The organism is Cupriavidus sp. GW821-FHT07C08 (genome assembly GCF_059419025.1).
In genome coordinates this window covers 56052-111612 of the sequence record NZ_JBWKQZ010000015.1, presented here as the reverse complement: position 1 = coordinate 111612, position 55561 = coordinate 56052, and the positions used below count along the sequence as shown (strand labels likewise).

Annotated in this window: 55 protein-coding genes and 1 tRNA gene (1 of these 56 running past the window's edge); 32 read left to right on the top strand and 24 right to left on the bottom strand. The window is 67.5% G+C overall.

Annotated features, from left to right (window positions below):
- Positions 1–194: 194 nt before the first annotated feature.
- The 3 genes from rpoZ to AC07UK_RS19685 all read right to left on the bottom strand — a co-directional run bounded on the left by rpoZ (position 195) and on the right by AC07UK_RS19685 (position 2133).
- The gene (gene rpoZ, locus AC07UK_RS19695) at positions 195–398 is read right to left on the bottom strand and encodes a DNA-directed RNA polymerase subunit omega (protein ID WP_006578656.1); all 204 of its coding nucleotides are present in this window, start codon (positions 396–398) and stop codon (positions 195–197) included.
- A 105-nt stretch (positions 399–503) separates the two neighbouring features.
- Positions 504–1166 carry a guanylate kinase gene (gene gmk, locus AC07UK_RS19690; RefSeq protein WP_010809225.1) on the bottom strand — a complete coding sequence of 221 codons (663 nt, stop codon included), beginning with the start codon at positions 1164–1166 and terminating at the stop codon, positions 504–506.
- Between the two features lie 31 nt (positions 1167–1197).
- On the bottom strand, positions 1198–2133 hold the full coding sequence (locus tag AC07UK_RS19685; protein WP_013955935.1) for a YicC/YloC family endoribonuclease: 936 nt from the start codon (positions 2131–2133) through the stop codon (positions 1198–1200).
- 190 nt (positions 2134–2323) lie between these two features.
- On the opposite strand from AC07UK_RS19685, the gene AC07UK_RS19680 reads away from it, so the two are divergent.
- The 5 genes from AC07UK_RS19680 to hemW all read left to right on the top strand — a co-directional run bounded on the left by AC07UK_RS19680 (position 2324) and on the right by hemW (position 7006).
- A complete protein-coding gene (locus AC07UK_RS19680) occupies positions 2324–3370 on the top strand; it encodes a serine/threonine protein kinase (protein ID WP_035819595.1) in 1047 nt (348 codons plus the stop codon).
- A 56-nt stretch (positions 3371–3426) separates the two neighbouring features.
- A complete protein-coding gene (locus AC07UK_RS19675) occupies positions 3427–4341 on the top strand; it encodes a PP2C family protein-serine/threonine phosphatase (RefSeq protein WP_494686220.1) in 915 nt (304 codons plus the stop codon).
- A gap of 83 nt (positions 4342–4424) precedes the next feature.
- Complete coding sequence (gene rph, locus AC07UK_RS19670; protein ID WP_494686221.1) at positions 4425–5144, top strand: ribonuclease PH; 720 nt, start codon at positions 4425–4427, stop codon at positions 5142–5144.
- 15 nt (positions 5145–5159) lie between these two features.
- Positions 5160–5777, top strand: a complete 618-nt coding sequence (rdgB, locus tag AC07UK_RS19665; protein ID WP_436221089.1) for an RdgB/HAM1 family non-canonical purine NTP pyrophosphatase — start codon at positions 5160–5162, stop codon at positions 5775–5777.
- A complete protein-coding gene (hemW, locus tag AC07UK_RS19660; RefSeq protein WP_436221088.1) occupies positions 5774–7006 on the top strand; it encodes a radical SAM family heme chaperone HemW in 1233 nt (410 codons plus the stop codon). The genes rdgB and hemW overlap by 4 nt, the downstream gene beginning before the upstream one ends.
- Before the next feature lie 80 nt (positions 7007–7086).
- Here the strand turns inward: hemW and AC07UK_RS19655 are convergent, their stop codons facing one another.
- Positions 7087–7584, bottom strand: coding sequence for an outer membrane lipoprotein (locus AC07UK_RS19655; protein WP_436221087.1), 498 nt, complete (start codon positions 7582–7584; stop codon positions 7087–7089).
- Positions 7585–7872: 288 nt separating this feature from the next.
- Here AC07UK_RS19655 and AC07UK_RS19650 point away from each other — a divergent pair.
- A tRNA-Ser gene (locus AC07UK_RS19650) sits at positions 7873–7962 on the top strand.
- 43 nt (positions 7963–8005) lie between these two features.
- Here the strand turns inward: AC07UK_RS19650 and AC07UK_RS19645 are convergent.
- The 5 genes from AC07UK_RS19645 to AC07UK_RS19625 are packed head-to-tail and all read right to left on the bottom strand — an operon-like array spanning position 8006 to position 11932.
- On the bottom strand, positions 8006–8380 hold the full coding sequence (locus tag AC07UK_RS19645) for a hypothetical protein (protein WP_436221086.1): 375 nt from the start codon (positions 8378–8380) through the stop codon (positions 8006–8008).
- A 40-nt stretch (positions 8381–8420) separates the two neighbouring features.
- A complete protein-coding gene (locus AC07UK_RS19640) occupies positions 8421–9590 on the bottom strand; it encodes an osmoprotectant ABC transporter ATP-binding protein OsmV (protein ID WP_436221085.1) in 1170 nt (389 codons plus the stop codon).
- A complete protein-coding gene (locus AC07UK_RS19635; RefSeq protein ID WP_436221084.1) occupies positions 9587–10237 on the bottom strand; it encodes an ABC transporter permease in 651 nt (216 codons plus the stop codon). The genes AC07UK_RS19640 and AC07UK_RS19635 overlap by 4 nt, the downstream gene beginning before the upstream one ends.
- Positions 10238–10247: 10 nt before the next feature.
- A complete protein-coding gene (locus AC07UK_RS19630; RefSeq protein ID WP_494686222.1) occupies positions 10248–11180 on the bottom strand; it encodes a glycine betaine ABC transporter substrate-binding protein in 933 nt (310 codons plus the stop codon).
- Positions 11181–11206: 26 nt separating this feature from the next.
- On the bottom strand, positions 11207–11932 hold the full coding sequence (locus AC07UK_RS19625) for an ABC transporter permease (RefSeq protein WP_494686223.1): 726 nt from the start codon (positions 11930–11932) through the stop codon (positions 11207–11209).
- Between the two features lie 687 nt (positions 11933–12619).
- Between AC07UK_RS19625 and AC07UK_RS19620 the strand changes: the two genes are divergently transcribed.
- The 6 genes from AC07UK_RS19620 (at position 12620) to AC07UK_RS19595 (ending at position 19172) form a co-directional block, all read left to right on the top strand.
- The gene (locus AC07UK_RS19620) at positions 12620–13552 is read left to right on the top strand and encodes a pirin family protein (RefSeq protein ID WP_436221081.1); all 933 of its coding nucleotides are present in this window, start codon (positions 12620–12622) and stop codon (positions 13550–13552) included.
- A gap of 316 nt (positions 13553–13868) precedes the next feature.
- Complete coding sequence (locus AC07UK_RS19615; RefSeq protein ID WP_436221080.1) at positions 13869–15431, top strand: ABC transporter ATP-binding protein; 1563 nt, start codon at positions 13869–13871, stop codon at positions 15429–15431.
- Positions 15424–16533 (top strand): ABC transporter permease, encoded by a 1110-nt coding sequence (locus AC07UK_RS19610; RefSeq protein WP_436221079.1) that lies wholly within the window; start codon positions 15424–15426, stop codon positions 16531–16533. Before AC07UK_RS19615 ends, AC07UK_RS19610 begins: the two co-directional genes overlap by 8 nt.
- Positions 16534–16551: 18 nt before the next feature.
- Positions 16552–17472, top strand: a complete 921-nt coding sequence (locus AC07UK_RS19605; protein WP_018312370.1) for an ABC transporter permease — start codon at positions 16552–16554, stop codon at positions 17470–17472.
- Positions 17473–17530: 58 nt separating this feature from the next.
- Positions 17531–18676, top strand: coding sequence for a BMP family ABC transporter substrate-binding protein (locus AC07UK_RS19600; protein WP_436221078.1), 1146 nt, complete (start codon positions 17531–17533; stop codon positions 18674–18676).
- Between the two features lie 202 nt (positions 18677–18878).
- Positions 18879–19172: a YkvA family protein gene (locus AC07UK_RS19595; RefSeq protein ID WP_013955919.1), complete on the top strand. Its 294-nt coding sequence runs from the start codon at positions 18879–18881 to the stop codon at positions 19170–19172.
- A 74-nt stretch (positions 19173–19246) separates the two neighbouring features.
- Here AC07UK_RS19595 and AC07UK_RS19590 read toward each other — a convergent pair whose 3' ends face one another.
- Genes AC07UK_RS19590 through AC07UK_RS19575 form a run of 4 tightly spaced genes read right to left on the bottom strand, consistent with a single transcriptional unit; the run spans position 19247 to position 22445 of the window.
- A complete protein-coding gene (locus AC07UK_RS19590) occupies positions 19247–20224 on the bottom strand; it encodes a quinone oxidoreductase family protein (protein ID WP_436221077.1) in 978 nt (325 codons plus the stop codon).
- Positions 20225–20263: 39 nt separating this feature from the next.
- The gene (locus tag AC07UK_RS19585; protein WP_013955917.1) at positions 20264–20656 is read right to left on the bottom strand and encodes a methylglyoxal synthase; all 393 of its coding nucleotides are present in this window, start codon (positions 20654–20656) and stop codon (positions 20264–20266) included.
- Between the two features lie 57 nt (positions 20657–20713).
- A complete protein-coding gene (locus AC07UK_RS19580) occupies positions 20714–21502 on the bottom strand; it encodes an SDR family oxidoreductase (RefSeq protein ID WP_114132269.1) in 789 nt (262 codons plus the stop codon).
- A gap of 55 nt (positions 21503–21557) precedes the next feature.
- Positions 21558–22445 (bottom strand): DMT family transporter, encoded by an 888-nt coding sequence (locus tag AC07UK_RS19575; protein ID WP_436223047.1) that lies wholly within the window; start codon positions 22443–22445, stop codon positions 21558–21560.
- A 204-nt stretch (positions 22446–22649) separates the two neighbouring features.
- On the opposite strand from AC07UK_RS19575, the gene AC07UK_RS19570 reads away from it, so the two are divergent.
- Positions 22650–23129 carry a MarR family winged helix-turn-helix transcriptional regulator gene (locus AC07UK_RS19570; RefSeq protein ID WP_013955915.1) on the top strand — a complete coding sequence of 160 codons (480 nt, stop codon included), beginning with the start codon at positions 22650–22652 and terminating at the stop codon, positions 23127–23129.
- Between the two features lie 27 nt (positions 23130–23156).
- On the opposite strand, the gene AC07UK_RS19565 is transcribed toward AC07UK_RS19570, so the two are convergent.
- Positions 23157–25430 carry a xanthine dehydrogenase family protein molybdopterin-binding subunit gene (locus tag AC07UK_RS19565; RefSeq protein WP_494686224.1) on the bottom strand — a complete coding sequence of 758 codons (2274 nt, stop codon included), beginning with the start codon at positions 25428–25430 and terminating at the stop codon, positions 23157–23159.
- Positions 25431–25513: 83 nt separating this feature from the next.
- Between AC07UK_RS19565 and AC07UK_RS19560 the strand changes: the two genes are divergently transcribed.
- On the top strand, positions 25514–26269 hold the full coding sequence (locus tag AC07UK_RS19560; protein WP_436221075.1) for a TetR/AcrR family transcriptional regulator: 756 nt from the start codon (positions 25514–25516) through the stop codon (positions 26267–26269).
- 27 nt (positions 26270–26296) lie between these two features.
- On the opposite strand, the gene AC07UK_RS19555 is transcribed toward AC07UK_RS19560, so the two are convergent.
- The 4 genes from AC07UK_RS19555 to AC07UK_RS19540 are packed head-to-tail and all read right to left on the bottom strand — an operon-like array spanning position 26297 to position 29612.
- Positions 26297–26932, bottom strand: coding sequence for an N-carbamoylsarcosine amidohydrolase (locus tag AC07UK_RS19555; RefSeq protein WP_494686225.1), 636 nt, complete (start codon positions 26930–26932; stop codon positions 26297–26299).
- A complete protein-coding gene (locus tag AC07UK_RS19550) occupies positions 26925–28004 on the bottom strand; it encodes a 2,5-dihydroxypyridine 5,6-dioxygenase NicX family protein (protein ID WP_436221074.1) in 1080 nt (359 codons plus the stop codon). Before AC07UK_RS19550 ends, AC07UK_RS19555 begins: the two co-directional genes overlap by 8 nt.
- A 13-nt stretch (positions 28005–28017) precedes the next feature.
- On the bottom strand, positions 28018–28848 hold the full coding sequence (locus AC07UK_RS19545; RefSeq protein WP_494686226.1) for an alpha/beta fold hydrolase: 831 nt from the start codon (positions 28846–28848) through the stop codon (positions 28018–28020).
- Between the two features lie 11 nt (positions 28849–28859).
- The gene (locus AC07UK_RS19540) at positions 28860–29612 is read right to left on the bottom strand and encodes a maleate cis-trans isomerase family protein (protein ID WP_010812897.1); all 753 of its coding nucleotides are present in this window, start codon (positions 29610–29612) and stop codon (positions 28860–28862) included.
- 347 nt (positions 29613–29959) lie between these two features.
- Here AC07UK_RS19540 and AC07UK_RS19535 point away from each other — a divergent pair, with 347 nt between their 5' ends.
- From AC07UK_RS19535 to AC07UK_RS19510, 6 genes are all read left to right on the top strand, one after another.
- Positions 29960–31120 carry an FAD-dependent monooxygenase gene (locus AC07UK_RS19535; RefSeq protein ID WP_494686227.1) on the top strand — a complete coding sequence of 387 codons (1161 nt, stop codon included), beginning with the start codon at positions 29960–29962 and terminating at the stop codon, positions 31118–31120.
- Positions 31121–31206: 86 nt separating this feature from the next.
- Positions 31207–31704 (top strand): (2Fe-2S)-binding protein, encoded by a 498-nt coding sequence (locus AC07UK_RS19530; RefSeq protein ID WP_436221071.1) that lies wholly within the window; start codon positions 31207–31209, stop codon positions 31702–31704.
- Positions 31705–31754: 50 nt separating this feature from the next.
- Positions 31755–34628 (top strand): c-type cytochrome, encoded by a 2874-nt coding sequence (locus tag AC07UK_RS19525; RefSeq protein ID WP_494686253.1) that lies wholly within the window; start codon positions 31755–31757, stop codon positions 34626–34628.
- A gap of 620 nt (positions 34629–35248) precedes the next feature.
- Entirely contained in the window at positions 35249–36649 is a 1401-nt protein-coding gene (locus AC07UK_RS19520) for an MFS transporter (protein ID WP_494686228.1), read from the top strand.
- A 200-nt stretch (positions 36650–36849) separates the two neighbouring features.
- On the top strand, positions 36850–37500 hold the full coding sequence (gene upp, locus AC07UK_RS19515) for a uracil phosphoribosyltransferase (protein ID WP_432259529.1): 651 nt from the start codon (positions 36850–36852) through the stop codon (positions 37498–37500).
- A gap of 129 nt (positions 37501–37629) precedes the next feature.
- Positions 37630–37794 carry a DUF3149 domain-containing protein gene (locus tag AC07UK_RS19510; protein ID WP_494686229.1) on the top strand — a complete coding sequence of 55 codons (165 nt, stop codon included), beginning with the start codon at positions 37630–37632 and terminating at the stop codon, positions 37792–37794.
- A 49-nt stretch (positions 37795–37843) separates the two neighbouring features.
- Here AC07UK_RS19510 and AC07UK_RS19505 read toward each other — a convergent pair whose 3' ends face one another.
- On the bottom strand, positions 37844–39370 hold the full coding sequence (locus AC07UK_RS19505) for a helicase HerA-like C-terminal domain-containing protein (RefSeq protein ID WP_494686230.1): 1527 nt from the start codon (positions 39368–39370) through the stop codon (positions 37844–37846).
- 228 nt (positions 39371–39598) lie between these two features.
- Here AC07UK_RS19505 and AC07UK_RS19500 point away from each other — a divergent pair, with 228 nt between their 5' ends.
- The 8 genes from AC07UK_RS19500 to rng all read left to right on the top strand — a co-directional run bounded on the left by AC07UK_RS19500 (position 39599) and on the right by rng (position 47044).
- Positions 39599–40324 carry a YebC/PmpR family DNA-binding transcriptional regulator gene (locus AC07UK_RS19500; RefSeq protein ID WP_013955900.1) on the top strand — a complete coding sequence of 242 codons (726 nt, stop codon included), beginning with the start codon at positions 39599–39601 and terminating at the stop codon, positions 40322–40324.
- Between the two features lie 84 nt (positions 40325–40408).
- A complete protein-coding gene (gene purD / locus AC07UK_RS19495) occupies positions 40409–41677 on the top strand; it encodes a phosphoribosylamine--glycine ligase (RefSeq protein WP_114132280.1) in 1269 nt (422 codons plus the stop codon).
- A gap of 176 nt (positions 41678–41853) precedes the next feature.
- On the top strand, positions 41854–42765 hold the full coding sequence (gene hemF / locus AC07UK_RS19490) for an oxygen-dependent coproporphyrinogen oxidase (RefSeq protein ID WP_436221068.1): 912 nt from the start codon (positions 41854–41856) through the stop codon (positions 42763–42765).
- Positions 42766–42775: 10 nt separating this feature from the next.
- The gene (locus AC07UK_RS19485) at positions 42776–43510 is read left to right on the top strand and encodes a nicotinate-nucleotide adenylyltransferase (protein WP_013955897.1); all 735 of its coding nucleotides are present in this window, start codon (positions 42776–42778) and stop codon (positions 43508–43510) included.
- A gap of 61 nt (positions 43511–43571) precedes the next feature.
- A complete protein-coding gene (gene rsfS, locus AC07UK_RS19480; RefSeq protein ID WP_494686231.1) occupies positions 43572–44309 on the top strand; it encodes a ribosome silencing factor in 738 nt (245 codons plus the stop codon).
- A 53-nt stretch (positions 44310–44362) separates the two neighbouring features.
- On the top strand, positions 44363–44842 hold the full coding sequence (rlmH, locus tag AC07UK_RS19475) for a 23S rRNA (pseudouridine(1915)-N(3))-methyltransferase RlmH (RefSeq protein WP_022533932.1): 480 nt from the start codon (positions 44363–44365) through the stop codon (positions 44840–44842).
- 33 nt (positions 44843–44875) lie between these two features.
- Positions 44876–45490 carry a Maf family protein gene (locus tag AC07UK_RS19470; RefSeq protein ID WP_153955042.1) on the top strand — a complete coding sequence of 205 codons (615 nt, stop codon included), beginning with the start codon at positions 44876–44878 and terminating at the stop codon, positions 45488–45490.
- An 87-nt stretch (positions 45491–45577) separates the two neighbouring features.
- Positions 45578–47044, top strand: coding sequence for a ribonuclease G (gene rng / locus AC07UK_RS19465; RefSeq protein WP_013955894.1), 1467 nt, complete (start codon positions 45578–45580; stop codon positions 47042–47044).
- Between the two features lie 58 nt (positions 47045–47102).
- On the opposite strand, the gene AC07UK_RS19460 is transcribed toward rng, so the two are convergent.
- Positions 47103–47411: a hypothetical protein gene (locus AC07UK_RS19460; protein ID WP_436221065.1), complete on the bottom strand. Its 309-nt coding sequence runs from the start codon at positions 47409–47411 to the stop codon at positions 47103–47105.
- A gap of 430 nt (positions 47412–47841) precedes the next feature.
- Here AC07UK_RS19460 and AC07UK_RS19455 point away from each other — a divergent pair, with 430 nt between their 5' ends.
- The gene (locus AC07UK_RS19455; protein ID WP_436221064.1) at positions 47842–48354 is read left to right on the top strand and encodes a hypothetical protein; all 513 of its coding nucleotides are present in this window, start codon (positions 47842–47844) and stop codon (positions 48352–48354) included.
- A gap of 12 nt (positions 48355–48366) precedes the next feature.
- Here AC07UK_RS19455 and AC07UK_RS19450 read toward each other — a convergent pair whose 3' ends face one another.
- Positions 48367–48957 carry a peroxidase-related enzyme gene (locus AC07UK_RS19450; protein WP_436221063.1) on the bottom strand — a complete coding sequence of 197 codons (591 nt, stop codon included), beginning with the start codon at positions 48955–48957 and terminating at the stop codon, positions 48367–48369.
- A 187-nt stretch (positions 48958–49144) separates the two neighbouring features.
- On the opposite strand from AC07UK_RS19450, the gene waaC reads away from it, so the two are divergent.
- Entirely contained in the window at positions 49145–50131 is a 987-nt protein-coding gene (gene waaC, locus AC07UK_RS19445; RefSeq protein ID WP_010812916.1) for a lipopolysaccharide heptosyltransferase I, read from the top strand.
- 58 nt (positions 50132–50189) lie between these two features.
- Here waaC and msbA read toward each other — a convergent pair whose 3' ends face one another.
- Both msbA and AC07UK_RS19435 read right to left on the bottom strand, forming a co-directional pair.
- The gene (msbA, locus tag AC07UK_RS19440) at positions 50190–51920 is read right to left on the bottom strand and encodes a lipid A export permease/ATP-binding protein MsbA (protein ID WP_436223045.1); all 1731 of its coding nucleotides are present in this window, start codon (positions 51918–51920) and stop codon (positions 50190–50192) included.
- Positions 51921–52011: 91 nt separating this feature from the next.
- Positions 52012–52785: a glycosyltransferase family 25 protein gene (locus tag AC07UK_RS19435; RefSeq protein WP_436221062.1), complete on the bottom strand. Its 774-nt coding sequence runs from the start codon at positions 52783–52785 to the stop codon at positions 52012–52014.
- Positions 52786–53084: 299 nt separating this feature from the next.
- Here AC07UK_RS19435 and AC07UK_RS19430 point away from each other — a divergent pair, with 299 nt between their 5' ends.
- The gene (locus AC07UK_RS19430; protein ID WP_494686232.1) at positions 53085–53864 is read left to right on the top strand and encodes a glycosyltransferase family 2 protein; all 780 of its coding nucleotides are present in this window, start codon (positions 53085–53087) and stop codon (positions 53862–53864) included.
- A gap of 37 nt (positions 53865–53901) precedes the next feature.
- On the top strand, positions 53902–54975 hold the full coding sequence (locus tag AC07UK_RS19425; RefSeq protein WP_436221060.1) for a glycosyltransferase family 4 protein: 1074 nt from the start codon (positions 53902–53904) through the stop codon (positions 54973–54975).
- Between the two features lie 19 nt (positions 54976–54994).
- On the opposite strand, the gene dnaE is transcribed toward AC07UK_RS19425, so the two are convergent.
- On the bottom strand, positions 54995–55561 hold the 3' portion of the coding sequence (gene dnaE, locus AC07UK_RS19420) for a DNA polymerase III subunit alpha (protein WP_494686233.1). 2946 nt of this gene lie beyond the right edge of the window; the window shows 567 of its 3513 coding nt (coding positions 2947–3513); the start codon falls outside the window, past its right edge — the gene reads right to left on this strand; the stop codon is at positions 54995–54997.

The window sequence follows — 55561 nt, the reverse complement described above, 5'->3', positions numbered from 1 at the left end:
AGGGTTGGCCCGGAATGGTGCGCTTACGCGCCGTAGGCGGGGCCGCATCGCCAAGCGCCGGCGCCACGGCAGTCGGCGACGGCTGGGAGGGAGGCTTGGAGGGCGAATGCGGCGAAGGCATGGCGGCGGCCCCTGGAATCCGGCTGGATACGTGCTGGCACGATGCGAGGATAAGCCATGGGCCGCCTGACCAATCAGGTCGGGACCTTCTTCAGCATCTCGATGCCGACCTGGCCCGACGCGATCTCGCGCAGTGCCACCACAGTCGGCTTGTCCTTTGCTTCGACTTTGGGCGTGTGGCCCTGCACCAGCTGACGGGCACGATACGTGGCCGCCAGCGCGAGCTCGAAGCGATTCGGAATGTGTTTCAGACAATCTTCGACGGTAATACGCGCCATATCAAATCCACCTTGGGACAAAACCTTACGTTGGGTTGCCATTTTACAGCACGCGGCGGAAAACGCCGGCGGCGCCCCGCGCGGCTGTCATCGGCAGGCATCGGTTCAGTGGATGCCCAGCTCGATAAACAGCTCCGTATGCCGCGCTTTCTGCGAGGAAAACCGCAGCCGCGTGGCGCTGATCACGTTGCGCAGCTGCTCCAGAGCATCGTCGAAGACCTCGTTGATGATGACGTAGTCCGACTCCGAGGCGTGGGCCATTTCACTGCCCGCCGCCAGCAGCCGGCGCACGATCACATTGGGCTCGTCCTGGCCGCGTTTTTTCAGGCGCTCTTCCAGCGCCGTCAGCGACGGCGGCAGGATGAAGATCTCGACCGCGTTGGAAAAGCGCTGGTGCACCTGCTGCGCGCCCTGCCAGTCGATCTCGAGCAGCACGTCGTTGCCCTGCGCCATCTGCTGCTCGATCCACACGCGCGAGGTTGCGTAGTAGTTGCCGTGGACCTCGGCCCATTCCAGGAAGTCGCCGCGGTCGCGCGCGGCGCGGAATGCGTCGACCGTGACGAAGTGGTATTCGCGCCCGTCCTGCTCGCCCGGGCGCGGTGCGCGCGTGGTGTGCGAGATCGACAGGCGGATGGCCGGGTCCTGCGACAGCAGCTTGTTGACCAGCGTCGACTTGCCGGCTCCGGACGGCGCCACCACCATGAAGAGGTTGCCGGGGTAGACGGTATCGATGGCAGTGTGAGGCGCGGATTGAGGCGTTGGGCTCATGATGATTCTTTGGTGATTCCTGGGGCTGTCTTTATTCGAGATTCTGGACCTGTTCGCGCATCTGCTCGATCAGCAGCTTGAGCTCCATCGAGGCGTCGGCAAGCTCCTTGGCGGCGGCCTTGGAGCCAAGCGTGTTGGCCTCGCGGTTGAGCTCCTGCATCATGAAGTCCAGGCGCTTGCCGGCCTGGCCGCCCTTCTTCAGGATATGCCGGGTCTCGTTCAGGTGCGCCTGCAGCCGCGACAGCTCTTCGGCGATGTCGATGCGGATGCCGTAGACGGTGGCTTCCTGGCGGATGCGCTCGGCGATCTCGTCGCGGCTCATCGACGGCATGCCGGCGGGCGCGGCCAGGTTGAAGGCCTCCTGGAGGCGCTCGGTCAGCTTGTCCTGGTGATGGGCGATCAGCTGCGGGATGGTCGGCGTCAGGCGCTCGACGATCGCCAGCATGGCGTCGATGCGCTCCATCAGCGTCGCCTTGAGCGCGTCGCCTTCGCGGCGGCGGGCTTCCAGCAGCTGGTCCAGCGCCTCGCGCGCGGCGCCCAGCACCGCCTCGCGCAGTGCCTCCTGCGACAGTTCCGGCTCGACCAGCACGCCCGGCCAGCGCAGGATCTCGCCCATGCGCAGGGTGCCGGCGCTGGCGAAGGTGGCGGCGACGGTGGTTTCCAGCGCGCGGATCTGCGCCAGCAGCCCTTCATTGAGGGCCAGGGTGGCGCCGCCGGCGTCAGTGCGCTGCAGGTTGATGCGGCACTCCAGCTTGCCTCGCGACAGCTCGGCCATCAGCATCTCGCGCAGGGCCGGCTCGAAGGCGCGGCACTCTTCCGGGGCCCGGAACAACAGGTCGAGGAAACGCGAATTGACAGTGCGGAATTCCACCGAAACGGACGCGGAGCGCCCGCTGGGCTCGCCTTGCGCGTTGGTCAATGGCGCCTGGCGCGTCGCCAGGCCATAGCCTGTCATGCTGTGGATCATTGGATGTTCTCGTGAATGGCGGCGGCCCCGGGCTGCTGGCGGCCCGCGCACACCCGCCTCGAGCGCCCCGCACGGGAGCCCGGGGACGCTCTCAATACGTTGAAAGGAGGGCAACAATGCCCTTATTTGTGTTCTTTACAAGTGACCGATTAGCCCGGACAATCCGGAGGCAAATCAGGTCCCTATTCCCATGACAGAGCCAAAGGGCACGACACAACCGAAGAGTGCACCGCTGCCCGTCGGCACGCTGTTGTCCAACTATCGTATTGTAAAGAAGTTGGCCAGCGGGGGGTTCAGTTTCGTCTACCTGGCCACCGACGATACCGGCGCACCGGTTGCCATCAAGGAATACCTGCCGGCGTCGCTGGCGCGGCGCAACCCGGGCGAACTCATCCCCGTGGTGCCCGAGGAAAACGCCGCCGCGTTCCGGCTGGGCCTGAAGTACTTCTTTGAAGAGGGCCGCTCGCTGGCCCGCATCTCCCATCCCAGCGTGGTGCGCGTGGTGAATTTCTTCCGCGAGAATTCCACCGTCTACATGGTGATGAACTACGAGCTGGGCAAGACGCTGCAGGAGCACGTGCTGGCCGCCCGGCAGCAAGGCGGACCCAAGGTGCTGCGCGAGCATTTCATGCGCAAGGTCTTCCACGACCTGATGAGCGGCCTGCGCGAGGTCCATATCCACAAGCTGCTGCACCTGGACATCAAGCCCGGCAACATCTACCTGCGCGAGGACGAATCCCCGATCCTGCTGGATTTTGGCGCCGCGCGGCAGACCCTGACGATGGAAGCGGCCCGCTTCCAGCCGATGTACACCCCCGGCTTTGCCGCGCCCGAGCTCTATGGCAAGCATTCCGACTTGGGCCCGTGGACCGATGTCTACAGCCTGGGCGCCACGCTCTACGCCTGCATGGCCGGCATGCCGCCGCAGGAAGCCAACCAGCGCGAAAAGGAAGACCGCATGGGCGAAGCCCTGGCGCGGCTGCGCAGCAGCTACACCAACGGGCTGGTGGACCTGGTCGAATGGTGCCTGCGACTGACGCCGGCCGAGCGCCCGCAGAGCGTGTTCAGGCTGCAGAAGGAGTTGCGCGAGCAGACCAACGCCCTGGGCGAGCAGACGCTGGCGCCACAGACGCAAGCCCCGGCCATGGCGCCGGCGGAGCGGCCCGCGGCGACATCGCGCTTCCTGACCCTGCTGCGCCGGCGTGACGAACCCGTCCCCGGCGCGAGCGTCGACTGAATCACAAATCTGGCGCCCCGGTTGCGGCCAGTCCACTGAATTCCCTGAAAGCCAACATGCGATTCTCTGTCTACCAGGAAAGCAGGAAAGGCGGCCGCCGCGTCAACCAGGACCGCATGGGCTATTGCTTCACGCGCGACGCGCTGCTGATGGTGCTGGCCGACGGCCTGGGCGGCCATGCGCACGGCGAAGTCGCCGCGCAGCAGGCGCTGCAGACGCTGGCGCGCCAGTTCCAGGTGCAGGCGCGGCCCACGGTGCGCAACCCGGCCGAGTTCCTGCAGGACACCATCATGCTGGCCCACCGCGAGATCCACCGCTATGCCGAAGCCAACCAGATGGCGGACGTGCCACGCACCACGGTGGTCTGCTGCCTGGTGCAGCAGGGCCAGATCTACTGGGCCCACGCCGGCGACTCGCGCTATTACCTGCTGCGCAAGGGCCGGCTGCTGACGCGCACGCGCGACCACTCCAAGATCGAGAACCTGCTGCAGCAGGAGCGCGTGCTGCCGATGCACGTGGCCAACCACCCGGAGCGCAACAAGCTCTATAACTGCCTGGGCTCGCCCAACCTGCCGCTGATCGACCTGGGCGGCCCGGTGCGGCTGGAGCCGGGCGACGTGGCCCTGCTCTGCTCCGACGGCCTGTGGGGCGCGCTCGAAGAGCCCGCGCTGGTGGACAAGCTGTCGCGCCTGTCGGTGGTGCAGGCGGTGCCGGCGCTGATCGAGCAGGCGCTGCAGAACGCCGGCGAAGGTGCCGACAACACCACCGGCATCGCCATGATGTGGGAACTGGACAGCAATGCGGCGGGACAGGATGCGGTCATGACCGACACCCTGCCGCTGAACGCCTTCACCACCTCGATCCTGGAGCGCACCGGCGCTGACAGCGACCTGCTGTCCGAAGAGGAGATCGAGCGCTCGATCGCCGAGATCCGCGCCGCCATCGACAAGACCAGCAACCTGATGCGGTAATGCCCTCCCCGGGGTGCTATGCAGCGCTCAAGGGCTGGCGGCGTTAGAATCGCGGTCTCTCCCCGATTCGGACAAACCATCCCATGCGACCCAGCGGCCGCGCAGCCGATGCGCTGCGTTCCATCAGCCTTACCCGCCACTACACCCGCCACGCCGAAGGCTCCGTCCTGTGTGCCTTTGGCGACACCAAGGTGCTTTGCACCGCAAGCGTGCTGGCCAAGGTGCCGCCGCACAAGAAAGGCAGCGGCGAAGGCTGGGTCACGGCCGAATACGGCATGCTGCCGCGCGCCACGCACACCCGCTCTGACCGCGAGGCCGCGCGCGGCAAGCAGACCGGCCGCACCCAGGAAATCCAGCGCCTGATCGGCCGCGCCATGCGCTCGGTGTTCAACCTGGCGGCGCTGGGCGAATACACCATCCACCTGGACTGCGATGTGCTGCAGGCCGACGGCGGCACCCGCACCGCTGCCATCACCGGCGCCTTTGTCGCCGCCCATGACGCGGTTTCGACCATGCTGCGCGACGGCCTGATCGCCGCCAGCCCGATCCGCGACCACGTTGCCGCGGTCTCGGTCGGCATGGTCGACGGCGTGCCGGTGCTGGACCTGGACTACGCCGAGGACAGCAGCTGCGACACCGACATGAACGTGGTCATGACCGGCAGCGGCGGCTTTGTCGAGGTGCAGGGTACCGCCGAAGGCGTGCCCTTCAGCCGCGCCGACCTGGACGCCATGACGCGCCTGGCCGAAGCCGGCATCGCCCGCCTGGTGCAGCACCAGCGCGAAGCGCTCGGCCTGGCCTGAGCAGCGGGATCCGCGATGCAACGGCTGGTACTGGCTTCCAACAACGCCGGCAAGCTGCGCGAATTCGGCGCGCTGCTGGCTCCGCTTGGCTTTGACGTGGTGCCCCAGGGCGAACTGGGCATTCCCGAGGCCGAAGAGCCCTTTGCCACCTTCGTCGAGAACGCGCTGGCCAAGGCCCGCCACGCCAGCCGGCTGGCCGGGCTGCCCGCGCTGGCGGACGATTCCGGCATCTGCGTGCAGGCGCTGGACGGCGCGCCCGGCGTCTATTCCGCGCGCTATGCGCAGATGGCCGGGCAGGCCAGGTCGGATGCCGCCAACAATGCGCACCTGGTCTCGCAACTGGCCGGCAAGCTGAACCGCCACGCGCACTACTACTGCGTGCTGGTATTCGTGCGCCACGCCGAAGACCCCTGCCCGATCATTGCCGAAGGCCTCTGGCACGGCGAGGTCGTCGACGCGCCGCGCGGCGCGGGCGGCTTTGGCTACGACGCGCACTTCCTGCTGCCGCGCCTGGGCAAGACCGCCGCCGAGCTGTCGCCCGAAGAGAAGAACACGGTCAGCCACCGGGCCCAGGCGCTGCGCGCGCTGGTGGCACGGCTGCAGGCCGATGCCGCGGAAACCACCACCCGATGATCCCGATCGTACCGGTCTCCGCGTCCGTGCCCGTGGACAGCAAGCAGCTCTGGCTCAAGCCCGGGCAGATCAGCCTGCCCGGCTCGCCGCCGCTGTCGCTGTACGTGCATATCCCGTGGTGCGTGCGCAAGTGCCCGTATTGCGATTTCAACTCGCACGCCGCACCCGGCGCCGACAACCACGAGATTCCAGAAGACATCTACCTGGACGCGCTGCGCGCGGACCTGGAGCAATCGCTGCCGCTGGTGTGGGGCCGGCCGGTGCATACGGTCTTTATCGGCGGCGGCACGCCCAGCCTGCTGTCGGCAGCGGGCATGGACCGGCTGCTGTCGGATCTCCGCGCGCTGCTGCCGCTGGATGCCGACGCCGAGATCACGATGGAGGCCAACCCCGGCACCTTCGAGGCCGACAAGTTCGCCAGCTACCGCGCCAGCGGCATCAACCGGCTGTCGATCGGCATCCAGAGCTTCAATGACCGGCACCTGCAGGCGCTCGGCCGCATCCACGGCGGTGCCGAGGCGCGCAAGGCGATCGACATTGCCCAGGCCAGCTTCGACAACATCAACCTGGACCTGATGTACGCCCTGCCCAGCCAGACGCTGGACGAATGCCGGCAGGATGTGGAAACCGCGCTGTCGTACGGCACCACGCACCTGTCGCTGTACCACCTGACGCTGGAGCCCAACACGCTGTTCGCCAGGTTCCCGCCTGCGCTGCCGGATGACGACAGCGCGTACGAAATGCAGGACTGGATTGAAGCGCGCACGGCCGAGGCCGGCTACCGGCACTATGAAACCTCGGCGTACGCAAAGCCGCATCGCGAGGCGCGCCACAACCTGAACTACTGGCGCTTCGGCGACTACCTCGGCATCGGTGCCGGCGCGCACGGCAAGCTGTCGTTCCCGCATCGGATACTGCGCCAGATGCGGCACAAGCATCCGGCCACCTACATGGAGCGGGCGCTGGCCGGCAATGCCGTGCAGGAAGCGCGCGATGTCGGCGCCGACGAGCTGCCGTTCGAGTTCATGCTCAACGCCCTGCGCCTGACCGACGGCGTGCCGGCATCGAGCTTCCACGACTACACCGGACTGCCGCTGCATACCATCAGCAAGCAGCTGGCCGAGGCGGAAAAGAAAGGGCTGCTGGAAGCGGACCTGACCACCATCCGCCCCACCGAGCTGGGCCGGCGCTTCCTCAACGACCTGCAGGAGATGTTCCTGAAGGACTGAGCGCCGCCGTGCACCGGCAACAAAAAAAAGGCCACGCAATGCGTGGCCTTTTACATGCTGGCAAACGTCAGGCTGGCATATCAGTACGGCGTTGCCATGTCGTTGGCCACGCGCGCGCGCATGCCCACCTGCAGGTTGCCCAGGCTCGACTGGGTCACCGTGGCCACGCGGCCATCATCCAGGCGCACGTTGACGCGGTACGCGGTCTGCGTGTTGCTGCCCGCGCGCTTCTCGATCTGGTTGCCGGCCACGGCGCCGACCACGGCACCGCCGATGGTCGCCGCGGTCTGCCCGCGCCCGCCGCCGATCTGGTGGCCCAGCAGGCCGCCGGCCGCACCGCCGATCACGGTGCCAAGCAGGCCCGAGCTGTTTTGCGTGTTGGTGATCGGTTCAATCGATTCCACACGGCCGTAGTACACCGCGCCAGCCGGGGGCTGCGAGGTGTTGGGAGTCTGGTACCCCGGAGGCGGGGCGTTGTAGCCGGTGTTGTAGCCGCTGTCATACGGCGCGGCACAACCGGCCAGCACAGCCGCTGCGGCCACTGGAACGATCAGCCATTTCTTGCTATGGATTCGCATTTTGAGTTCTCCTCTGTTGCCAGGCGAAAGCCGGGGATGCAGCACACACCGCGCCACCCGGCACGACAATATGAGCGATGCCGGCGTGTGAAGGTTCCGTAATGTCAGACAGACGCCGACATCCGTGGCGGTGGATGTGGCAGGAAGTTTACGCGCGCTTGCGTGCCGCAACACAAGACCACCATCAATCCACGCGAGCCTTGTATAATGCGCGGCCTGACCGTCAGGTCTGCAGGCGGCAGCGCGCGGGGCCCATGCCCTTTCGCGCTACAATGCCCGCACTTTCCAGGAAGCGTGGCCGAGTGGTTTAAGGCAGCAGTCTTGAAAACTGCCGATGGGGTGACCCATCCGTGAGTTCGAATCTCACCGCTTCCGCCAGACAAGAGAAACGGCCCGCGCCAGTGACTGGTGCGGGCCGTTTTCATTCGGCATCGTCGTGCGGGTCTTGCGTCAGCAGCCGGTACGCCTCGGCTTCTGAAATCCTGAGCCGGTACTTGCACGCCAGCACGCGCGCCAGGCCATGCGCCGCGCCCGGCGGGCTGTGCCGCAGCTGCACGCGGTACGCCTCCACTTCATAGCGCAGGCGCCAGCGCCGGCTGGCCAGGTAGAGCACGCCCATCAGGCCCCAGCTGCGCCAGAACTGGCGCACATGCACCTTCTCATGCTCGATCAGCGCCTGGCTGGCGCCGGGGCGCAGCAGGATCAGCGGACCGGGCGTGAAGCCGTCAAACCCGCGCGGGACCAGCCAGCGGGTTTCGACGACCAGGCACAGGGGCGAGCGGCAATAGCGGAGCATGCACCTAGCATAGCGCGGAAGCCGCCGCCCTGCTGCTGGCTCAGGCCGCCGCTCGCAGCGGCGCCGGAGCGGAGGCGGCCAGCGCCCCGGCCTGCCCGCGCGAACGTCCCGAACTCAGGTACCCCGCGATCGATTCCTGCGTGACCTCGCCCAGGTAGGCGCCGTCAGCGCCCATCACCGGCAGCCAGCTGGTGTTGTGCTGGTACATGCGCGACAGCACGATGCGCAGGTGCTCGTCGAAGGCCGCGGTGACGGCGAACGGGCGCATCACGTCACTGCACTGGCCCCGGCCCGAGCGCGCATCGCGGCGCGTGACGTAGCCCAGCGCGACCTGCGCGTCATCCACCACCGGCAGGTGGCGCACGTCGGCATCGTCCATCACGGCCAGCGCCTCGGCCAGCGGCATGTCGGGGCGGCAGCTCGGCGGCATGGTGGCGGCGTCACCGGCGCGCACCAGCAGCAGGCGCTTGAGGGTGTTGTCATGGCCGACGAAGGCCTGCACGAACTCATCGGCCGGATGCGCCAGCAGCGCATCGGGGTGATCGAACTGCACCAGCTTGCCGCGGCGGAACACCGCCACCTTGTCGGCCAGCTTGATGGCCTCGTCGATGTCGTGCGAAACCATGATCACGGTCTTGCCGAGCTGGCGCTGCATCTGCAGGAATTCGTTCTGGATGCTCTCGCGGTTGATCGGGTCGACCGCGCCGAAGGGCTCGTCCATCAGCAGCAGCGGCGCGTCGGCCGCCAGCGCGCGGATCACGCCGATGCGCTGCTGCTGGCCGCCGGAGAGCTCGCGCGGATAGCGCGTCAGCAGCCGGTTGGGATCGAGCTGCACCATCGCCATCAGCTCGCGCGCGCGTTCGCGGCTTTGCTTCTTGTCCCAGCCCAGCAGGCGCGGCACCACCATGATGTTTTCTTCGATGGTCATGTTGGGGAACAGGCCGATCTGCTGGATCACGTAGCCGATCTTGCGGCGCAGGGTCACGCCGTCAAGGCCGCGCGTATCCTCGCCCTCGATGCGCACCGTGCCCGAGGTCGGCTCGATCAGCCGGTTGATCATCTTCAGCGTGGTGGTCTTGCCGCAGCCCGAGGGGCCGAGGAAGACGCAGATCTCGCCGCGCGGCACCGTCAGCGACACGGCGTCGACGGCGCGCGTTTCGGTGCCGTCTTTCTGCGGGAAGGACTTGGTGAGTTGGTCGAGTTCGATCATATGCGGATTCCCTTTGGCGTCAGTGCCCGCTGCAACCACTGCAGGAAGGCGTCCGCCACGATGGCGAGCAGGCTGACCAGGACCGCGCCCACGGCCAGCTTGCTCATGTTGCTCTGGCTGATCGCCTGCAGGATCAGCACCCCAAGGCCACCCGCGCCGATGATGGCGGCAATGGTGGCAACCCCGATATTCATCACCACGGCGGTACGCACGCCGCCAAGGATCACCGGCACCGCCAGCGGCAGGTCCACCAGCCGCATGCGCTGCCAGGTGGTCATGCCGATGCCGCGCCCCGCTTCCTGGATGCCGGGGTCGACATTGGCCAGTGCGGTGTAGGTGTTGCGCATGATCGGCAGCAGCGAGTACAGGAACACCGCCGTCACCGCGGGCACGTAGCCCAGCGCATGGCCAAAGCGCGCGAAGACCGGGATCATCAGCCCGAACAGCGCGATCGACGGCAGCGTCAGCACGATCGTCGCCAACGCCAGCAGCGGCGTGGCGAGCGCGCGGAAGCGCGTGATCACAATGCCCAGCGGTACGCCGATCAGGATGGCCAGCCCCACTGCCGAGCCCACTAGCGCCAGGTGCTCGCCGGTCATTTTCAGCAGCGTGGGCCAGCTGTGCTGCAGGTACGAGATCAAGTCCATGCGGCCCTCCTCAGATCAGTCCGTGGCTGCGCAGGAAGTCCTCCGCGACCTTGTCCACCGGCTGCTGGCCGATGTCCACCTTGTAGTTCATGTCGGTCATGCTCTCGTTGTCGAGCTTGGCCGCCAGCGCGTTGAGCAGGCCCGCGAGCTCCGGGTGCTGGTCAAGCACTGGCTTGCGCACCACGGGCACGGCGTTGTAAGGCGGGAAAAAGTGCAGGTCGTCTTCCAGCAGCACCAGGTCGAAACCCTTGACGCGGCCGTCGGTAGCATAGACCAGGCCCAGTTCCACCTGGTTGTTCTTCAGTGCGGTGTAGACCAGCCCCGGGTCGAGCTGGATCACGTCGCGGCGCGAGAACGGCAGCTTGTACAGCGCCTTGAGCGGCTCCAGGCCGTCGGGGCGCGCAGCGAATTCCATGTCGACCGCAAACGGGTGGCCGGTGTCGGGGCCGGCGCGGCGCATCTGCTCGGCAAAGCCCGACAGCGTGGTCACGCCGCTGCCCGCGCGTTCCTTCGGCATCGCCAGCGTATAGGTGTTGTTGATGTTCGAGGCATCGAGCCACACCAGCCCGCGCGCGCCGTCCATCTGCTTGACGCGCTCGTAGCTTTCCCTGGCGCCCAGTTTTTCCTGGACCTTGTTGAACACGATCAGCGCGGTGCCGGTGTAGTCCCATACCACGTCGAGCTGGTTGCTCTCCATTGCCTGGCGCATCAGCGTGCTGCCCAGGCCGGCGGTCAGTTCGGTGGTGAGGCCCTTGGCGCGCAGGTACTTCGAAGTCATCGACGACAGCAGCAGCTGCTCGGTGAAGTTCTTGCCGCCCACGCGGATCGGCGTGGCCTCGGCATGCGCCTCAGGCGCCGTGGCCAGCGCCAGCCCCGCCGCAAAAGCGGTGACGGCAGCCACCACCAGGGCGACGCGCCGGGCACGGCGGCGGATGAATTGCATCTGGTTTTCCATTTCGGTCCCCATGTTCAGCGCGCCAGGCCGCGGCGGCGCAGGTACAGCTGGCCAGCGGCGGCAAAGAGCGCGTCCAGGGCAAGCGCCAGCAGCGCCGTGGCGGCAGCGCCTAGCAGCAGCAGCGGCTGGTTGTTCAGGTAGATGCCCGGGAAGATCAGCTCGCCCAGGCTGTTGGCGCCGATCAGGAACGACAGCGGCACCGTGCCCACGTTGATGACCAGGGCGATGCGGATGCCGGCCAGCATCACCGGCAGCGCGTTGGGCAGTTCCACGCGCACCAGGCGCTGCACCGGCGTCATGCCGATGCCACGCGCCGCTTCCAGCAGCGTGGGCGAGACATTGCGCAGGCCTTCGTAGGTGTTGCGCACGATCGGCAGCAGCGAGGCCAGCCACAGCGCCAGGATGGCGGGCCGCTCGCCGATGCCGAGCACGGCCAGGGCCAGCGCCAGCACCGCCAGCGACGGCACGGTATTGCCCACGTTGAAGACCTGCATCAGGCGGTCGGCCCAGCGGCGCATGCACGGGCGGCTCAGCGCGATGCCGGCCGGGACGCCGGTGGCCAGCGCCAGCGCCATGGACATCACTACCAGGCGCAGGTGGTCGGCCACGTCGTAAACCAGTCGTTCCTGATACTGGCGAATCACATCGACGCCGATCCATGCCACCAGCGCGGCCAGCGCGGCCAGCGCGGCAAGCGTCAGTCCTGCCCAGGCGAGGGCCCGTGCCGGTTGTTTTGACATACTCTCCCCTTTCCGAAACCGAAAAGCGCTCAGAACGCCACTTCCCGGCGATGGAAAACAATATGGGCTGGTGCGTGCGGAGATGGGGCGCCACCAGTCCCGGTTCAGATTGCATTGCCGCCATGACCGGCACGATTGCCGGCGGACGGTCTGTGGATTCCTCCGCCGTGGGCGGGAAGTCCGATTGACGGGATGCCGGGTTGGATGGCAGTCCCTGAAGCGGCGCAACCGGCGACGCAAGCATGTTGCGATCGGTTGGCCAGTGGCAGCGCAAGTATTGAAGTTTTCCGACGCGCCGCCGGTCCATCGGCCGTTGACTGGCAAGGGCTAGCGAGGTTTTTCCACCCCGCATCTCGCTTCAACGGATGACAAAGAGAGCGCTATTATAGCGATCTTCATCGATCCTGTCATCTTCCCGCATTCTTCCGGCCTTCCTGCGCCGATCTGGCGCGAATTGGCAGCACTGTGACGGCAGTTTCTGCCGTGCATTAGTCAGCACATCGCGATCACTCGGATCGTTCTGAATTCGTGGAACCCAGCGCAGGCAATTGGTACGCCAGCAGAACAATCTGTTGCCCGGCGACCCTCTACTCTTTCCGCGCCAAACCACTAAATTGACGAGGTAGCTGAAACGACGGGAACCCGGCCTGGCCATTGCCGCGCGGGACCCGCCCACAGGAGAAATACATGGACACCCTTACCACCACCCTCGCCACCGTTCCCGCCGCCGCTGCCGAAACCGTGCAACGTTCGCGCGCCGTGGATCGCGTCGTGCGGGGCATCGCCACCTCGGACGGCGCCGGCGTCAAGCTGACCCGCGTGCTGACGCAGAACCTGCAGCGCCGGCTGGACCCGTTCCTGATGCTCGATGCCTTCGGCACCGACAGCAAGGACGACTACATCGGCGGCTTCCCCGATCACCCGCACCGCGGCTTCGAGACCATCACCTACATGCTGGCCGGGCGCATGCGCCATCGCGACAGCGCCGGCAACGAGGGCCTGCTGCAGAACGGCGGCGCGCAGTGGATGGTGGCGGGCGCCGGCGTGGTCCACTCGGAAATGCCCGAGCAGGAAGACGGCCGCATGGAGGGCTTCCAGCTGTGGCTGAACCTGCCGGCCGCGGACAAGATGACCGCGCCGTGGTACCGCGACCTGCCCGCCGCCGAGATCCCGACGGTGGCATTGGACAACGGCGGCACGGTGCGCGTGCTGGCGGGCGCCACGCACGGCGTGGCCGGCGCGATCACGCGCCCGGTGACCGAGCCGGTCTACCTGGACGTGCACCTGCCGGCCGGCCAGACCTTTGCGCAGGCGCTGCCGGCCGGGCACAACGCGTTCGTCTACGTGTACCGGGGCGAGGTCTCGATCGGCAGCGGCGACGACCGCGCCGTGATCGAGGCCCAGCGCATGGGCGTGCTGGACAACGCCGGCAAGTCTGACGGCGTCATCGTCAGGGCCGAGGCCGACGCGCGCTTCCTGCTGATCGCGGGCCAGCCGCTGAACGAGCCGATTGCGCAGTACGGTCCGTTCGTGATGAACACGCAGGAGCAGATCTACCAGACCCTGGCGGACTTCCGCGACGGGCGCTTCGCCACCAGCGCCGCCACCATCGACGCCTGAGCCCTGCAGCGAGCGGCCGCCCTGGCCGCCCGCTGCTGCCGCGCCAACCCAGCCGCTGGCTCCGCAAGGAGCCGGCGGTTTTTTTCGTGCTGTAGCCGGCACGCGACTTGCAACCTCCCCCAAACCGTTGCAGGGACTGGAATGACGCCGGAATCGGCCCGCCCGGTCCCCGCTCACTTATATAATCCATCACCAATATCGGGCATCACCAGACCATGATGAATGCTGCAATGCGTCGCGGCGATGCTGCGCCACGCACTGCCGCGCCTTTGACTCATCCCACGTTGCTGCCACCACAACAACCCGAGCCGCCTCAGTGACATCACAACTCCCTCCCAGGCTGGCGCTGGCCCATATCAGCAAGCGCTACCCGGGCGTCGTCGCCAACGACGACGTCAGCCTCAGCGTCGCTCCCGGCGAGATCCATGCCGTGCTGGGTGAAAACGGCGCAGGCAAGTCCACCCTGATGAAGATTATCTTTGGCGCGGTCCGTCCGGATGCCGGCGAGATGCACTTCAACGGCGCGCCGGTCACGATCAACAGCCCGCACGACGCCCGCAACCTGGGCATCGCCATGGTGTTCCAGCATTTCTCGCTGTTCGACACCCTGACCGTGACCGAGAACATCGCGCTCGGCCTGCCCGCCGGGCAGCAAGGCAACATGAAGCAGCTGGCCGAGCGCATCCGCGCCACCGCCGAGCGCTATGGCCTGCCGCTGGAGCCGAACCGCCATGTGCATACGCTGTCGGTCGGCGAGCGCCAGCGCGTGGAGATCGTGCGCGCGCTGCTGGCCAATCCGCAGCTGCTGATCCTGGACGAACCCACCTCGGTGCTGACGCCGCAAGCGGTGGAAACACTCTTCGTCACGCTGCGCCAGCTGGCCGCCGAAGGCACCAGCATCCTCTACATCAGCCACAAGCTCGACGAGATCCGCGCGCTGTGCCATCAGGCCACCGTGATGCGCATGGGCAAGGTCACTGGCGTGTGCGATCCGCGCCAGGAAACCGCGGCCTCGCTGTCGCGCCTGATGATCGGCGGCGAGCCCCCGCGCGAGACGCGTGTGGCTGCCTTTCGCGGCCCGGTGCGGCTGAGCGTGCAGGAGCTGTCGCTGCCGCGCGCGCATGCCTTCGCCACCGAGCTGAACCGGATTTCGCTGGACGTGCATGCGGGCGAAATCGTCGGCATTGCGGGGGTCTCCGGTAACGGCCAGCAGGAACTGCTGGCAGCGCTGTCGGGCGAAGACACGCGCGCGGCCAACGTATCGGTGCAGCTCGGCGGCAGGCTGGTGGGCAAGCGCGATGCACGCCAGCGCCGCCGCGCCGGCCTGGCCTTCGTGCCGGAAGAACGCCTGGGCCGCGGCGCCGTGCCGGGCATGAGCCTGGCCACCAATATCCTGTTGTCGCACCAGACGCGGCCCTACGTGCGGCGGGGCATGATCTCGCCCAAGGCCGCCACCGGGCTGGCCGCGGCGGTGATCAGCCGCTTCCGCGTCAAGGCCAGCGGGCCCGAGGCGCTGGCGCGCAGCCTGTCGGGCGGCAACCTGCAGAAATTCATTGTCGGCCGCGAGATCGAAAGCGGCCCTAAGGTACTGATCGTGGCGCAACCGACCTGGGGCGTGGACGTGGGCGCCGCGGCGCAGATCCACAACGAGATCCTGGCGCTGAAGGCCACCGGCTGCGCCATCCTGGTGGTGTCGGAAGAGCTCGATGAGCTGTTCGCGATCTGCGACCGGCTGCACGTGATCGCCAAGGGCCGCTTGTCGCCCTCGGTGCCGACCGAGACCGCCACGCGCGAGCAGGTCGGCCTGTGGATGAGCGGACTGTGGCAAGGTGGACCCGCCCAGGCGACATCCGGCGAGGAGGTGGCAAGCCATGACTGATGTGCGACAACTGCTGCCCCGCTCCCCCCTCTCGCTGGCGCCGCGTGGCCTGCCCTCGCGCACCATGGCCTATGCCTCGCCGGTGATCGCACTGGCGCTGACGCTCCTGTTCGGCGCGCTGCTGTTCATGGTGCTCGGCAAGGACCCCGTGGCTGCGCTCAAGGTCTTCCTGGCCGATCCGCTGCGCGACCAGCGCGCCATCGGCGAGGTGCTGCTCAAGACCGTGCCGCTGGTGCTGTGCGCGCTCGGCCTGTCAGTGTGCTACCGCGCCAACGTGTGGAATATCGGCGCCGACGGGCAGCTGATTGCCGGCGGCATCTGCGCCGGCGCGACCGTGCTTTACTTTGATGTGCCGGGCCAGGCCATGAACGGCACCGTGGTGCTGGTGCTGGCCTCACTGGCCGGCATGATCGGCGGCATGCTGTGGGCCTCGCTCACGGCGGTGCTCAAGGACAGGTTCAACGCCAACGAGATCCTGGTCTCGCTGATGCTCACCTATATCGCGCAGCAACTGCTGCTGTGGGTGGTCAACGGGCCGCTGAAGGATCCCAACGGCATGAACTTCCCGCAGTCGAAGGTGTTCTCGTCCGCGTACCTGCTGCCCAACCTGATGTCGGGCTCGCGCCTGCATGTCGGCTTCGTGGTGATGCTGGTGCTGGTGGCGGTGATGACCGTGTTCGTGTTCCGCAGCTTCGCGGGCTATCGGCTGCAGGTGGGCGGCACCGCGCCGGCGGCGGCCCGCTACGCCGGCTTCTCGGCGCGCAGCGCGCTGTGGAGCGCGCTGCTGATCTCGGGCGCCACCGCGGGCCTGGCGGGCGCGTTCGAAGTGACCGGCCCGATCGGCCAGCTGCTGCCGTCGATCTCGCCGGGCTACGGCTTCACCGCCATCATCGTCGCCTTTATCGGCCGGCTGCATCCGGTCGGCACGGTCTTCGGCGGCATCATGATGTCGCTGTTCTATATCGGCGGCGAGATGGCGCAATCGCGCCTGGGCCTGCCGTCGGCCATAGGCTGGGTGTTCCAGGGCATGCTGCTGTTCTTCCTGCTGGCCTGCGACACGCTGATCGAAAACCGCCTGCGCTGGCGCGCCACCACGGCCTGAGCGGAGCTACCGAACAATATGGAACAACTCGCTCCCCTCATCGCCACCGCCATCAACGCCGGCACGCCGCTGCTGCTGGCCGCGCTCGGCCTGCTGATCAACGAACGCTCGGGCGTGCTCAACCTGGGCGCCGAAGGCATGATGCTGGTCGCCGCGGTGGCCGGCTTCATGGTCGGCTACCAGACCCAGTCGCCGCTGCTCGGCTTTGCCGCCGGCGCGCTCGCCGGCATGCTGATGGCCACGCTGTTCTCGTGGCTGGCGCTGGTGCTGGCCACCAACCAGGTCGCCACCGGCCTGGCGCTGTCGATCTTCGGCACCGGCCTGTCGGCCTTCATGGGCCAGCGCTTTGTCGGCCACGCCATGCCGGCGCAGGCCAAGGCCGTGCCCGGCCTGGCCGACCTGCCCTTCTTCGGGCCGGCCTTCTTCCAGCATCACTGGATGGTGTATTTCAGCCTGCTGCTGTGCTTTGCCATCATGTGGTTCCTGTTCCGCACGCGCGCGGGGCTGACGCTGCGCGCGATCGGCGAAGCGCCGGAGTCGGCGCACGCGCTGGGCTACCCGGTGCGCACCATCCGCTTTGGCGCGCTGCTGTTCGGCGGCGCCTGCTGCGGGCTGGCCGGCGCCTACCTGTCGCTGGTGTACACGCCGATGTGGGTCGAGAACCTGGTCGCCGGCCGCGGCTGGATCGCGCTGGCGCTGACCACCTTCGCCACCTGGCGCCCGGGCCGCGTGCTGGTGGGCGCGTGGCTGTTCGGCGGCGTGACCATCCTGCAGTTCTACCTGCAAGGGATCGGCGTGTCGGTGCCGTCGCAGTTCCTGTCGATGCTGCCGTACGCGGCCACCATCGTGGTGCTGGCGCTGATCTCGCGCAATCCGGCCTGGATCCGGCTGAACATGCCGGCCTCGCTGGGCAAGCCCTTCCGGCCCGGCAATGCCTGAGCCTCGATTTTTTGACGGAAATCCCTGAGCTACCAACAATTCATCACAAGGAGAAATCATGATCGTCACGCGCAGGAAGACCCTGGCGGCCCTGGCCGCCACCGCCGTGCTGGCCCTCGCGGGCTGCGGCAAGAAAGAGGCCGACAAGCCTGCCGAGACGGCAGGCGCGGCCTCCGCGCCCGCGGCCGGGCAGAAGGCCGAGCCGCTCAAGGTCGCCTTCGTCTATATCGGGCCGGTCGGCGATGCCGGCTGGACCTTCGCGCATGACACCGGCCGCAAGGCCGTGGAAGAGAAGTTCGGCGACAAGGTCAAGACCACCTTCGTCGAGAACGTGCCCGAATCCGCCGCCGACGCCGAGCGCGTGTTCCGCGACCTGGCCAGCCAGGGTAACAAGCTGATCTTCGGCACCACCTTCGGCTACATGGAGTCGATGCTCAAGGTCGCCAAGGAATTCCCGGACGTGAAGTTCGAGCACGCCACCGGCTTCAAGACGGCCGAGAACCTGGCCCAGTACGACGTGCGCACCTATGAGGGCGCCTACCTGGCGGGCGTGGTCGCCGGCAAGATGAGCAAGACCGGCAAGATGGGCGTGGTGGCATCGGTGCCCATCCCCGAGGTGATCCGCAATATCGACTCGTTCACGCTGGGCGCGCGCAGCGTCAACCCCAAGGCCACGGTCAAGGTGGTGTGGGTCAACAAGTGGTTCGATCCGGGCAAGGAGCGCGAAGCCGCCACCACGCTGATCGGCCAGGGCGTCGACATGCTGATGCAGAACACCGACTCCGCCGCCGTGGTGCAGACCGCGCAGGAAAAGGGCGTGCACGCCTTTGGCTGGGACAGCGACATGAGCAAGTTCGGCGACAAGGCCCACCTGGCCGCGTCGGTGATCTCGTGGGGCGTCTACTACAACAAGGTGGTGGAAGACGTGCTGAACAAGCAGTGGAAGAACAGCACCACGTGGTGGGGCCTGAAGGAGGGCATGATCGACCTGAAGGGCTTCAACGCGGACGTGCCGGCTGACGTCAAGGCGCTGGTCGAAGAGCGCAAGAAGGGCATCGCCGACGGCAGCGCGCCGATCTGGAAGGGTCCGATCAAGGACAACACCGGCAAGGAACAGCTGGCCAAGGACCAGGTGGCTGACGATGGCTTCCTGCACGGCGTGAAGTTCTATGTCGAAGGCGTGGAAGGCAAGATCCCGGGCTGATCGCCGGTGCTCCTGAGCCGCCCGAGCCTGCCTAAGCAAGGTGTTCTCCCTCTCTCCTCAGCGGGAGAGGGGCGCAAACCGCCAGCCTTGGCTATCCCCAAGGCCTCCCCCTGCACCTCCGGAACTTGAAGCCGCCGATAACGGCCCAAGCTATCTGTGCATGCGCCAGTGACCGGCGCCCGCAATGTGAAGGAGGCCTCTCATGTGGAAGCGATTTTCGGCCCTGTGGACGCTGGTTCGTAGCGACGGCCGCCTGTTCTGGTACGCGCTGCGCCATCCGGACGCGCCGGCCTGGCTCAAGCCCGCCGCCATCGGGCTGCTGCTCTACGCAATCTCGCCGATCGACCTGATCCCCGACGTGGTCGCGGGCCTGGGCATCGTCGATGACGTGGTCCTGATTCCGCTGGCAGTGCACCTGATCCTGAAGCGCCTGCCGCCGCATATCCTGCGCCAGGCGCAGACGCGCGCCACCGCCACCACGGTCCGGCCGCACTGACGGCATCGGCCAATGACAAAGCCCCGGGGCGGCACTGCCGCCCCGGGGCTTTTGCTTGCCTGCCTGGCAGTTGCTCAGTTCGGCAGCAAGATGGTCGAGCCGGTGGTCTTGCGCGATTCCAGGTCGCGATGCGCCTGCGCCACCTCAGACAGCGCGTAGCGCTGGCGGATGTCGATCTTCACCTTGCCGGTGGCCACGGCGTCGAACAGGTCGGCCACCATCGGCTCCAGCAGTTCGCGGTGCACCACGTAGGTCATCAGCGTCGGGCGCGTCAGCCGCAGCGAGCCCTTGTTGCCCAGCACCGACAGATCGAACGGCGGCACCGGGCCCGATGCGTTGCCGAAGCTGACCATGGTGCCGCGCGGCGCCAGGCAGTCGAGCGACCCCTGGAAGGTGTCCTTGCCGATCGAGTCATAGACCGCCGGCACGCCCTTGCCGTTGGTGATCTCCCTGACCCGCTCCACGAACGACTCACGCGTATAGACGATGGTGTGGGCGCAGCCGTTGGCGCGCGCCAGCTCGGCCTTCTCGTCGCTGCCGACGGTGCCGATCACGGTCACGCCGAGCGCCTTGAGCCACTGGCTGGCAATCAGGCCAACGCCGCCGGCGGCCGCATGCAGCAGCACCGTGTCGCCCGGCTGCACCTTGTAGCTGTCGCGGATCAGGTACTGCGCGGTCAGGCCCTGCAGCATCATCGCCGCGGCGGTGTCGAACGGGATCGCATCGGGCAGCCGCACCACGATATCGGCCGGCATCACGCGCACCTGCGCGTAGGCGCCGGTGGGACGGCCGGCGTAGGCCACGCGGTCGCCCACGGCGACGTGGCGCACGCCCTCGCCCACCGCTTCGACCACGCCGGCGCCTTCCATGCCCAGCCCGCCTGGCAGCGGCTGCTTGTACAGCCCGGTGCGGAAATAGACATCGATGTAGTTCAGGCCCACCGCCTCATGGCGCACGCGCACTTCGCCGGGACCGGGGTCGCCCACTTCGACATCGACCCACTGCATGACTTCGGGACCGCCGGTCTGCTCGATCCGGATGGCTTTGCTCATCTGTGTCGCTCCTCGTTATGGTGATGCGTCGATGGGAATTCAGTTGCCGGCTTCAGCCTCGCGCGTCAGGCCGGCGATCAACAGCTCGGCAGTGGCCACGTTGGTCGCGCACGGCACGTTGTGCACGTCGCAGGCGCGCACCAGCGCGTTGATATCGGGTTCATGCGGCTGCGGCGTCATCGGGTCGCGCAGGAACACCACGGCGCGCACCAGGCCTTCCGCCAGTTGCGCGCCGATCTGCAGGTCGCCGCCCCACGGCCCCGACAGCATGCGCGTCACCTCCAGCCCGACCTCGTCGATCAGGCGCCCGCCGGTGGTGCCGGTGGCCAGCAGCTCGCACTGCGAAAGGAAGGCGCGGTGGCGCGTGGCGAAGGCGACGATATCGTCCTTCTTGTGGTCGTGGGCGATCAGCGCGATGCGGGGGCGAGTCATCAGGGGTTCCTTGTTGCGGGGTCGGTGAACGTCAGGAAACAGGAGAAAGCAGCGGAATCAGAAGGTGCCCGGGTAGGCGCCGCCATCGAGCAGGATATTCTGCCCGGTGATGTAGCCGGCATGGCGGCTGCACAGGAAGGCGCAGGTGGCACCGAACTCGGCCGGCTCGCCGAAGCGGCGCGACGGGTTCGCCGCGGCGCGGCGCTGCGCCACCTCATCGACGGTCAGGCCAGCCTTCTTGGCCCCGCCTTCCATGGTCTTGAGCAGGCGGTCGGTGTTGAACGGGCCCGGCAGCAGGTTGTTGATGGTCACGCCGTGCTGTGCCACTTCGCGCGCCACGCCCGCGACAAAGCCGGTCAGGCCCGAGCGCGCGCCATTGGACAGGCCCAGCACATCGATCGGCGCCTTGACCGCGCCGCTGGTGATATTGATGATGCGGCCCCACTTGCGCGCGATCATGCCGTCGACGGTGGCCTTGATCAGCTCGATCGGGGTCAGCATGTTGGCGTCGAGCGCGGCCAGCCAGTCGCTGCGCTCCCAGTCGCGGAAGTTGCCCGGCGGCGGACCGCCGGCGTTGTTCACCAGGATGTCGAGGTCGCCCAGCTTGGCCACGGCGTCCAGCGCCGCCTTGCGGCCTTCGGGCGTGGTGATGTCGGTCGCCACCGCGATCACGCGGCGGCCATGGCGCGCGCGCAGGCCGGCAGCGGCCTTCTCCAGCGCCTCGGCGCCGCGCGCCACGATCACCACGTCAACACCCTCGGCCGCCAGCGCATCGGCGCAGGCAAAGCCCAGGCCCTTGCTGGCGCCGCATACCAGCGCATGCTTGCCGCGCAGTCCCAGATCCATGTCTTTCTCCTTTGTCTGTTGTCTTTGACGGGCCAGCTCCGGGGCCGGCCTGGAATCACGTTTTTCTTGCCGACAGCAAATACATGCCGCCCATCACCAGCGCGCTGCCGGCCAGCTGCACGCCGCTGACCGGTTCGCCCAGCAGCCAGAAGGCCAGGAACAGCGTCGACACCGGGCCGATCATGCCCGCCTGCGACGCCATCGGCGCGCCGATGCGCGACACCGCCACCATGGTCAGCGACACCGGCAGCACGGTGCAGAACACCGCATTGATGAGTGACAGCCACATCACCGGCGCCGGCTGCGCCAGTTCCGCCACCGGCCTGCCCAGTACCAGGTATTGGATCACGCAGCAGGCGGTCGAGACGCACATCGCATACGCCACCAGCCGCAGCGAGCCGATGCGCCGCACCAGCTCGCCACTCAGGATCAGGTAGATACCATAGGTCATGGCGCTGCCCAGCACCAGCGCGCCGCCCAGCCACACCTGGCTGCCGCTGACGTCCAGGTCATGCGCGAATACCAGCACGATGCCGGCGTAGGCCAGCAGCAGCGACAGCCACTGGCGCATGGCGATCGGTCGGCGGAACACCAGCGCGGTGGCCAGCAGCACGAACGACGGCGTCAGGAACAGGATCAGCCGCTCCAGCCCGGCGGTGATGTATTGCAGGCCGATGAAATCGAGGAAGCTCGACAGGTAGTAGCCGATAAAGCCGAGAAACACCACGCGGCCCCGATCCGCCCACGACAGCGGCGCCAGCCGGCGTGACTGCCACCAGCCGATCGCCATGAACAGCGGCACCGCGAACAGCATGCGCAGCGTGATCACCATCACCGCATCGACGTGGTAGCGGTACATCAGCTTGGCGACGATCGCCTTGGCGGAGAACAGCACCGCGCCGACGGCGGCGATGACAAGGCCCGAGCGCTGCGGCGACGGCAGCGCGGCAGGTGCGGCGAGAGACTTCTGGGAGGCGGGCACGGGGAATACAGGGGAAAGCGGGCGGGCACGTCGGCCCCGCGAAACGACCCGACGATTGTATTCGAAAAGACGCAATGGCATCGGGCGTCGCCGCGGCGGTCCCGGCCACCTTCCCGGCCCCTTCCTCGGTATACTCTGAGTCACCTTACCCACTGCACCAGGTTCGTGCCCCAGCCCTCCGACACGCCTTCCGGCAAGACCGCCGCCGACTACGATTTTACCGAGCAGGTGGGCCACCTGCTGCGGCGCGCCTACCAGCGCCATGTGGCGATCTTCCAGCAGACCATCCCGGATTCGCAGCTGACCGCGGCGCAGTTCGTGGTGCTGTGCGCGGTCAGGGACCGCCAGCCGTGTTCGATGAACGAGGTGGTGCGCGCCACCGCCATCGACCAGGCCACGGTGCGGGGCATCATCGACCGGCTGAAGTCGCGTGAGCTGATTGCGGTGTCGCACGATCCCAATGACCGGCGCAAGGTGGTGGTAACGGTCACGCCCGCCGGGCTGGCACTGATCGATGAGACCGTGCCGTTTGCGAAGGAGATCTCGGAGCAGACCTTCGGTGGCCTGAACCCGGCCGAGCGCGTGGCGGTGACCTACCTGCTGCGCAAGATGAGTGAGATTGACGAGGGGAATGGCGGCGCCTGAGCAGGCGCCGCTTCAAGCTTAGGGGCCTCAGCGGGCCTGCAAGCCCGCCAGCACCGTCTCAGGGACGAAAGGCGGCCGGCACAGCCGCACCCCCAGCGCATCGAACAAGGCATTGGCGATCGCCGGCGCACCCGGCAACGAGGCCGATTCGCCCGCGCCCAGCGGCGGCTCCGACTGCCGCGGCATCAGCACCACTTCAATCGGCGGGACTTCCGGGAAGGTCAGCAGCGGATAGCTGCCCCATTCGCGGCTGGCAACCCCATCCGCATCGAAGCGCACCTGCTCCTTCAGCACCCGGCTGAGCGTCTGCACCACGTTGCCGTGGATCTGGTGGCGCACGCCGTCGGGGTTGACCATCATGCCGGTGTCCTGCCCGACCACCACCTTTTCGATGGTGATGCGGCCGCTGCCGGCATCCACCGCCAGGTCCACCACCCAGGCCGACCAGGCTGCGCCGAAGCCCGGGAAACGGCTGTGGATATAGCGGGCATAGGCCACGCCCCGGCCGCGCAGCCGGCCTTCTGCATCCGCGATGCCCCGCGACCCGGCCACGCCCCGCCGCCAGCCAGCCGCTTCGGCCACGGCACGCAGCAAGGCCGCGGCACGTTCATCCGGCAGGTGCCGCAGCCGGAAATCCACGGGATCGGCACCCGCCTGCGCGGCCAGCTCATCGATCACGCACTCATGCGCAAACGCATTGGGCAGCGCCGATACCCCGCGCAGCCAGGACGCGCGCACGATCGCGGGCGTGTCGTCGCAACCGATGCGGCGCGCGCCATACGCGTACGGTGGCACGGCGGTGCGATCGCCCATCTCCAGCGTGCGCGGCGCGTTGGGCACGGCACCGGTCAGCACCAGCGCCAGCGTAGGCGCATCGTTGGACGGATAGCGGCTGGTGAAGTCGTAGCCAAGCAGCGCGCCGTCCGGCCCCAGCGTGGCGCTGACGTCCATCAGCTGGGCCGCGCCCTTGGGCTCCCACAGGTGTTCCTGCTCGCGCGAGAGCTGCACGCGCACGGGCCGCCCGACCGCGCGCGACAGCAGTGCCGCGTCGGCGCCTACATCGTCGGCGCAGTTGCGCCCGTAGCAGCCGGCAGCCTCCATGCGCACGATCTCGATGCGGTCTTCGCCGAGCCCGCACAACTTTGCCAGATCGATGCGCAGCACATGCGGGTTCTGCGTGCCGGACCACACCGTCAGGCCATCGTCATGCCAGTCGGCCACGGCGCATGACGGGCCGATCGAGCCATGCATCTGGTACGGCCAGACGAAGCGCCGCCGCAATGCCATGCCGGCGCCGTTTGCCGGCGGCTCGCCTTCAGACAGCAACTCGCGCCGCGTGGCCGGGTTGGCGCGCAGCGCGGGCTCCGGATCGTCCAGCGCCGGCAGCGGCGGCACGGGTTTCCAGCGCACGCGCAGCCGGCGCGCGGCCTGCACCGCGTGTTCCTCTCGCTCGGCCACCACGCCGACAAAGTCGCCCTGCACCACCACATCGACCAGGCCGGGCACGTCGCGCACGGAGTCGCGGTCGACTTCCAGCAGGCTGTTGCCGACAAAGCCGCCGCTGTCGCGCCCCGCATACGGCGGTCGCACCACGCGGCCATGCAGCATGCCGGGCACGCGCACGTCGTGGACAAAGGTCAGTGTGCCGCGCACCTTGCCGGGAATATCGACGCGGCCCGCGGCGCGGCCGACGATGCGGTAGGACTCGACCGGCTTGGTCGGTATGTCGTCGGCCAGCGGCAGTTCCAGGTGCTCGCCGGCAAGCAGCGCGCCATAGCCGATGCTGGCCTGCGTGCCGGGAACGCGGAACACGCCGTCCTCTGCCTCCAGCCCGCCGGCCTCAACGCCGAGGTGCTGCGCGGCACGCGCCTGCAGCCACGCACGCGCCTGGGCGGCGGCGCGGCGCAACGGCAGCGCCGAAATCTGGATCGATGCGCTGGCAATGGTGGGGCCCTGGTTGGGGGTGGCTTCGGTATGGCCAAGCACCATGCGTACGCGTTCGAGCGGCACGTCGAGTTCTTCCGCCACGATCTGCGCCAGCGCCGTGCGGATGCCGGTGCCCAGGTCGACGTGGCCGTTGAAGGCCAGCACCTCGCCGCTGTCGCGCACGGCAATGAAGATGTCCGGCAGCGCCGGCACGTAGTCCGACGCCGCGCCGGGCTGGCCCGGCGCGGGCCGCGGCGCCGCCTGCGGGGCGCGCGTCACCAGCAGCACGCCGGTGGCCTGCAGCAGCGCCAGCCGCAGCGTGCGCGGCGTGTCGGCGTCGGCCTGTGCCGCGGGTTGCAGATTGGTTGCCGTCATCGTTCTGCCATCTCCTTCACCGGCCGCGCCCCGGGGCGCCCGTTATACTGCAAGCCAACAGTGGAATAGCCCAAGCATCGACCATGACGATCACGACCGCGCCCAAGCCAACCGCAAAGCGGGCGCCAGCCGGCACGCGGGCCAGGCAAGCGCAGGACAGCCGCGACCGCATCCTGAAGGCTGCGATCAAGGTCTTCGCCCAGCGCGGCTACGACGGGGGCCGCATCGAACGCATCTCGTCGCTGGCCAAGACCTACGACCGGATGATCTATTACTACTTCGGCAGTAAGGAAAAACTGTTTGTCGAAGTGCTCGAGACCATCTACCTGCAGCTCAATGAAGCCGAGCAGCAGCTGGAACATGAGCTCGACGCCGCCGACCCCGTGCGCGCGCTGTCGCAGCTGATCGATTTCATCTGGCAGTACTACCTGGATCATCCGGAGTTCGTCGCCATTCTGACCAGCGAGAACATGAGCCAGGGCAAGCACGCGAAGAAGTCGGTGCGGCTGCGCGAGATCTCCAGCTACGCGCTGTCGGTGCTCGACGGCATCCTCGCGCGCGGCAAGGCCGCGGGGCTGTTCCGGCCGGACGCGGGCGCGCGCGATGTCTATATGGTGATCGCTTCGCTTGGCTACTTCTACAACTCCAACCATCATACGCTCAGCGCCTTCCTGGGCGAACCCATGATGAGCCCGCCCGCGCTGGCGCACTGGCGCGATGTGATCCAGCAGACGGTGCTGCGCGCCGTGGCCGTTCCCGGCGCGGTGCCGGATGCGGACATAGCGCCGCCGGCCGCGCCGCGCAAGGCGGCCCGCGGCCGGCGCGCGGCGGCAGGCTGACGCCAGGCCCGGCCGCATCGCCGCGCCTCAGGCGGCGGCACTCACGCCGGCAACCTGCGCCAGCGCCTCGTCGCGCGTCAGCACGGTGGCGTACTTCTGCGCCATGTCGAACAGGTTGGCGTCATGCGGGCCCAGCGCGCGGTCACCCACGCAATCCGACACCACCAGCGGGCGGAAGCCCAGCGACATCGCGTCGACCACGCTGGCGCGCACGCAGCCGCTGGTGACGCAACCCGCCACCAGCAGCGTCTGCACGCCACGCTGCGTCAGCCACGCCGCCAGCGAGGTGCCGAAGAACGCCGACGGCACCGTCTTGCGCACCACCAGTTCGCCCGGCGCGGGCGCCAGCTCCGGCACGATCTTGCTGTTGTGGCCATCCTCCTTCAGCGTCAGCATGCCCGGCACCTTCAGCGTGAAGATATTGTGGTCGCTGTCGTCGTCGGCAAACACGATGCGGCTGTGCGCCACCGGCCAGCCCTGCTCGCGCGCGGTGCGCAGCAGCGGCTGCGTGTTGCGGATCGCCTCCGGGATATTGCCGCCGCCAAACACCGCCGGATCGGCGAAGCCGTTGACGAAGTCGATGATCAGCAGGCCGTACGGCGCTCGCAGTTCCATGGCTGCGCCAAATCCTTGGCGCTGGTAAGTCTGCACGGCGTCATCCATGGCGCGCGTCCTTGTAGAGAGAATCGGCCGGCGCGTGGTGGCCGTCCATCACCTTGCCGCGCACCACCACGGGCTCGCCATCCAGGCTGACGGTGCAGTGGCGCACCGGGATGTCGATATGGCAGGCGGTGGTGCGGCTGCCGCCGGCTTCGTTGTTGGGGCCGAACGAGCACAGGAAATTGCCCTCGTAGGCGCGCGCATCCATGCCGATGGTGGCCTCGCGGTCGTACATCGCCAGCGCCGACCAGCTGGCGCGCGGCTGCAGCCCCCAGCCGATATGCGACATGGCATAGGCCTCGGGGTCGTTGAACGAGGCCATGTAGTCGGCCAGCAGCTCGGCGTCCACGCCACCTTCGATGCGGCGCACGTAGCCGGCTTCGACGGTGATGCGGATCGGCGCCTGGATGTAAGACTTCATCGGCAGCAGGATGTCGCCGCGGTCCAGCACGATGGTGCCGTTGGTGCCGCCCTCGTCCGGCCAGGTCAGTACGAAGCCGCTCGGCCAGTGGTCCCAGCGGCCGGGCTCGTCGACAAAGCCGTACTCGCTGATCGCCGGAAACTCGCCCAGGCGGCAGCGCAGGTCCATGCCGGCGTCGGACACGATATGCATCTCGCGCGCCTTGCCCAGCCGCGCGGTCGCCGCCTTGACGCGGGCACGGTCAGCTTCGGTCGGCACCAGCCGCGCCAGCACTTCGGGCGGCTCCACAGCCAGCAGGATCTTGGTCCCTTGCGCCAGGATCTCGTGCTGCTCGGGCGAGAACAGCAGCGTCATCAGGTCCAGCACCAGGTCGCTGGCCTTGAGCGCGGCAATCGCGGCCGGGTTGCCGGTCAGCGGCGTGGTGCCAAGATAGGCGAGCGCGTCGCGGCTGAGCGCCTTTTCGCCATTGACCGGCGGCAGGTCGAGCCGGTTGACGATGGCGCCCATCGATGCCGCCGCCACCATCGCGGTGCGCAGCGTCTGCGGATGCGTGGCGGCGCCGGTCAGCACGGTGACGGTCTGCCCCGGCTCAAGCTTCGACAGCGTCAGCACCCGCTTCCACGCCGCGGTCAGGTCGTAATCGCTTACGGGCATGTTCGCTCCTCGTTTAGTTCAGCGCCGCACCCAGGAAGTCGCCGAAGGCGCGGTAGAAGCCGGCCTCGTCGTCCCACGGGATCATGTGGCCGGCGTTGGCGACATGCGCAAGCAGCAGTGCGGGCAGCAGCTTGCGCATCTCCTGCACGTCTTCCTCGCGGATCACGTCGCCACGCCCCGCGGTCATCAGCAGGGCCGGCACGGCGACGTGCGGCAGGTCGGCGTGGATATCGTCCTCATGGAAGCCATTGAAGCTGGCCAGGATCGCGCGCTCGTCGCAGGTATGCAGCCATTGCGCGCGCAGGCGCAGCTGGCCCTCGGTCCAGGTCGGGCAGAAGCGGCGCATGCCTTCCACGTCGATGCCCTGCTGCGCCAGCCGGATCGAATCGATGTACCACGGCAGTTGCGCCGGATACGGACGGCGGCCCGGCCCCGACACCGGCGGATCGACCAGCACCAGGCGCGTCAGGCCTGCCGGCTTGCTGCGCGCGGCGCGGATGCCGATGCGCGCGCCCATCGAATGGCCGACGATGGCGTAGCGCTGCAAGCCAAGCGCTTGCGCAAACGCGATCACATCGGCAGCCTGCGCATCGAGGCTGTAGTCCAGCTCCGCGCCGGCCTGCGACAGGCCGCGGCCGCGCACGTCGAGCACATAGGTATCGAACTGCTGCCCGAACTGCTCGCCGACAAAGCCCCAGGTCACCGCCGGGCTGGTGATGCCCGGCACGATGATAACGGCATCGCGCTGCGCACGCGCGCCGCCCTGCCCGCCATAGCGCAGGTAGTGCTGGCGGATGCCGTTGGCGTTCACGTTGGCGCCGTAGAGGAAGGTGCTGTCTGCCATGGCCGCCCCCTTCAGTACGCGCCCGACAGCAGCGCGCCGGCGCCCGGCACCACCGGCTCCAGCCCGAGCCGCTTCAGCAGCGCATACGTGGTGGCGACGGCGGCGGTGACCACCGGCTTGCCGGTCATTGCCTCGACCTTGGCCACAGCCGGCAGCGACGGCATCTGCACGCACGCCGACAGCACGATGACATCGGCGTCGGCCGTATTCATCTGCGCGACAATTTCCGGCAGCCGTGCCGGGTCATGGCGACCGACTTCGAGGTTGTCAGGGATTTCCAGCGCGCGGTAGTCGACCACCTCATAGCCTTCATTGCGGATGTAGTCGACCACCAGCTCGGTCAGCGGCTTCATATAGGGCGCCACCACGGCGATGCGCTTCGCGCCCATCACCTTGAGCGCATCGACCAGCGCGCCTGCGCTTGTAATCACCGGCGCGTCGCCGCCGTTCTCGGCGGTATGCGCCTGCAGGCGCTGCTCGGACACGCGGTGGTAGCCGTGACCCATCGCCATGATGGCCACCAGGCAGGCATAGCCGAGCACGTCGACGCGGGCGTCGCTCAGTTCCACCGCGCAGCGGTCGGATTCGGCGTCCATGGCCGCCAGTTCCTCCTTGACCACCTTCTTCATCCGCATCCGGCTTGAGTGGAAGGTGAAGCGTTCCGGGCGCACCAGCTGGCGCGCGGCCAGCATCGCCGGGATCTCGGTTTCCATGGTGGTGTTGGAGCTCGGCACGATCTGGCCGATTCGGAAAACTTTCTGCACTGTCGACTCCGTCATCTGTTTGTCTGTCTACCCGCCTGCCTCGGCCTGGCGGCCCTGCACGCTGCGATTGATTGTAGTGTACACACTTTATCTAAGCAAACAGAATCTGCACCGAGGCGGATTCACTGGTTCAGTGCATACTTAATGAATCAATCCCTGTATTTGCGCATGAATTCAACTATACAGCACGATGTGCGAACACAATCACGTTATGGTAAGGGTTTTCCATAGGTTCATCATTTTCTTCTTTTACTTTGATATTTTGAGTGTGTACACTCGTTTCTAACGGTCGGCCGAGTGGCCGCCCCAGCCCCCATCGACCTTGTGTCATTGCCAGGAGAAAGAACGTGCAAGGCAAACCGCGAATCGCAGTTGTCGGCGCCGGACTCGGAGGAACGGCCGCGGCCGCCCTGCTGCAGCGAGCCGGCTTCCAAGTCAGGCTGTATGAACAGGCACCGGCGTTCTCGCGCCTGGGCGCGGGCATCCATGTGGGGCCCAACGTGATGAAAGTCATGCGGCGCATCGGCATCGAGGACGCGCTCAACGACATGGGCTGCCACCCCGACTACTGGTACAGCCGCGACGGCCTGACCGGCGAGGTGATCGCGCAGATCCCGCTGGGCGACTACGCGGAGCGCCACTACGGCGCCAGCTACCTGACCGTGCACCGCGGCGACTTCCACAAGCTGCTGACCGACGCCGTGGCGCCCGAGACGCTGTTCTTCAACAAGAAGCTGGAAAGCGTCACCGACCAGGGCGACGTGGTGCAGCTGCGCTTCACCGACGGCACAGTCGAAGAGGCCGACATCGTGATCGGCGCGGACGGTGTCAACTCGCGCATCCGCGAGACGCTGCTGGGCGCCGAGCCGCCCAAGTACACGGGCTACGTGGCGCACCGCGCGGTGTTCCCGATCTCGCGCGTCAAGGGTTTCACGCATGAGCGCTGCACCAAGTGGTGGACCGACGACCGCCACATGATGGTCTACTTCGATACCAGCAAGCTCGACGAGATCTACTACGTCACCGGCGTGCCCGAGCCCGAGTGGGACATGAGCAAGAGCTGGGTGCCGAGCAGCATCGAGGAAATGCGCGCGGCGTTCGACGGCTGGCATGAGGGCGTGCAGTCGCTGATCGAAGGCACCGTCGAAGTGACCAAGTGGCCGCTGCTGGAGCGCGACCCGCTGCCGCTGTGGAGCCGGGGCCGCCTGGTGCTGCTCGGCGACGCCTGCCACCCGATGAAGCCGCACATGGCGCAAGGCGCCGCGATGGCGATCGAGGATGCCGCCATGCTCACACGCTGCTTCACCGAGACCGGCGTGGACGACTTCGCCTCGGCATTCGCGCTGTATGAAGCGAACCGCAACGAGCGCGCGAGCAAGGTCCAACTGGTCTCGCACAACAACACCTGGCTGCGCGGCAACGAGAACCCCGACTGGTGTTTCGGCTACGATGTCTTCAACGTGCCGCTGGTGTCGGCCGGGACCGGGACGCTGTCCGCAGCAGCCTGACGCCTGACCAACCCTGCCCGCCGCAGCCCCTCATCGAAGGGGCGCGGCGCAGCGATGCGTGATGTTCAAACCGCCCCCAGCCCCCGATGAACACGCCCCGCCCCCTGACATTGCAAGTCAACCACGCCGAGCACACGCTGAGCGTGGCCCCTGACACGCCGCTGCTCTACATCCTGCGCAACGACCTGTGCTGCAACGGGCCCAAGTATGGCTGCGGCCTGGGGCAATGCGGCGCCTGCACGGTGCTGGTGGACGGCATGGCCGCGCGCGCCTGCGTGCTGCCGGTCAGGGCCGTGGTCGGGCACGCCGTCACCACGCTGGAAGGACTGGGCACCGACGCGCAGCCCGACCCTGTGCAGCAAGCATTTATCGATGAGCAGGCCGCGCAATGCGGCTATTGCCTGAACGGCATGATCATGACCGCCAAGGCGCTGCTCGCGCAGAACCCCGATCCCGACGAGGCCCAGATCCGCGAGGCGCTGCGCTTCAACCTGTGCCGCTGCGGCACCCACGTGGAAATCGTGCGCGCGGTGCAACGTGCCGCGGTGCTGCAACGGCAGGCGGCCGAGGGGTCGGCATCGTGAACGAAGGGCTCGTGCCACAGGCCACCCCTGCGACCGCGGTCGCGGGCAGCATGCCGCCGCCCGCCGCCGACTGCCTGGTTGCCCGGGTGCTGACACCGCCTGGCCTGCGCTGGATCGACGGCAAGCCGCTGACGGCACGCCTGCTGGGCGCGGAGCGCGAAGCCGCGCTGGCGCTGCCGGGCGTGCGCGCGGTCGTCATCCGCAACAATTTCGCCGGAGTGGCAACGGCTTCCGGCGCACAGGCCGCCAACGCAACCCATGCGCTGCAGGCACGATGGTCCGCCCCGCCCCGCGCGGACGACGCGCCGGTAGCGCGCCTCACGCTGGCCCGGCGCGGCAACGCCGATGGGGTGCTGGCCGGCGCCGATGCGCGCCACACGCAGCACTACCAGTGGCCGCTGGCCGGCACCCGCGCTGAGGCGTATTGCACGGCCGTCGCCGACTGGCGCGACGGCAAGCTGACCGTGTGGCTGCCAAGCACGCGCCCTGGCGCGCTGCGCGCCGAGCTTGCCGCGTTGCTGGGCATCGCGCCGCAACAGGTGTTGCTGGCCTGCTGGCAGTCGCCCGACGACCGCGCGGACCCCGCGCTGCTCGCGCCTCACGCCGCCGCCGACGCGGCCCTGCTGGCCCACGCCGCCGGACTGCCCGTGATGCGTCGCCTGTGTGCCGCCGATGTAGGCCTTGCCGATGCCGCGCTCGATGTGCGCGTCGACACCGCGCGGGCCGGCACTGCCGTCGAAGCCTACGCCGCAACACTGGCGGGCACCGCCGCCCCGGTCGTGCCGCTGGCGCTGTGGCTGACGCATACGGCATCGCCCGTGGCGGACAGCATCGATGCCGGCCACGCAGGCGACACTGCCATGCCGCCCTATCGCATCCCGCATGTCGACCTGGTTGCGACAGGCAACGCCGCCGCGTCCGATGCGGCACCACTGGCGGCCGCCCGGGCCCAGGTGTTCGCCCGGGAATCCCATCTCGACGAGCTTGCCGCCGCCTCCGGCACCGACCCGGTCGCGCTGCGGCTGGCGCATCTCGACGATGCGCGCGGCACGGCCCTGGTGCGGCAAGTGGCCGAGCGCGCCGGCTGGACGCCGGCCGCGCCCCGCGCCAACACAGCGGCAGGCAACGTGCAGCGCGGCCGCGGCTTTGCCTATGCCCACACCGTCGATCACGACGCCGGGCAGACCTGGTCGGCATGGGTGGCCGAGGTCGAGGTCGACGGCACCACCGGCGAGCTGGCGGTCACGCGCGTGACGGTGGGACATGACAGTGAATCGCTGCCGCACGCACAAGCCGCGCCGTCCGCGCGCTCGCTGGAGCAGGCCGTGGCCGATGCCGCCCTGCAGCTGATGTCGGCCACGCCCGCCTTCGACACCTGGCCGGCCGAGGCGCCGCCTGCCAGCCAGACGCTGCCAGCCGTGCCGGGCAGCACCCTGCCGGAAGTCCGCCTGGCCGGCACGCTCGCCACGCATGACGCGCTGGCGGCCAGCCCGACCGACACCATGCCCGCCGCCGCGGCCGTGGCCAATGCCATCTACGACGCCACCGGCGTGCGCCTGCGCGCGCCGCCCTTCAGCGCCGACCGCATCCGCCTGGCGCTGGCCGAGGCCAGGCCCGGCAACCAGCGCAGCAAGCGCGGCTGGATCGCCGCTGCCGCCGCAGCCGCTGCTGGCGTGTGCGCCACGCTGCTGCCCTGGCGCGCGCCGATCGCACCGGTGGCGCCGCCCGAGGCCGGCTTCTATTCCGCCGCCACGCTCGAACGCGGCCGGCTGGTGGCCGCCGCGGGAGACTGTGCGGTCTGCCATACCGCGCCGGGCGGCGTGAAGAACGCCGGCGGCTTGCCGCTGGAAACGCCCTTCGGCACGGTCTACAGCACGAACATTACGCCGGACGTGCGGACCGGCATCGGCAACTGGTCCTTCGCCGCGTTCGAGCGCGCCATGCGCGAGGGCATCCACCGCGACGGACGGCGCCTGTATCCCGCGTTCCCGTACACCGCATTCGCGAAGATCAGCGATGGCGACATGCAGGCGCTATACGGGTACCTGATGTCGGCAGAGCCGGTGAAATCCGAGGTCCCGCAGACGCAGCTTGCGTTCCCCTTCAACGTGCGCCCGCTCTTGGCCGGTTGGAACCTGCTGTTCCATCGCAACGAGCGCTTCACGCCGGACCCATCGCGCTCCGCGCAATGGAATCGCGGCGCCTATCTGGCCGAAGGGCTGGGCCACTGCAGCGCCTGCCATTCGCCGCGCAACGCGCTCGGTGCCGAGAAAGGCGGCCGCCAGTACCTGACCGGCGGCAGCGCCGAAGGCTGGGAAGCGCCGCCGCTGAGCGCACTGTCGCACGCACCGCTGCCCTGGACCGAGGCGGCGCTGTTCACCTACCTGCGCGGCGGCTATGCGCCGCATCATGGCGCCGCGGCCGGACCAATGGCACCGGTGGTCGAGGAACTGGCCCAACTGCCTGAGTCCGACGTGCGCGCGATCGCGCACTACGTGGCCTCGTTCGGCACGCCAGCGCCCTCGCCTACGGTACTGGCCGCACAGGCAGCGCAGATCGAGCAGCGCAGCGCGCAGGCCGCGCGCACCCTGGGCGGTCCCGGCGAACGCCTGTACCAGAGCGCATGCGCGGTCTGCCACCAGTCGGACCAGGGCATCGCCCAGTTCGGCGTCAAGCCTTCGCTGGCGCTCAATACGAACCTGCACAGCAAGCTGCCGGACAACGTGATCCAGGTGCTGCTGCAAGGCATGCCGGCACCGCCCAACAGCGAACTGGGTGCGATGCCGGCCTATGCCGACACGCTCGATGACCAGCAGATCGCGCAGCTGGCGCAGTACCTGCGCGCGCGCTTTGCGCCCGACAAACCCGCATGGCAGGACCTGGAGAACACTGTCGCGCGCCTGCGCGCGATGCCTGCCCACTAGGACCAACGCAGACCCTGCGGGGCCGGCTCGCCGCGCCTTCCGCATCCACGCTGACCGCACTTACGCCGTGCCTGGCAAGGCGCTTCGCCACCGGGCGGGGAGACGTGCATTCCCGCGCCGGCGCCACGCGCGGGAAAACCCCGAGGAGGGAAACCGCAATTCGGCCTTGCCCGCCAGTTTCATGTAGCTTACGCTGAACGATCATGTAGTGCGCACTACATGAGTGCCGCGTGGCCCGCAGCAGTGCCTCCCCGCACAAGGACGGCGCGCCGCAAGCGGCAGACGAGACAACAAAACTAAAAGATTGGCCCTTTACATCACCGGAAGCGCTGGCCCGGGGCTTGCATAGTCCCCCGCAGCGCCGACCGGGAGGCCGGGCCTGGACCAACCAAGGGTAGACAACAAGGAGTGACTATGTCGTATCAGAACCAAGCAGGTGTCGCGAGCGTGCTACCGGGTTAGTTCCAGCCTCGCCAATTGGAGTACTCACCACGTTTCGTTGCAATTCGGTGCGATTGCCCCGGTGCGATCATCACGCATTAGTCAGTACCGTCTGGCCCTGCTTCGATAAACGTGTGCGTCCGAGTTCAAGAACCAGCCTATAAAGACAGGTAGACAACATGTCGTCATCAATTTCATCCATGGCAACAACGACCATCCCGGAAGTCACGCTAGGCTCGGCCCCGCAGCCCAGCGCGCGGGGAGCATCGTCTCAAACCATCACGATCGAGCAAGGCATCCGCGCGGCCGGCGTCGGCCGGTTCCAGTATCGGCTCTTTGTCATCTTCGGCCTGGTCTGGCTGGCTGACGCGATGCAGGTGCTGTCGATCGGCTTCACCGCGCCGTCGATTGCGTCGACCTTTGGCATTCCCGTACCGACCGCTCTGCAGACCGGGACGATGTTCTTTGTCGGCATGCTGATCGGCGCTTTCGTGTTCGGCCGGCTGGCTGACAGGATCGGCCGCCGGCCCGTGCTGATGATGGCGGTGGTCATCGACGCCATCTGCGGTGTCGCTTCCGCTTTCGCACCGGACTTCCAGTGGCTGCTGTTGCTGCGTTTCCTGACCGGCATCGGCGTCGGCGGCACGCTACCCGTTGACTACACCATGATGGCCGAGTTCCTGCCCTCGGACCGGCGCGGCCGCTGGCTGGTGCTGCTGGAGTCGTTCTGGGCCGTCGGCACGATCCTGCTCGCCATTCTTGCGCTCATCGCCGTGTCGCGAGGCGATGATGCCTGGCGGCTGATCTTCCTCGTCACGGGCATCCCCGCCCTGGTCGGCGTGGTGTTCCGGTTCTTTGTTCCCGAGTCTCCGCTCTACCTGAATAAATCGGGACGCTCGGCCGAGGCACGCGCGGTGCTGCAGCGTGTCGCCACCGCCAATCGCGTGTCCGTGGAAATCGGCAACCTGGAGCCGCAGCCGATGGAGCGCAAGTCGGTCTTTGCGCTGTTCGCGCGCGGATGCCGGCGCCGCACCATCTGCCTGCTTGCCGCCTGGGCGCTGATCTCGATCGCCTACTACGGCGTCTTCGTTTATCTGCCGGTCAAGCTGGCGGGCCAGGGCTTTGGCTTCATGCGTGGCCAGGTCTTCCTGATCGTGCTCGCGCTGGTGCAGCTTCCCGGGTTCGCGCTGGCCGCGCACGGCGTCGAGCGCTGGGGCCGCAAGCCGACCCTGATCGGCTTCCTGCTGCTCAGCGCTGCAGGTTGCATGCTCTATAGCCTGGGCCAGTCCACCGCGCTTATCGTCGGCTCGACCCTGCTGATGAGCTTCTCGCTCCTCGGTACCTGGGGCGCGCTCTACGCCTTCACGCCCGAGGTGTACCCGACCGACCTGCGCGCCAGCGGGATGGGCACTGCCGGCGCGATGGCGCGCTTTGGCGGCCTGTTTGCGCCTTCGATCATTGCACCGATCATGGCCAGCCAGTTCACCCTTGCCCTGGCGCTGCTTTCGTCATTTCTTGCCGTGGCGGCAATCGCCATCTACATGGTGGATATCGAGTCGAAGAATCGCGCGCTTGACTAGCGCAAGGCACCGCCGGCCGCTCCCGGCAGTTCAGGGAGCCCGCCGGCGGCTGGCGTGGGCGGGTCTCGAAAGCGAAGCCACGGGCAGGGCGGCCCGCTTCCATTACAATCCGGCTGCAACGGCGCGGCGCGCTGGTCGACCCGATCTCGCCGCCCGCTTCACCTGCTTGTCCCTATCCCGCCGAGCCCTAGCCGCCAGCCATGAAACAAGATCCGCGCTTTCCCAACCTGTTCATCCTCGACCACCCGCTGATCCAGCACAAGCTTTCGCACATGCGCGACAAGGAAACGTCGACGCGCACCTTCCGCGAGCTGCTGCGCGAGATCACGCTGCTGATGGGCTACGAGATCACCCGCAACCTGCCGTTGACCACGCGCCGCATCGAAACGCCGCTGGTGGAGCTGGATGCGCCGGTGATCGCCGGCAAGAAGCTGACCATCGTGCCGGTGCTGCGCGCGGGCGTGGGCATGAGCGACGGCCTGGTCGAGCTGATCCCGTCGGCGCGCATCGGCCATATCGGCGTGTACCGCGACGAGCAGCACCGCCCGGTGGAATACCTGGTGCGTCTGCCCGACCTGGAAGACCGCAGCTTCATCCTGTGCGACCCGATGGTGGCCACGGGCTACTCCGCCGCGCACGCGGTGGAGGTGCTCAAGCGCCGCGGGGTCAAGGACGAGGCCATCACCTTCGTTGCGCTGGTGGCGGCCCCGGAGGGCGTGGAAGTGTTCCAGAAGGCGCATCCGGGGGTCAAGCTGTTCGTCGCCTCGCTGGACAGCCACCTGGACGGCGATGCCTATATCGTGCCGGGCCTGGGCGATGCGGGCGACCGCCTGTTCGGCACCAAGAACTGAGTGGTACGGCGGCGGGCTGGCTTGGCTCTTGACCGGCCTCAATAGTCCGCGCCACAGGGCTCCCTACACTGGCGGCAAGCGCCGGCGAGACCTCGCCGGCCGCCATCGCCAACGCAATGGGAGCCAAGCATGGAAGCCTTCAAGATCCTGTTCAGTACCAGCACCGGCCTGATGAGCCTGGGCGTGATCGTCTTCATCATCGGCATGGGGTGGTTCTTTGCGCGGATGTTCGCGCGCAAGATGTGCGAGGACGCGGCAGCGGCCAAGGCGCAGCAACAGGCGCAGCGCCACTAAGGAAAAGGGCCGCATCGCGCGGCCCTTTCCGTCATTCCGTCAGCCGTCTTTACTTCTTCTTACCCAGCAGGCTGCCCAGCACACCGCGGATCAGTTCGCGGCCGACCTGCGACCCCACCGTGCGCGCGGCCGACTTGGCCATCGACTCCAGGATCGAATCGCCGCGGCCGGTCTTGCCGGTGCCCTTGGTCAGCGTGCCGAAGATCTCGCCGGCCGTACCGAGCCAGCCGCTGTCCTGCTCACCCGCCGGCTGCCCCGCCGGCGCGCCGCCAGCGCCCTTGCCGTTGCCATTGCCGGCCGTCGCCACGCTGCCGCGCAGCTTTTCATAGGCGGATTCGCGGTCCACGGTTTTCTCATAGGTGCCCGCCACCAGCGAACTGGCGATCAGCTGCTTGCGCTCTTCCTCCGTCGCCGGGCCGATGCGGCTGCCCGGTGCCAGCACCCAGGCGCGCTCGGTCACGCAGGGCGTGCCCTTGGCGTCCAGGAACGATACCAGCGCCTCGCCCACGCCCAGTTCACTGATCGCGGTTTCCAGGTCCAGCCTGGGGTTGGCGCGCATGGTGGTGGCCGCCACCTTGACCGCCTTCTGGTCGCGCGGGGTAAAGGCGCGCAGCGCATGCTGCACGCGGTTGCCCAGCTGGCCCAGCACGGTGTCGGGGATGTCGATCGGGTTCTGCGTGACGAAGTACACGCCCACGCCCTTGGAGCGCACCAGCCGCACCACCTGCTCGATCTTGTCGAGCAGCGCCTTGGGTGCATCGTTAAAGAGCAGGTGGGCCTCGTCGAAGAAGAACACCAGCTTGGGCTTGTCCAGGTCGCCGGCCTCGGGCAGCTTCTCGAACAGCTCGGACAGCATCCACAGCAGGAAAGTGGCGTACAGGCGCGGCGCGTTCATCAGCTTGTCGGCGGCCAGGATATTGACCACGCCCTGGCCCTTCTCGGTCTGGATGAAGTCTTCCAGGTTCAGCATCGGCTCGCCGAAGAAGACATCCCCGCCCTGCGATTCCAGCGCGATCAGCCCGCGCTGGATGGCGCCGATCGAGGCGGCCGAGATATTGCCGTACTCGGTGGTGAACTGGCTGGCGTTGTCGCCGACGTACTGCAGCATGGCGCGCAGGTCCTTGGCGTCGAGCAGCAGCAGGCCGTTGGCGTCGGCAATGCGGAACACCAGGTTCAGCACGCCCTGCTGGGTGTCGTTCAGCTCCAGCATGCGCGACAGCAGCAGCGGGCCCATGTGCGAGACCGTGGCGCGCACCGGATGGCCCTTCTCGCCGAACACGTCCCACAGCGTGGTCGGGCACGCGCCCCATGCCGGCTCCGGCAGGTTCAGGTCGGCCAGGCGCTGCTTGAGCTTGTCGGACGCCTGGCCGGCCTGCGAGATGCCGGTCAGATCACCTTTGACGTCCGCCATGAAGACCGGCACGCCCAGGCGCGAGAAGCCCTGCGCCAGCGTCTGCAGCGTGACGGTCTTGCCGGTGCCGGTGGCGCCGGTGATCAGCCCATGCCGGTTGCCCATCTGCGGCAGCAGCACCAGTTCATGTTCGGCATTCTTGGCGATGAGGATGGGGTCGGCCATGATGTTCCTGGGTTCCGTAAGCGTCTGATAGCGTCTGATGGGATCTGGTGGATCCGGGCGGCGCGGGCAGGCCCGCGTGATAAAATCCTGGGCTGATTATAGCCAGCCGCCAGGCATATCCGTCACCTGGCGCGCGCTGTCCGAGGGCTTTGCCACCCCGGCCACGGCGTGCATGGCGACCCCGCACAACATCACCGCAGATCACCGCATTCCGCTTCGGAGAGAATCATGGCCGGTCACTCGAAATGGGCCAATATCAAACACAAGAAGGCCGCCGCTGACGCCAAGCGCGGCAAGATCTGGACCCGCCTGATCAAGGAAATCACCGTCGCCGCCAAGCTCGGCGGCGGCGATGTCGACTCCAACCCGCGCCTGCGCCTGTCGATTGACAAGGCCATGGACGCGAACATGCCCAAGGACAACATCCAGCGCGCCATCCAGCGCGGCGTGGGCGGCATGGAAGGCGCCAACTACGAAGAAATCCGCTACGAGGGCTACGGCCTGGCCGGCGCGGCGATCATCGTCGACTGCCTGACCGACAACCGCACCCGCACCGTGGCCGAAGTGCGCCATGCGTTCTCCAAGCACGGCGGCAACATGGGCACCGAAGGTTCGGTGGCGTTCATGTTCACCCACTGCGGCCAGTTCCTGTATGCCCCCGGCACGCCGGAAGACAAGCTGATGGAAGCCGCGCTGGAAGCCGGCGCCGACGATGTCGTCACCAACGACGACGGCTCGATCGAAGTCACCTGCCCGCCCAACGATTTCTCTGCGGTCAAGGCCGCGCTGGAAGCCGCCGGCTTCAAGGCGGAAGTGGCCGACGTGGTGATGAAGCCGCAGAACGAAGTCAGCTTCAGCGGCGACGACGCGCTCAAGATGCAGAAACTGCTCGACGCCCTGGAAAACCTGGACGACGTGCAGGAAGTCTTCACCAACGCGGTGATCGAAGACTAAGCTGCAACAAGCCCCCATCGGCGGCGACCCGGACACAGCCCAGGCCGCCGCCTCTTAGTATGTGTTTCTTTTCTGGCAGTGATCATGAAAGTATTGGTTGTCGGCTCGGGTGGACGTGAACACGCGCTGGCCTGGAAATTGGCCCAGTCCCCCAAGGTGCAGGTGGTGTACGTCGCGCCGGGCAACGGCGGGACCGCTCTCGACAAGCGCCTGCAGAATGTTCCGCTGACCGATCCCGAGGTCATCGCCGCCTTTGCCGAGCGCGAGGGCGTGGCCTTCACCGTGGTCGGCCCCGAAGCCCCGCTGGCCGCCGGCATCGTCGATATCTTCCGCGCCAAGGGCCTGCGCATCTTCGGGCCGACCCAGGCTGCCGCGCAGCTGGAATCGTCCAAGGACTTCGCCAAGGCGTTCATGGAGCGCCACGGCATCCCGACCGCCGCCTACCAGACCTTCTCCGACGCCACCCAGGCCCACGCCTATATCGACGCCCAGGGCGCTCCGATCGTGATCAAGGCCGACGGCCTGGCCGCGGGCAAGGGCGTGGTGGTGGCGATGTCGCTGGAAGAAGCGCACACCGCGGTCGACATGATGCTGGCCGACAACAAGCTCGGCGACGCCGGCGCGCGCGTGGTGATCGAAGAGTTCCTGGAAGGCGAGGAAGCCAGCTTTATCGTGCTGGTCGACGGCAAGAACGTGCTGGCGCTGGCCACCAGCCAGGACCACAAGCGCCTGCTGGACGCCGACGCCGGCCCCAACACCGGCGGCATGGGCGCGTATTCCCCCGCCCCGGTGGTCACGCCCGCGCTGCATGCGCGCGCGCTGCGCGAGATCATCCTGCCGACCGTGCGCGGCATGGAAAAGGACGGCATCCCGTACACGGGCTTCCTGTACGCCGGCCTGATGATCGACAAGGACGGCAACCTGAAGACGCTGGAATTCAACTGCCGCATGGGCGACCCTGAAACCCAGCCGATCCTGGCGCGCCTGAAGACCGACCTGGTCGATGTGATGGAGCACGCCGTCAACGGCAAGCTCGACAGCATCGAGCTGGACTGGGACCGCCGCACCGCGCTGGGCGTGGTGATGGCCGCCTACGGCTATCCCGACAGCCCGCGCAAGGGCGATGCCATCACCGGCATCCCGGCCGAGACCGACGACAGCGTGACCTTCCACGCCGGCACCACCCTCAAGGACGGCACCCTGCTGACCTCGGGCGGGCGTGTGCTGTGCGTGGTGGGCCTGGCCGACACCGTCAAGGCAGCGCAGCGCGCCGCCTATGCCGCGGTCGAGCAGATCCGCTTCGACGGCATGCAGTACCGGACCGACATCGGCTACCGCGCCATCAAGCGCTGATCCTTCCCGGCAAACGCCGTTCCGACCGGCATGGCTGACCCGCCTTGCCGGCCAGCTTTGGACCCGCGCGCCCGGCCAGCGGCCCCAGCCGGTACAATCGTGACAACGTTGTGACGCACCCGGCAGCCGCCAGCGCTGCCGGACGCCGAGCCCGGTCCATCCGCTTTCCGCCAATCATGATCGATTCCCAGGCAGTCCGTGCCTATCTGCTCGGTCTGCAAGACCGCATCACCGATGCCATCGGTGCCATCGACGGCCAGCCGTTCCTGACCGACGCCTGGGAGAAACCGCCCACCGAACGCCTGCGCGGCAGCGGCCGCACCCGCATCCTGGAAGGCGGCGCGGTGATGGAGCGCGCCGGCGTGGGCTTCTCGCACGTGAGCGGCGACACCCTGCCGCCGTCGGCCACCGCCAACCGGCCGGAACTGGCCGGTCGCAGCTTCGAGGCCATGGGCGTGTCGCTGGTGTTCCACCCGCGCAATCCCTATGTGCCCACGGTCCATATGAACGTGCGCTGCTTCCTGGCGCTCAAGCCGGGGGCCGAGCCGGTATGGTGGTTCGGTGGCGGCATGGACCTGACGCCCTACTACGGCGACGCCGGCGACTGCGCGCACTTCCACCGCACCTGCCAGCAGGCGCTGGCCCCCTATGGCGACGACCTGTACCCGCGCTTCAAACAGTGGTGCGACGAGTATTTCTTCCTGCGCCACCGCAACGAGGCGCGCGGCGTGGGCGGGATTTTCTTCGACGACTTCTCCGCGCTGGGCTTCGAGCGCAGCTTCGCCATGATGCAGTCGGTCGGCGACGCCTTCCTGGACGCCTACCTGCCGATCCTGCAGGCGCGCAAGGACACGCCCTACGGCGAGCGCGAGCGCGGCTTCCAGGCCTACCGGCGCGGGCGCTACGTCGAATTCAACCTCGTGTTCGACCGCGGCACGCTGTTCGGCCTGCAGTCGGGCGGACGCGCCGAATCCATCCTGATGTCGATGCCGCCGCTGGTGACCTGGCGCTATGACTGGCAACCGGAACCGGGCAGCCCCGAAGCGGCGCTGTACTCCGATTTCCTGCCAGCGCGCGACTGGGCCTGACGCCTGACCTATGGCCAATCCAGCGCAACACCGCAAGCCCGCCGCCGACGCGGGAGAACCGCCGCAACCGTCCGCCCGCCCCTATCGCCTGGGTATCCTTGGCGGCACTTTCGATCCCCCCCATGTCGGCCACCTGGCACTGGCGCGGCTGTGCATCGAACACCTTGGGCTGGATGAGCTGGTGTGGATTCCCACCGGCCAGTCGTGGCAAAAAGGCGACGACGTGACCCCTGCCGCCGACCGCCTGGCGATGACCGAACTGGCCGCCGCGGCGCTTGGCGACAGCGGCGCCAAGGTCCGCGTGAGCCGCATGGAAGTGGACCGCGCCGGCCCCAGCTACACCATCGACACCGTACGCCAGCTGCGCGCCGAATACGGCCCCGAAGCCTCGCTGTGCTGGCTGATGGGCGCCGACCAGCTGCTGCGCCTGCACACCTGGCACGGCTGGCAGGCCCTGTTCGAACATGTGCACCTGTGCACCGCCACGCGGCCGCGTTTTGAGCTGGCGGCACTGGAGGGTCCGGTGCTGGCGGCACTGGCCGAACGCCAGGCTGACACGCACCTGATACAATGCACGCCCTCCGGCCGGATGTGGATCGACCAGACGCTTGCCGTCGACCTGTCTTCCACCCACCTGCGCCAGCGGCTGGCAGCCGGCCAGCCGGCAGATGACCAACTGCCGCCCGGCGTGGCACACTACATTGCCAACCACGGGCTGTACCGCAACGCCCCGGCCAGGGCATGACCGGGGTTGCACCAATCCCGGCGCCCACCCCCAACCGATCTCAGCTGAACAAGAAGACACCATGGATATTCGTAAACTGCAACGCGCCATCGTCGACGGCCTCGAGGATGTCAAAGCGCAGGACATCAAGGTGTACGACACCAGCCACCTGACCGAACTGTTCGACCGGGTGGTGATTGCCAGCGGGACATCCAACCGCCAGACCAAGGCGCTGGCAGCGTCGGTGCGGGATACGGTGAAGGGAGCCGGCGGCCACATCGTGGCGGTCGAGGGCCTGGAAACCGGCGAATGGGTGCTGGTCGACTGCGGCGATGCCGTGGTCCACATCCTGCAGCCGCAGTTGCGCCTGTACTACAATCTGGAAGAGATCTGGGGCGACAAGCCGGTGCGCATGAAGCTGGCCACCGCCGGCCGCGGCCTGGCCAAGGCCAGCGAGCCGATGGACGAGGACGAGGACGAAGCCCCGGTGCGCACCGTGCGCCGCGCCAGCAACCTGCGCCCCGCGCTGGCCCGCCTGCCCGAAGGCATGAAGGAGCCGTCGCCGCCGATGGGCCATGAGGACACCGACGCGGACGCCATCGCCACCATCCGCAAGCCGGCCCGCAAGACCGCCACCAAGACGGCAGCGACCAAGACCGCCGGCACCCGTGCCGCTGCGCCGCGCAAGACCGCTGCCGGCACCACCGCGCGCAAGACCGCGACCAAGACCGCGGTCAAGAAGGCCCCGAGCAAGACCGCTGCCAGCAAGACCGCAGCAGCCAAGCCGGCCGCGCGCAAGCGCACCACCCGCTCGGCCTGAGCCCCGGCGCGCGGCCGCCAGGCGGCCGCGCAGCATGACCCGTCCTCTGCCCCATGCAACTGGTGATCGTGGCCGTCGGCCACAAGATGCCCGGCTGGATCGAAACCGGCTTCAGCGAGTACGCCAAGCGCATGCCGCCCGAGCTGCGCATCGAACTGCGCGAGGTCAAGCCCGAAACCCGCTCGTCCAGCAACAACGCCGCCACCGTGATGCAGCGCGAAGCCGCGCGCATCGAGACGGTGCTGGGCTCGCTGTCGAAGCAGTGCCGCATCGTCGCGCTGGATGAGCGCGGGCGCGACTTCACCACCGTGCAACTGGCCGCGCAGCTGACCGACTGGCAGCGCGAGGGCGGCGACGTGGCCTTCCTGATCGGCGGCGCCGACGGGCTCGACCCGGCCCTGAAAGCCCGCGCCAGCACCCTGATCCGGCTGTCCAGCCTGACCCTGCCGCACGGCATGGTGCGCGTGCTGCTGGCCGAGCAGCTGTACCGCGCCTGGTCCGTCACGCAGAACCACCCCTATCATCGGGCCTGATCCCGGCTGTCGCCGGAAGGCCCCTCCGCCGCGATGCCCGACACCCTGCACGACTATCTTTACCTCGCCTCGCAGAGCCCGCGCCGCCGCGAGCTGCTGACCCAGCTCGGCGTGCGCTACGAACTGCTGCTGGCCGATGACGACGAGGATGCCGAAGCGCTTGAGGCGGTCCAGCCTGGCGAGACCCCCGACGACTACGTCCAGCGCGTCTGCGCGCTGAAGGCCGAAGCCGCGCTGCGCCGCCGCGAACGCCGCGCGCTGCCCGATGCGCCGGTGCTGACCTCCGACACCACGGTCTGCCTGGGCGGCCGCATCCTGGGCAAACCTGCCGACGGCGCCGATGCCGCGGCCATGCTGGGCGCGCTCTCGGGCAGCACCCACCGCGTCCTGACCGCCGTGACGATCGTGTCGACCACGGGCATGCGGCATGCGCTGTCGATCTCCGAAGTCACCTTCCGCCAGATGCAGCCCGCCGAGATCGAGCGCTATGTCGCCAGCGGCGAGCCGCTCGGCAAGGCCGGTGCCTACGGCATCCAGGGCCGGGCGGCGGAGTTCGTGGAGCGGATCGCGGGCAGCTATTCAGGTATCATGGGCTTACCCTTGTTTGAGACGGCGGCGTTACTTCGCCAGGCCCATCTGCAGTTCTGAGCCGCGCCCTCCGTGCCCAGACAAGACCCGGCCCCCGCGCCGGGCCACCCTATACAGCCGGACCACCGGCGACGCGTTTCACCCGCTATGACTGAAGACATCCTCGTCAACATCACGCCCCAAGAGACCCGCGTCGCCATCGTGCAGCAGGCCGCCGTGCAGGAACTGCATGTCGAACGCACGCTGACGCGCGGGCTGGTCGGCAATATCTACCTGGGCAAGGTGGTGCGCGTGCTGCCCGGCATGCAATCGGCCTTTATCGACATCGGCCTGGAGCGCGCCGCCTTCCTGCACGTGGCCGATATCTGGCATCCACGCGACGCCGACCGCAACAATTCCACGCCGCAGCTGGCCATCGAGAAGACCCTGTTCGAAGGCCAGGCGCTGATGGTGCAGGTGATCAAGGATCCGATCGGCACCAAGGGCGCGCGGCTGTCCACCCAGGTGAGCATCGCCGGGCGCACCCTGGTGTACCTGCCGCAGGATCCGCATATCGGCATCTCGCAGCGCATCGAGGGCGAAGTGGACCGCGAGGCGCTGCGCAGCCGCGTGCAGGGCCTGGTGCCCGCCGACGAGCGCGGCGGCTTTATCGTGCGCACCATCGCCGAGGAAGCGACCGACGAGGAACTCGGCAACGATATCGCCTACCTGCGCAAGATCTGGGGCACGATCCGCCAGAACGCCACCACCCTGCCCGCGCCCAGCCTGCTCTACCAGGACCTGAACCTGGCCCAGCGCGTGCTGCGCGACTTCATCAACGACGCCACCGGCGTGATCCAGATCGACTCGCGCGAGAACTACCAGATGCTGCTGGAGTTCGCCAAGGAATACACCCCGGCGGTGCTGCCGCGGCTGTCGCACTACACCGGCGAGCGTCCGATCTTCGACCTGTTCAATATCGACGCCGAGATCGAGAAGGCGCTGTCGCGCCGGGTGGACCTGAAGTCGGGCGGCTACCTGATGATCGACCAGACCGAGGCGATGACGACCATCGACGTCAACACCGGCGGCTACGTGGGCGCGCGCAACTTTGACGACACCATCTTCAAGACCAACCTGGAGGCGGCCCACACCATCGCGCGGCAGCTGCGCCTGCGCAACCTCGGCGGCATCATCATCATCGACTTCATCGATATGGAGAACGCCGAGCACCGCGACGCGGTGCTGTCCGAGCTGAAGCGAGCGCTCGCACGCGACCGCACCCGCATCACGGTCAACAGCTTCTCGCAACTGGGCCTGGTCGAGATGACGCGCAAGCGCACGCGCGAGTCGCTGGCGCATGTGCTGTGCGAGCAATGCCCGGTCTGCCAGGGCAAGGGCCAGGTCAAGACGCCGCGCACGGCCTGCTACGACATCCTGCGCGAGATCATGCGCGAATCGCGCCAGTTCAACCCGCGCGAATTCCGCATCCTGGCCTCGCAGGAAGTGATCGACCTGTTCCTGGAAGAAGAAAGCCAGCATCTGGCGATGCTTGGCGACTTCATCGGCAAGCCGATCTCGCTGCAGGTGGAATCGACGTTCCACCAGGAGCAATACGACATCATCCTGATGTGAAGATGCCGGCGCAGGCATGGAAAGGCCCGCTCACTGGCGGGCCTTTCTGCATTCTGGACTAGGGCCGGATCACGACTTGCGGACTCACCACGAAGGCGGGTTCGGGCTGGTAGTACACAGCCGGCGGCGGCTGGTACACGACCGGCCGGTCCTTGCACTTGCGCTCTTCCTTATACTCGCCGTTGTCCTTCCACTTGCGCTTGATCTTGCAGTTGCCGACCCAGAACTCTTCCTTGTAGTCGCCGCCCTTGTAGCGGCGCGCGTAGTGGTGATCGTCGTCCCAGTCGTCGTCGGCACGCGCGGCGGCGGAGATGGTGCCAAGGAGCACGGGCAATACAACGAGGGCAACAAGGGCGCGGGGCTTCATTCTGGGGGCGGCGAGCGATGGTTGAGGAAGCTAGTGTCCTGTTCCGTAGATACCTTGCCATGAAATCGCCCAGTTGGCCGCCATGCGTCGTTGCTCGTCGTTGCCATAGCTACGGCTATGGCGCCTCCTCGCGCCTAGCCTGACGACCAACTGGACGATTTCATTTTGGCAAGCTACCTACGGAACAGCACACTAGCACGCCGCATCCCGCATCTGTGTATCAAGCTGTTTACGAACGTAACCACGTTGCAGCGCATTTGTCTGTCCGCTTGCGTCCGCCTCCTAACGGGCTCGGGGATGGTCCTACTCCAATTCCGTTTGCCATCCGCTATAACTAAGCGAGGGTAGTCAGCGGCATCCGCACGGATGCCGCGCCCGGCCTGCCACCCCGATGCAAGGCGCGGCCCGGCCGGCAAGCAAGGAGTCCGGCATGAACGCCACGAACCATGGAGCCTGTCTGCTGGCCCTCCTGTTGTCGGTGGCGTGCGCGCCATTGCCGATCACCAGGCGCGCCCCCCTGCCGCCGCCCGAGGCGAAGGGCGAAGCGGTCGCCGCCGCGCCCAAGGAGCGCGCCACCCCGATCGCGAACAAGACCATCAACATTGCCGCCGCCTGCAAGCGCACCGAGGAAGACGGCTTCCGCGAAGACGCGCTGATGGACGTCAAGGCCAACGAGGTGCGTGCGCTCAAGTGGAAGCTATGGGTATCGCGGCGCGGCAGTTGCGAATTCAACCTGGCCGAGTTCCGCCAGGTCCGCGAGACCCCGCACATCGAACTGCAGGCCATCGACGGCAGCCAGTGCAAGCTGCTGGTGTGGCAGGACCCGCGCCGCGTGACGCTGGCCCATAACCGCTGCGAGAAGCACTGCACGCCGGGCATCTACGAGCAGGCGTGGCCGGTGCTGTTCGATCCCAAGAGCGGTGCCTGCGCCGAGGTACGGTGAGCGCCTGCGGCGTTACTTCGCTTTCGGGACCCGGCCCATCAGGTAGAACTCGTCGTTCGGACGCATGCTGATCGTGTTCGCCATCCGGTTCGACAGGCCGAAAAACGCCGTGATGGCGGCAATATCCCAGGCATCCTCCTCGGAAAAACCGTGCTCGCGCAGCGCAGCAAAGTCGGCATCGCCCACTTCATGCGACGCGTTGCACACCTTCATCGCAAAGTCGAGCATCGCGCGCTGGCGCGGCGGAATATCCGCCTTCAGGTAGTTCACCGCCACCTGGTCCGCCACCAGCGGCTTCTTCTCATAGATGCGCAGGATCGCGCCATGCGCCACCACGCAGTACAGGCACTGGTTGGCACCGGAAGTCGCCACCACGATCATCTCGCGCTCGCCCTTGGTCAGGCCGCCCTCCTTGAGCATCAGCGCATCGTGGTAGGCGAAGAACGCGCGGAACTCGTCGGGACGGTGCGCCAGCGCCAGGAAGACGTTGGGGACGAAGCCGGCTTTTTCCTGGACTTCCAGGATGCGGGCGCGGATGTCGTCGGGGAGCTTGGTCAGCGCGGGGATGGGGTAGCGGCTGATGGGGAATGCCGTGTCGGACATGATGGTCTCCTGCCTCCTATTGGATATGCGTCATCGGTCGTGAGCTTCTGGTACAGATACTAACGGATCGGCATGGGCGTGGCGGGCGCCATGTCACCCATGCATCGCACGGACACTTGTCTCCTGGATAAGGCATACTACGCACCTTCCGAACCAGGCGGGCACATTGCCCGCCCTACTGTTCCCGATGAAACGTATTCTCATCGTCAAGCTGACCTCCCTCGGCGACATGGTGTTCACCCAGCCGCTGGTCGCGGACCTGCAGCGGGCCTTTCCCGGCGTCAAGATCGACTGGATCGCCGACTCATATTGCGCCGACGTGCCGCGCTGGAATCCGAATATCGAGCGCGTGATTTCCGCGCCGCTGCGCGGCTTCAAGAAATCGCGCAACTGGGCTGGCTTGCGTGCGATCTTCAGTGCGCTGCGTGAACTGCGCCGCGAGAAGTACGATGCGGTGCTGGACGTCCATGGCGTCTACAAGAGCGCCATCGTGACGTTCCTGGCACGCACGCGCAATCGCTATGGCTACCCCGTGGCAGAGTTGGGCGAGAGCGGCGCCCGCTTCGCCTACAACCATGTGTTCCAGCCATTTGTCGAGGAAGATTGCGCGCGGCAGCGGATGCGCCGCGCCGTCAGCCGCGCCTTGGGCTATGAGCTGACCAGGGACATGGACTACGGCCTGGAGATGCCCGCAGACACGCCGGCGCCGGCCGCCAAGGGTCCGTACGCGATGCTGTTCCATGCCACCTCTAGCGAAGAAAAGAAGTGGCCGGTCGCCGACTGGATCAGCGTGGGCAGCGCGATCTCGGCGCGCGGGCTGCGCGTGCTGGTGCCCTGGGGCAACGACGCGGAGCGCAAGGAAGCCGAGACCATCGCCGCCAGCGTGCCCAACGCCGAAGTGATGCCGCGCCTGAGCATCACCGGCGTGGCGCAGATGGTAGGCAAGGCATCGCTGGTGGTTGGCATGGACACCGGCTTCGTGCATATCGCCGATGCGCTGCGCCGCCCGACCGTGATCCTGTTCACGACCACGTCGCGCCACCTGTACGGCGTCGATGCGCCGGGCCGCGCGGTCTCGCTGGGCGGCGGCGGCGTGGTGCCGCGGCGGGATCAGGTGCTGGCTGCCATCGATGAAGTGCTGGGCGTGCAGCCGCCCGTCACCTCGCCAAACTGAGCACGAAGGAAACGACAAAGGCCGGCGCAAGCGCCGGCCTTTGTCGTTGGTACGTCCGTTACCCTTGATGCGTCGCGAACTGGATCCGGTGCAACCCGGCGTACAGGCCGTTGGCCGCCAGCAGCTGTGCGTGCGTGCCCTGCTCCGCCACGCGGCCGTGGTCCAGCACGGCGATGCGGTCGGCGTTCTCGATGGTGGACAAGCGGTGCGCAATCACCAGCGTGGTCCGGCCCCTCATCAGTTCCTCCAGCGCCGCCTGCACCTGGCGCTCCGACTCCGAATCCAGTGCCGAAGTGGCCTCGTCCAGGATCAGGATCGGTGCGTCCTTGTACAGCGCCCGGGCAATCGCCAGCCGCTGGCGCTGGCCACCGGACAGCTTCATGCCGTTGTCGCCGATATTGGTATTCAGGCCTTCCGGCAGCCCCTTGACCGTTTCCGTCAGGTAGGCGGCCGCCAGCGCGCGCTCAACGCGGGCCATGTCGATCTCGCTGTCGGATTGCGCGCCATATGCCACATTGGCGGCGACGGTGTCGTTGAACAGCACCACGTCCTGGCTGACGAAGGCGATCTGGTTGCGCAGGTCCTTCAGCGACAACTCGGTCAGCGGCGCGCCATCCAGCAGGATGCGCCCGGCAGTGGGGTCGAAGAAGCGCGGCACCAGGTTGACCAGCGTGGTCTTGCCGCTGCCCGACGGGCCCACCAGCGCCACCACCTCGCCCGGACTGACGCGCAGGTCGATGCCCTCCAGCGCGGCGCGCGATGCCTCACCGTAGCGGAAGCCGACTTGCTCGAAGGCCAGCTCGCCGCGGGCACGACCCAGCATCTTGCCACCGTCCTGTGGCTCGATCGGTTCATCGATCAGCCGGAAGATCATCTCGGCTGCAGTGATGCCGCGCGTCAGCGGCTGGTTGATGTCGGTCAGGTGCTTGAGCGGCGAGATCAGCAGCAGCATCGCCATCACAAAGCCGGTAAAACCGCCCACCGTGGTCTGGTTGGCCTGCGCCTGCACCATCGCAATGGTGATGATCACCGACAGCGCCAGCGCAGCCAGGAAGGCCGTGACCGGCTGGTTCAGCCCGCCGGCGACCGCCATGCGCATCGAGTAGTTCTTGAGCCGCTCGGCCACGGTGCGGAAGCGGCCCATCTCGTAGGCTTCGCCGCCGTGCAGCTTGACCACCTTGTAGCCGCCCACGGCCTCTTCCACGACATAGGCAGCGTTGTTGGTAAAGGCCTGGTGATCGCGGTTGAGCTTGCGCAGCCGGCGGTTGATCTTCGACATCAGGTAGCCGATCACCGGCAGGATCACCGCCACGATCAGCGTCAGGCGCCAGTTGGTATAGAACAGGTAGATCAGCAACGCCACAACCGTCAGCGAGTCCCGCACCAGCGTGATAAAGACGCTGGTCAGGATCTGCAGCACCTGGTTGACCTCGAAGATCACGGCATTGATCAGCGAAGCCGCCGTGTTGCGGTGGAAGAACGACGCCGGCGCCTGCAGCAGTCGCTCGAACATCTGCAAACGCATCTTCAGCAGCACGCGGTTCGAAATCAGGTTCAGCAGGTAGCCGGAGGCAAACTGCGCCACGCCGCGGATCAGGGCCACGCCGGTCAGGATCGCGGGGACATGCCACAGCGTGCCGGCGTAGTCGCCGCCGAAGCCCTTGTCGAGCAGGTCATTGACAACCTTGGGGATCACCCCTTCGCTGCCCGCGACCACGGCCATGGCAAGGATGGCGCCGATGAAGATGCGTAGCTCGGGGCGCAGGTAAGACCAGAGCCGGCTGGCCATGCTGGACGGCACGGCGGCACCTGGCGAAATGGGCGGTTTGGATGTGGTCACTGATATTTCTTGTGTGTGGAGGCGGCGTGCCGGCCCGGCGCTAGCCCGGCCGCTTCTGCCGGGCTACCCGAAGGAAGGGCCTGACGATGAGCTGGAACAGGAAGCGCTGATAGACGTAGCGGCGCAGATAATAGCCGATGCTGCGCTGAGCCTTGTCGGTGGCGTCCAGGTCGGCGCGATGCGTTTCGAGCGACGAGGTCTCGGCCAGTTCGGTCAGGCCGATGCAATATGGCACCACCGCACTGACCGACACCAGGCCCTGCTTTTCGAAGGCCGACCAGTAGTCGGCCGCGCACCACATCGGCTGCAAACCCGCCAGCAGCCGCTGCGCTGCGGCGCGCGTCACCACGTAGCCGTGCGCGCGCCACCATTCGCCGTAGCGCCTGACCAGGCGTCGTTCGCCGCCGAGCCTGCGGGCTCCCCAGCGGGTGTACTTGTCGACATGGGACAGCAGCACCACCTCGGCGCGGTCCGGATCCAGGCGCGACTCCAGGTCGGCCAGCACGGCTGCCAGGTCGGGGCCAGGCGAAGCATCGTCCTCCAGCACCAGCGCAAAGGCGGCGCCGTCGTCCAGCATCTTGCGGTACACACCAAGATGACTCAACCCGCACCCGACCTCGCCCCGGCTCATGGGCCGGTAGCGCGCGGCGGCGGCGGCGGCATCGTACTTGCTGGCCACTTCCTCCTGCGACAGCACGCGGCCATCCACGGCCCGGAACACCTGGAACGGGATGTCAAGGCCCGCCAGCTGGCCGGCAATGCGCTCCCGGCGCTCCCGCGCGGTGTCGAGATTGATGACGTAGGCGCCGATCATGCGGCCAGCGCCTGTGGGTCCGGTCTTGCCCGGATTGCAGCCGGCAAGAGAGAGACCAATGCTGCACGCGCAGGCAGAAGGAAGACTTCTTCCATCCCGGCAGAACGGGACAATTGTGCTCGTATCATCAATTTGAGAATCAGGAAACGGCCCGTGAGCCGACTCGATGGCATCAGGGTGCGCGAAGGGCGCCATGCGCCAGTGCGGTAGAATACGCGGTCTCGATCCAGCGCCTGGCGCCGCGGGCGACTCCGGCGGCCCGTCGGTCTTGTCCGACCTGCGTGCCTCCCCTATGTTCCATGAGAGTCTCGGCCGTCATCATTACCAGGAATGAAGCTCACAATATCGGGCCATGCCTCGAAAGCGTGTCCTGGTGCGAAGAGGCGATTATAGTGGATTGGGCCAGCACGGATGACACGGTGGCGATTGCGCGTGCCGCCGGCGCCACTGTCATCCAGACCGACGACTGGCCTGGGTTCGGCCCGCAGAAGAACCGTGCGGTTGACGCCGCCACGGGCGACTGGATCCTGAGTCTCGATGCCGATGAACGTGTCACGCCCGCCCTGCGCGACGAGATCCTGGGCCATCTGAAGCGGGCCGACGCCCACGCGCTTGCGCTGCCGCGCCTGTCAGCGTTCTGCGGCACCTTCGTGCGCCACGCAGGCTGGTATCCGGACTATGTGACCCGCGTCTTCCGCAAGGGCCGCGGCCGCTTCACGGATGACCTGGTCCACGAACACCTGAAGGTGGACGACCCGGTCACCCATCTGCGCGAGCCGCTGATCCATTACAGCTACCGCACACTGTCGGACGTGCTGCGCAAGATCGACAGCTACTCCAGCGCAGGCGCGCAGCAGGCCTACGCGCGGGGCAAGCGTAGTTCGGTCGCGTCCGCCGCGGGCCACGGCCTGTGGGCCTTCATCCGGACCTTCCTGCTCAAGCGCGGCTTCCTGGACGGCAGCGCAGGCTTCGGCGTGGCGCTGATGAATGCGCAGGCAAGCTACTACAAGTACGCCAAGCTGGCGCAGTTGCAGGCCGACACCGATCTCAAGGCAGCCGCCCCTGAGGTCACCCGTTGAGGCGGCCGGCCGCCCCTCCCCTTTATTCCATGCATCGATGAAAGTTGGCATCTCCTGCAATCGCTTCGGCGCTGGCGGCGGCCTGGAACGCTACGCGCTCGACATCAGCCGCGCGATGGCAGCCCGCGCCGGCACCGAGGTGTCGGTGTACGCGCGCCGCTTCGACGCCGGCGTGGCGCAGGCGGCCGGCGTCACGCCGCATCGCATCCTGGTCTCGTGGCTGCCCGGCAAGCTGCGCGACCGCTATTTCTCGTGGCGGCTGCAAGCGCACCGTCCCGTGGATGAAGTGCTGATCGGCTGCAACCGCGTGCGCGGCTCCGATATCGCCATCTGCGGCGGCACCCACCGCGGCTATCTCGGCGCGCGCGGCACGACAGCGCGCCGCTCCGACCAGTGGCAGATCGACCTGGAGAGTGCGCAGTATGCTGGAGCGCATCGCGTGGTGGCGCATTCGGCGCTGATGCGCCGCGAGGTGATCGAGCTGTACGGGATGCCGCCGGACCGCGTGGAACTGATCTATCCGCCGGTCGACACGCAGCGCTTCACGCCGGTCGACGCCGACGCGCGCGCCGCGTTGCGCCATGAGTTCGGTTTCGGTGACGATGAGGTCGTGTTCCTGTTCCCGTCTTCGGGCCATGCCCGCAAGGGTTTCGACCTGCTTGCCGACTATTTCTCTAAATCGGACCTGCCGATCACGCTTGCCGTGGCCGGCCGTCCGGTCGGGCGCACCATCCCGCGGGTACGGGAACTGGGCTACAGCAGCCGCATCGACGCGCTCTACCGCGCCGCGGACTTCACCATCCTGGCGTCGGGCTATGAACCGTTCGGACTGGTCGGCGTGGAATCGGTGCTGTGCGGCACGCCGCTGGTCTTTGCCGACAATATTGCCTGCCTGGAGGTAATCCGGCCGCAGGCGGTGCATGCCTTCGCACGCGATCGCGCCGAGACCCTCGACCGTGCGATTCGCGCCGCGGTCGACGCGGCACGCAGCGGCCAGGGCCGGCTGGCGGACCCGATGGCGATGCTCAACTACGATCCGGGCATCGAGGCCCACGTCGACGCGCTGCTAACGCTGGCGGCCAGCGCGCGTGCCGCCCGGCAGGCGGCCTGAGACCGCCGCTGCCGTCGGCTTATTCGTAGAGGGTGCTGACGCTGTCCGGCGACAGTGCCAGCCGCAACGCGGTCAGCGCCTCGTCGGAGGGCACCACCTTCCAGTCCGCTCCGAGCATGGCCTCGCACGAAGCCGCCGCCGACTGGTAGTGGATGCGCACCGGCAAACCCTGCCCGCCGCTGGCGCGGGCCAGGTGCGGCATCAGCAGTTCGCGCAGCATCCCGGTCGAAGAATTGCCATTCATCGCCAGCCGCACCGCGCTGGCGAACTTGAGGCGCGCGGCCACCAGGTCCATCACCGACTCGGCCGTAAACCTCACCCCACCGGTAAACATATCGTGCCGCGCATTCCCCGTGGCGATCAGCAGCTCGTCCTCGCGGAACATGTGCCGGTTGGCGTCGAACAGCTCGTTGAACACCGTCATCTCGACCAGCCCGGTGCCGTCGTCGAGCGTCACGATCAGCATCTTGCCGCGCTGGGTCATCTGCGTGCGGACGCCGGAGATCACGCCGGCGATGGTCTTGCCGCGCACATCACGGCCGAAGCCGCCGCCGTTGCCCTGCACTTCCTTTTCCAGCGCGGCCAG

Excerpts from the sequence above, each read along its gene's own strand:
- rpoZ (WP_006578656.1), bottom strand. The coding sequence starts at position 398 with ATGGCGCGTATTACCGTCGAAGATTGTCTGAAACACATTCCGAATCGC.
- gmk (WP_010809225.1), bottom strand. The coding sequence starts at position 1,166 with ATGAGCCCAACGCCTCAATCCGCGCCTCACACTGCCATCGATACCGTC.
- AC07UK_RS19685 (WP_013955935.1), bottom strand. The coding sequence starts at position 2,133 with ATGATCCACAGCATGACAGGCTATGGCCTGGCGACGCGCCAGGCGCCA.
- AC07UK_RS19680 (WP_035819595.1), top strand. The coding sequence starts at position 2,324 with ATGACAGAGCCAAAGGGCACGACACAACCGAAGAGTGCACCGCTGCCC.
- AC07UK_RS19675 (WP_494686220.1), top strand. The coding sequence starts at position 3,427 with ATGCGATTCTCTGTCTACCAGGAAAGCAGGAAAGGCGGCCGCCGCGTC.
- rph (WP_494686221.1), top strand. The coding sequence starts at position 4,425 with ATGCGACCCAGCGGCCGCGCAGCCGATGCGCTGCGTTCCATCAGCCTT.
- rdgB (WP_436221089.1), top strand. The coding sequence starts at position 5,160 with ATGCAACGGCTGGTACTGGCTTCCAACAACGCCGGCAAGCTGCGCGAA.
- hemW (WP_436221088.1), top strand. The coding sequence starts at position 5,774 with ATGATCCCGATCGTACCGGTCTCCGCGTCCGTGCCCGTGGACAGCAAG.
- AC07UK_RS19655 (WP_436221087.1), bottom strand. The coding sequence starts at position 7,584 with ATGCGAATCCATAGCAAGAAATGGCTGATCGTTCCAGTGGCCGCAGCG.
- AC07UK_RS19645 (WP_436221086.1), bottom strand. The coding sequence starts at position 8,380 with ATGCTCCGCTATTGCCGCTCGCCCCTGTGCCTGGTCGTCGAAACCCGC.
- AC07UK_RS19640 (WP_436221085.1), bottom strand. The coding sequence starts at position 9,590 with ATGATCGAACTCGACCAACTCACCAAGTCCTTCCCGCAGAAAGACGGC.
- AC07UK_RS19635 (WP_436221084.1), bottom strand. The coding sequence starts at position 10,237 with ATGGACTTGATCTCGTACCTGCAGCACAGCTGGCCCACGCTGCTGAAA.
- AC07UK_RS19630 (WP_494686222.1), bottom strand. The coding sequence starts at position 11,180 with ATGCAATTCATCCGCCGCCGTGCCCGGCGCGTCGCCCTGGTGGTGGCT.
- AC07UK_RS19625 (WP_494686223.1), bottom strand. The coding sequence starts at position 11,932 with ATGTCAAAACAACCGGCACGGGCCCTCGCCTGGGCAGGACTGACGCTT.
- AC07UK_RS19620 (WP_436221081.1), top strand. The coding sequence starts at position 12,620 with ATGGACACCCTTACCACCACCCTCGCCACCGTTCCCGCCGCCGCTGCC.
- AC07UK_RS19610 (WP_436221079.1), top strand. The coding sequence starts at position 15,424 with ATGACTGATGTGCGACAACTGCTGCCCCGCTCCCCCCTCTCGCTGGCG.
- AC07UK_RS19605 (WP_018312370.1), top strand. The coding sequence starts at position 16,552 with ATGGAACAACTCGCTCCCCTCATCGCCACCGCCATCAACGCCGGCACG.
- AC07UK_RS19600 (WP_436221078.1), top strand. The coding sequence starts at position 17,531 with ATGATCGTCACGCGCAGGAAGACCCTGGCGGCCCTGGCCGCCACCGCC.
- AC07UK_RS19595 (WP_013955919.1), top strand. The coding sequence starts at position 18,879 with ATGTGGAAGCGATTTTCGGCCCTGTGGACGCTGGTTCGTAGCGACGGC.
- AC07UK_RS19590 (WP_436221077.1), bottom strand. The coding sequence starts at position 20,224 with ATGAGCAAAGCCATCCGGATCGAGCAGACCGGCGGTCCCGAAGTCATG.
- AC07UK_RS19585 (WP_013955917.1), bottom strand. The coding sequence starts at position 20,656 with ATGACTCGCCCCCGCATCGCGCTGATCGCCCACGACCACAAGAAGGAC.
- AC07UK_RS19580 (WP_114132269.1), bottom strand. The coding sequence starts at position 21,502 with ATGGATCTGGGACTGCGCGGCAAGCATGCGCTGGTATGCGGCGCCAGC.
- AC07UK_RS19565 (WP_494686224.1), bottom strand. The coding sequence starts at position 25,430 with ATGACGGCAACCAATCTGCAACCCGCGGCACAGGCCGACGCCGACACG.
- AC07UK_RS19560 (WP_436221075.1), top strand. The coding sequence starts at position 25,514 with ATGACGATCACGACCGCGCCCAAGCCAACCGCAAAGCGGGCGCCAGCC.
- AC07UK_RS19555 (WP_494686225.1), bottom strand. The coding sequence starts at position 26,932 with ATGGATGACGCCGTGCAGACTTACCAGCGCCAAGGATTTGGCGCAGCC.
- AC07UK_RS19550 (WP_436221074.1), bottom strand. The coding sequence starts at position 28,004 with ATGCCCGTAAGCGATTACGACCTGACCGCGGCGTGGAAGCGGGTGCTG.
- AC07UK_RS19545 (WP_494686226.1), bottom strand. The coding sequence starts at position 28,848 with ATGGCAGACAGCACCTTCCTCTACGGCGCCAACGTGAACGCCAACGGC.
- AC07UK_RS19530 (WP_436221071.1), top strand. The coding sequence starts at position 31,207 with ATGAACACGCCCCGCCCCCTGACATTGCAAGTCAACCACGCCGAGCAC.
- AC07UK_RS19525 (WP_494686253.1), top strand. The coding sequence starts at position 31,755 with ATGCCGCCGCCCGCCGCCGACTGCCTGGTTGCCCGGGTGCTGACACCG.
- AC07UK_RS19520 (WP_494686228.1), top strand. The coding sequence starts at position 35,249 with ATGTCGTCATCAATTTCATCCATGGCAACAACGACCATCCCGGAAGTC.
- upp (WP_432259529.1), top strand. The coding sequence starts at position 36,850 with ATGAAACAAGATCCGCGCTTTCCCAACCTGTTCATCCTCGACCACCCG.
- AC07UK_RS19510 (WP_494686229.1), top strand. The coding sequence starts at position 37,630 with ATGGAAGCCTTCAAGATCCTGTTCAGTACCAGCACCGGCCTGATGAGC.
- AC07UK_RS19505 (WP_494686230.1), bottom strand. The coding sequence starts at position 39,370 with ATGGCCGACCCCATCCTCATCGCCAAGAATGCCGAACATGAACTGGTG.
- AC07UK_RS19500 (WP_013955900.1), top strand. The coding sequence starts at position 39,599 with ATGGCCGGTCACTCGAAATGGGCCAATATCAAACACAAGAAGGCCGCC.
- purD (WP_114132280.1), top strand. The coding sequence starts at position 40,409 with ATGAAAGTATTGGTTGTCGGCTCGGGTGGACGTGAACACGCGCTGGCC.
- hemF (WP_436221068.1), top strand. The coding sequence starts at position 41,854 with ATGATCGATTCCCAGGCAGTCCGTGCCTATCTGCTCGGTCTGCAAGAC.
- AC07UK_RS19485 (WP_013955897.1), top strand. The coding sequence starts at position 42,776 with ATGGCCAATCCAGCGCAACACCGCAAGCCCGCCGCCGACGCGGGAGAA.
- rsfS (WP_494686231.1), top strand. The coding sequence starts at position 43,572 with ATGGATATTCGTAAACTGCAACGCGCCATCGTCGACGGCCTCGAGGAT.
- rlmH (WP_022533932.1), top strand. The coding sequence starts at position 44,363 with ATGCAACTGGTGATCGTGGCCGTCGGCCACAAGATGCCCGGCTGGATC.
- AC07UK_RS19470 (WP_153955042.1), top strand. The coding sequence starts at position 44,876 with ATGCCCGACACCCTGCACGACTATCTTTACCTCGCCTCGCAGAGCCCG.
- rng (WP_013955894.1), top strand. The coding sequence starts at position 45,578 with ATGACTGAAGACATCCTCGTCAACATCACGCCCCAAGAGACCCGCGTC.
- AC07UK_RS19460 (WP_436221065.1), bottom strand. The coding sequence starts at position 47,411 with ATGAAGCCCCGCGCCCTTGTTGCCCTCGTTGTATTGCCCGTGCTCCTT.
- AC07UK_RS19455 (WP_436221064.1), top strand. The coding sequence starts at position 47,842 with ATGAACGCCACGAACCATGGAGCCTGTCTGCTGGCCCTCCTGTTGTCG.
- AC07UK_RS19450 (WP_436221063.1), bottom strand. The coding sequence starts at position 48,957 with ATGTCCGACACGGCATTCCCCATCAGCCGCTACCCCATCCCCGCGCTG.
- waaC (WP_010812916.1), top strand. The coding sequence starts at position 49,145 with ATGAAACGTATTCTCATCGTCAAGCTGACCTCCCTCGGCGACATGGTG.
- msbA (WP_436223045.1), bottom strand. The coding sequence starts at position 51,920 with ATGGCCAGCCGGCTCTGGTCTTACCTGCGCCCCGAGCTACGCATCTTC.
- AC07UK_RS19435 (WP_436221062.1), bottom strand. The coding sequence starts at position 52,785 with ATGATCGGCGCCTACGTCATCAATCTCGACACCGCGCGGGAGCGCCGG.
- AC07UK_RS19430 (WP_494686232.1), top strand. The coding sequence starts at position 53,085 with ATGAGAGTCTCGGCCGTCATCATTACCAGGAATGAAGCTCACAATATC.
- AC07UK_RS19425 (WP_436221060.1), top strand. The coding sequence starts at position 53,902 with ATGAAAGTTGGCATCTCCTGCAATCGCTTCGGCGCTGGCGGCGGCCTG.